The sequence below is a fragment of the Sphingopyxis panaciterrulae genome, assembly GCF_014199295.1.
Classification (GTDB): Bacteria; Pseudomonadota; Alphaproteobacteria; order Sphingomonadales; family Sphingomonadaceae; genus Sphingopyxis; species Sphingopyxis panaciterrulae.
This window is the reverse complement of record NZ_JACIJH010000013.1, coordinates 1-54976: the sequence shown is the minus strand read 5'-3', so window position 1 is coordinate 54976 and position 54976 is coordinate 1. Positions and strand designations below refer to the sequence as shown.

Genomic DNA, 54976 nt, shown 5'->3' with positions numbered 1-54976 from the left:
ATCGACCGTCGGCGGAAAGTCCTTGAGATAGCCGACCGAGCGCGCGACGCCGAGGATGCGGTCGAGCGAGCGCCCGGCGACGCAAAGGCTGCGTCCGGTGGCGCGCGCGACCTCGCCCAATGTGTGGAGCCGCGCCGCGTTCGAGGCGAAGGTGGTGACGACCACCCGCCCCTTGGCCTCGCCGACCGCCGCGACGAGACCGGCGCGCAGGTCGCCCTCGCTCCCCGATGCTTCGGCGTTGAAGACATTGGTCGAATCGCAGACGAGCACATCGACGCCCTCGTCGCCGATCGCGGTCAGCGCCGCCGCGGTCGCCGGCTTGCCGAGGATCGGTTCCTCGTCGAGCTTCCAGTCGCCGGTGTGGAAGATGCGGCCATAGGGGGTGTCGATGACCACGGCGCTCATTTCGAGGATCGAGTGCGCGAGCGGCACCATGCGCAGCCCGAACGGGCCGAGACGGAAGCTGGCGTCGAAATCGACGATATGGACCTCGACCTCCTTCTCCATCCCCTCTTCGGCGAGCTTGTGCGCGATCAGCCCCGCGGTGAAGCGATTGGCATAGAGCGGCACGCCAAGCTCGGCGGCGAGATAGGGGATGGCACCGATATGATCCTCGTGCCCATGGGTCAGCACGATGCCGAGCAGATCCTTGCGCCGATCCTCGATGAACTCGAGGTCGGGCATCACGATGTCGATGCCCGGATAGTCGGGCGTGCCGAAGCTGACGCCCAGGTCGAGCATGATCCACTTGCCGTCGCAGCCATAGAGATTGGCGTTCATGCCGATCTCGCCCGACCCGCCGAGCGCGAGGAAAAGCAGTTCCTTGCCGGGAACGGTCATGATGTCGGGCTCCGCTGGTTATAAAGATGCATCAGCCCGTTCAATGTCAGGTCGGGCTCGACGCGGTCGAACAGGTGGGCCTGTTCCTGAAACAGGATCGCGAGGCCGCCGGTCGCGATGATGGTGAGCGGCTTGTCGATCTCGGCCCGCATCCGCGCGATCAGCCCCTCGATCATCGCGACATAGCCCCAATAGACGCCGATCAGCATCTGGCTTTCGGTCGTGCGCCCGATCACGCTGCTCGACGCGGGCGCCTCGATCGCGATACGCGGCAGCTTCGCGGCGGCGTTGACCAGCGCTTCGAGCGACAAATTGACCCCCGGCGCGATGATCCCGCCCAGATAGGCGCCGTCGGGGCCGATATGGTCGAAAGTCGTCGCGGTGCCGAAGCTGATGACGAGCTTGTCCTTGCCCGGCTCGATCGCTTGCGACGAAATGGCGTTGCACGCGCGGTCGGCGCCGACCGCCTGCGGCTCGTCGACCTTGAGCGCGATGCCCCAACTCGCCGGCTCGCGCCCGGCGACCAGCGCCTCGACGCCGAAATATTTGTCGGCGAGCAATTGCAGATTGTGGAGCGCGCGCGGCACGACGGTCGAGATGATAACCGCGTCGATCTCGCCGCGATCGAGTCCCTCGAGGCGCAGGAGTTGGTCGAGCCAGACCATATATTCGTCGGCCGTGCGCCGGTCGTCGGTCGCGATCCGCCACCGCGCGAGCGGCTCGGCGTCGCAGAAGACGGCGAACTTGGCGTTGGTGTTGCCGACATCGATGGCAAGCAGCACGGGCTAATTCCCTTCCTGGAGCGGGCGGCGCAGTTCGATGTCGCCCGCATGGATCAGCATGACCTCACCGCCCTCGCGGCGCAAGCGGAGCGCGCCGTCGGGCGCGAGACCGTCGAACGTGCCGTCGACCCCCTGCTCCGACACATGCAGCGGCGTACCGACCGGATGGCCGAGCGGCAGCCAGGCGTCGACGATGCGCGTCACGCCCTCCCGCCGCCAGGTGCGGAGCGCCTCGACCAGCGCGACCGCCAGCGCCTTGGCAAAGCGGTCGCGGTCGATCGCCACGCCCCGGCTCGCGAAGGTGAAGGTCGGACGATCGGGCAGATCGGGTGCCGAGACCAGATTGACCCCGATGCCGATCACCACGGCATCGCCGCTGCGTTCGAGCAATATGCCCGAGCATTTCGCCCCGTCGACGAGCAGATCGTTCGGCCATTTGAGCTGCAACGGCACCGACGGGGCAAAGGCCTTCACCACCTTGGCCAGCGCGACTCCGACGACCAGCGCCAGCGTCGCAGGCGACGGATCGCCGGCGGCGAGCTGCACGACGGTCGATCCCATGAAATTGCCCTGCCCGTCGCCCCACGGACGACCGAGCCGCCCGCGCCCCGCGGTCTGGCGGTCGGCGATCAGCCAATGCCCCTCGCCGACATGTTCGCCGCGCGCCAGCCGCGCCAGCAGGTCGGCATTGGTCGAACCGGTCTGCTGGGTCCGCTCGATCGGCGGGATCAGAACAGCACCGAAGCGGCGCTCGCCGCGGCCACCGCCAGCATCGGGATGAACAGATAGCCGATCACCGACAGCCACAGCGCGCTGACGGCGATCACCGCGCCCTCGACCCGCGACCCATCATTGCGGATGGCCGCCTCGGCCTCGTCGTCGAAGTACATCGTCTTGACGATCGCGATATAGTAAAAGGCGCCGATCACCGACACGACGACCCCGGCGAACGCCAGCGGCACGAGCCCCGCGTTCACCGCGGCCTCGAATACCAGATACTTGGGCCAGAAGCCGAACAGCGGCGGAATCGCGGCGAGGCTGAACAGGAACACCGCCATCGCTGCGGCGAGCCCGGGCTGGCGCTTCGACAGGCCGGCATAGGCCGGAATGCTTTCGACCATCCGCCCGTCGGCGTCGCGAAGCTGCATGACGAACAGGAAGGCGCCGATCGTCGTGACGACATAGACGAGCAGATAGGTCAGCACCGCTTCGACCCCCTGCTGCGTTCCGGCGGCGAGACCGATCAGCATGAAGCCGACATTGTTGATCGACGAATAAGCGAGCAGGCGCTTGATGTTCTTCTGCCCGATCGCTCCGACCGCGCCGAGAATGATCGAGGCGAGCGACAGGAAGATGATGATCTGCTGCCACGCCGCGAGCGCCGGACCCTCGGCGCCCATCGCATCGATCAGGACGCGCACGAGCAATGCCATCGCCGCGACCTTCGGTGCGCTGGCGAAGAAGGTCGTCACCGGCGTTGGCGCGCCTTCATAGACGTCCGGGGTCCACATGTGGAATGGCACGGCACTGATCTTGAACGCCAGGCCCGCGATCACGAAGACGATGCCGAACAGCAGGCCGATATCGACCTCGCCCGTCATCGCCGCGGCGACGCCCGCGAAATCGGTGGTGCCCGAGAAACCATAGAGCAGCGAGATGCCGAAGAGCAGGATGCCCGAGGCGAGCGCCCCGAGGACGAAATATTTGAGTCCCGCTTCGCTCGACCGGTCGTCGCCCCGCATGAAGCTGGCGAGGACGTAGGACGCGAGGCTGTTGAGCTCGAGCCCGACATAGAGCGTCATCAGGTCGCGCGACGAGGCCATGATGCCCATGCCGAGCGCCGCGAAAACGATCAGCGCCGAATATTCGGCGCGCATCGTGTCGCCAAAATAGCGCGGCGCAATCGCGATGCAGACGAAGCTCGCGGCATAGATGATCAGCTTCGCGAAGCCGCCGAAGCCATCGACCGCGAGCGTGCCCGAAAAGACCGATGCCTCGGTCCCGAACAGCGCGACGACCGCGACGGCCGCGCCCGCGAGCACCAGCAGGGCGACGGCCTGATAAAGCCCGACCCGGCGGTCGCCCGCGAAGGCGCCGATCATCAGGGTGATCAGCCCGCCGATCGTCAGGATCAGTTCGGGCCAGATGAGCGCGAGATCGGCGGTCATTGCACGCCTCCCGCATGATGCGCGTCGCCGTGGGCAGCGTTCGCGGCCTTGGGCTTGCCGGCGGCAAGCTGCGCGTCGCCCGCAGGCTTGGCGGGCGCGAGCCGCGCGACGACCGTCGTCACGTCGCCGCGCATCGGCGCAAGGAAGCTTTCGGGATAGATGCCCATCCACAGCGCGACCGCGGCGAGCGGCACGAAGATCGCCCATTCGCGGGGCTTGATGTCGGGCATGGCCTTCACATCGTCCTTGGTCAGTTCGCCGAACACGATGCGGCGATAGAGATAGAGCATGTAGGCGGCGCCCAGGATGATACCGGTGGTGCAGGCAAGGGCAGCCCAACTCGACGCTTCATAGATGCCGGCGAGGCTCAGGAACTCGCCGACGAAGCCGCTCGTCCCCGGCAGCCCGATCGACGCCATGGTGAACAGCATGAAGAACAGCGAATAGGCCGGCATGTTGACCGCAAGCCCGCCATAGCGGCTGATCTCGCGCGTGTGCAGCCGGTCGTAGATCACGCCGACGCAGAAGAAGAGCGCGGCCGAGACGACGCCGTGGCTCAGCATGATGATCAGCGCGCCCTCGATTCCCCGCTGGTTGAAGGCATAGAGGCCCGCGGTGACGATCGCCATGTGCGCGACCGACGAATAGGCGATCAGCTTCTTCATGTCGCTCTGCACCAGCGCGACGAGGCTGGTGTAGACGACCGCGATCATCGACAACGCGAAGACGAGCCACATGAACTGCGCCGAGGCGTCGGGGAACATCGGCATCATGAAGCGCAGGAAGCCGTAAGACCCCATCTTCAGCAGCACGCCCGCCAGGATCATCGAGCCCGCGGTGGGCGCCTGAACGTGCGCGTCGGGCAGCCAGGTGTGGACCGGCCACATCGGCATCTTGACCGCCATGCTCGCGAAGAAGGCGAGCCACAGCCAGGTCTGCATCTCGGGCGGGAAATCATAGTTCAACAGGACCGGAATCTCGGTCGTCCCCGCCTCGCGGATCATCGCGATCATCGCGACGAGCATCAGCACCGAGCCGAGCAGCGTGTAGAGGAAGAATTTGAACGCGGCATAGATGCGGTTTTGCCCGCCCCAGATGCCGATGATCAGATACATCGGGATCAGCACGCCTTCGAAGAAGATATAGAACAGCAGCAGATCCTGCGCCGCGAAAACGCCGATCATGATGACTTCCATGATCAGGAACATCGCCATGTAGAGGCCGACGCGCTGCTTGATCGATTCCCAGCTCGCGAGGATGCACAGCGGCATCAGGAAGGTGCTGAGCACGATCAGCATCATCGCGACGCCATCGACGCCGAGCGCCCACTGGAAACGGCCGAACAGGTCGGCGCGCTCGACGAACTGCCATTGCGCGCCGCCGATGTCGAAATTCGCCCACAGCGCGATGCCGAGCGCGAGATCGGCCAGCGTCGCCGCGAGCGCTACCTGCCGCGCGGGCTTCGCCTCGAGCAACAGGCACAGGATGGCGGCGACCGTGGGGATCGCCAGCATCAGCGAAAGGATGGGAAGCTCGCTCACAGGAACCTCACCATCGCCCAGCTTGCAAGGCCGACGAGACCGAGCAGCATCACAAACGCATATCCATAAACATAACCCGATTGCAGCCGGACCGCGAGCCGGGTCCCCCCCTGGACGAGCGCTGCGGCGCCATCGGGGCCGAAGCGGTCGATGGTCCCCTCATCCCCGCGCTTCCAGAAGAAGCGGCCGATCGCGAAGGCGGGCTTCACGAACAGGATGTTAAAGAGCTCGTCGAAATACCATTTATTGAACAGGAATTTATACAGCAGCCCGAACTGCGCGACGAAGCGCGCCGGCAGCGCCGTGTTGCGGATATAGCTGTTCCACGCGATCACAAGCCCGATCGCCATGGCGGTGAAGGGCATCCATTTGATGAGCGTCGGCACCTCGTGCGCGGCGTGCATCAGATGTTCGTTGAAGAAGATGCTGCCCTTCCAGAACGCCGCACCTTCTTCGGGATAGATGAACGGGTGGTTGAAAAGGAAGCCCGCCAATACCGCACCGAGCGACAGCACGCCGAGCGGGATCAGCATCGAGATCGGGCTTTCGTGCGGGTGATAGCCCGCCGTACCTTCATGCGCGTCGGCTGCGTGTGCGTGATGGACATCGTCGCCCGAATGCTCATCGGCCGGATGATCGTGATGATCGCCGTGCACGGCATGCTGGATATGCTCGCTCGCGGCCCAGCGCGGCTTGCCGAAGAAGGTCAGGAAGACGAGACGCCATGAATAGAAGCTCGTCAGCAGCGCCGCGAAGGTGCCGACCCAGAAGGCGATCCGACCGCCGCCGCCCGCGGCATAGGCCGCCTCGAGGATGCCGTCCTTCGAATAGAAGCCGGCGAAGCCGAACACGCCCGCGATGCCGACGCCGGTGATCGCCAGCGTCCCCGCCATCATCGCCCAATAGGTCAGCGGGATATGCTTCCTGAGCGCGCCATAATAGCGCATGTCCTGCTCGTGGTGCATCGCGTGGATGACCGAGCCGGCGCCGAGGAACAGCAGCGCCTTGAAGAAGGCGTGCGTGAACAGGTGGAACATCGCCGCGCCATAGGCGCCGACGCCCGCCGCGAAGAACATGTAGCCGAGCTGCGAACAGGTCGAATAGGCGATGACGCGCTTGATGTCCCACTGCGTCGTGCCGACCGTCGCGGCGAAGAAGCAGGTCGCGGCGCCGACGAAGGTGACGACGCCGAGCGCGATCGGCGCGGCCTCGAACATCGGCGACAGGCGGCAGACCATGAACACGCCCGCGGTCACCATCGTCGCGGCGTGGATCAGCGCGCTGACCGGGGTCGGGCCCTCCATCGCGTCGGGAAGCCATGTGTGCAGCCCGAGCTGCGCCGACTTGCCCATCGCGCCGACGAACAGCAGCAGGCAGAGCACGGTCATCGTGTCGAGCCGCATGCCGAGGAAGCCGATCGTCGAGCCCGCCATGCCCGGCGCGGCGGCCAGGATTTCGGGGATCGAGACGGTATTGAACACCAGGAAGGTGCCGAAGATGCCGAGCATGAAGCCCAGGTCGCCGACGCGGTTGACGACGAACGCCTTGATCGCCGCGGCATTGGCGCTCGGTTTCTTGTACCAGAAACCGATCAGCAGATAGGAGGCGAGACCGACGCCTTCCCAGCCGAAGAACATCTGGACGAGGTTGTTCGCGGTCACCAGCATCAGCATCGCGAAGGTGAAGAGCGACAGATAGGCGAAGAAGCGCGGCTGATCCGGGTCCTCCTCCATATAGCCCCAGCTATAAAGATGGACGAGCGCCGAGACCGTCGTGACCACGACCAGCATCACCGCGGTCAGCGTGTCGACGCGCAATTCCCAGTTGAACTGCATCGCGCCCGAAGAGACCCAGTGCAGCACCGGCGTCACGCTCGGCTCGGCGTGTCCGCCGAGGAAGGACAGGAAGATCGGCCAGCTCAGCGCGCAGCTTGCGAACAGCGCGCCCGTCGTCACGATCTTCGACGCGAAGGTGCCGATGACGCGCTGGCCGAGGCCTGCGACAAGGGCCGCGAGCAGCGGCAGGAAAACGATAGCCTGGATCACCGGCTTACCCCTTCATCCGGTTGGCATCGTCGACGGCGATGGTGCCGCGTCCGCGGAAATAGATGACCAGAATCGCGAGCCCGATCGCCGCCTCGCCGGCGGCGACGGTCAGTACGAACATCGCGAACACCTGCCCGACAAGATCGCCGAGCGCGGCGCTGAACGCGACGAGATTGATGTTCACCGCGAGCAGGATCAGCTCGATCGCCATCAGGATGACGATGATATTCTTGCGGTTGATGAAGATGCCGAGCACGCCGAGCGTGAACAGCACCGCCGAGACGGCGAGATAATGGCCGATCGAAATCACAATTCCATCCCCTGCCCGACGCCCGGATCGACCAGCCGCGTCGCTTCGTGCGGGCGGCGGCGGTTCTGCGCGGCGATATTCTGGCCGCGCGTCCCGCCCCGCTGGCGATGCGTCAGCGCGATCGCCCCGATCATCGCGACGAGCAGGACGATGCCCGCCGCCTCGAACAGGAAGATGTAGCGCGTATAGAGCAGTTCGCCGATCTGCTGGATATTGCTGGCATCCTCGGCCACCGGCGCCACGCGCGCGGCCAGATCGACCCCGCCGGCGTTCCACGCGCCGACCGCGAAGACCAGTTCCGCCGCCAGGATGATCGCGACGAGCGCGCCCAGCGGCAGATAGCGCACGAAACCGGCGCGCAGCTCGGCGAAGTCGATGTCGAGCATCATCACGACGAACAGGAACAGCACCGCGACCGCGCCGACATAGACGATGACGAGCAGCATCGCGATGAACTCCGCCCCTGCGAGCAGCATCAGCCCCGCCGCGTTGAAGAAGGCAAGGATCAGCCACATGACGCTGTGGACCGGATTGCGCGCGAAGATGACCATCGCGGCCGAGGCGATGGTGATGGTCGCGAAGAGATAGAAGGCAATGAGCTGAATCATGTGCGCGCGCCCTTACCGATAGGGCGCGTCGGCGGCAAGGTTGGCCGCGATCGCGCGCTCCCATTTGTCGCCGTTGGCAAGCAGTTTCGCCTTGTCATAGAGCAGTTCCTCGCGCGTTTCGGTCGCGAATTCGAAATTCGGCCCCTCGACGATCGCGTCGACCGGGCACGCTTCCTGACAGAAGCCGCAATAGATGCACTTGGTCATGTCGATGTCGTAGCGCGTCGTGCGACGCGACCCGTCGTCGCGCGGTTCCGCCTCGATCGTGATCGCCTGCGCCGGGCAGACCGCCTCGCACAGCTTGCACGCGATGCAGCGCTCCTCGCCGTTCGGATAGCGGCGCAGCGCATGTTCGCCACGGAAACGCGGCGACAGCGGGTTCTTCTCGAACGGATAGTTGATCGTCGCCTTCGGCTTGAAGAAATATTTCAGCGTCAACCAGTGCGCCTGCACGAACTCCCACAGGGTGAAGGTTCTGACGAGATGGGCGATGTTACTCATGAATACCTCGTCAGCATCAGATAGCCGGACACCAGGAACACCCAGATCAGCGAGATCGGCAGAAAAACCTTCCAGCCCAGCCTCATGAGCTGGTCGTAGCGGTAGCGCGGGACGGTGGCCTTCACCCACGAGAAGGCGAAGAAGAAGAACAGGATCTTCGCGAACAGCCAGATAATGCCGGGGACGGCATAGAGCGGCGCCCAGTCGATCGGCGGCAGCCATCCGCCCCAGAAAAGCACCGCGTTGAGCGTGCACATCAGCAGCACGTTCGCATATTCGCCGAGCCAGAAGAGCGCGAAGCTCATCGACGAATATTCGGTCTGATAGCCCGCGACGAGCTCGCTTTCGGCCTCGGTCAGATCGAACGGGGTACGCGCGGTCTCGGCCAGCGACGATATGAAGAACAGCACCGCGAGCGGAAAGAGCAGCAGGTTGAAGCCGAAGGCATTGACGATGCCGAGCCCGTGGCCCTGCTGCACCCGGACGATCTCGTTCAGGTTGAAGCTGTCGGCGAACAGCACGACGCCGATCAGGATGAAGCCGATCGAGACTTCATAGCTGATCATCTGCGCCGAGGCGCGCATCGCGGAAAAGAAGGGATATTTGGAGTTCGACGACCAGCCCGACAGGATGACGCCGTATACGCCGAGCGAACTGACCGCGAGGATATAGAGCAGCCCGACATTGATGTCGGCGAGTACCGCGCCCGAGTTGAACGGGATCACCGCCCACGCCATCAGCGCGACCGTGAAGGTGATGATCGGCGCGATCAGGAACAGCCCGCGGTTCGCCGAGCTGGGGATGATGGTTTCCTGCAGGAACACCTTCAGGCCGTCGGCGAAGCTCTGCAGCAGCCCGAAGGGGCCGACGACGTTCGGCCCGCGCCGCAGCGCCATCGCCGCCCAGATCTTGCGGTCGGCATAGATGATCATCGCCACCGCGAGCATCAGCGGCAATGCGATCAGCAGGATGCCGCAGACGGTCGCGACGCCCCACGCCCATTCGTAGGACATGCCAAGGTTTTGGAAGAATTCGGTCACAGCGACCACCCCTGTTCCGTTCGGGCTGAGCCTGTCGAAGCCCCGCTCTTTTCTTCGACCGGCAAGGAAGGACAGCCCTTCGACAAGCTCAGGGCAAACGGCTTTTGGATGATGGGCATGCGCATCATTCGGCCTTCCCCGAAGTCGGATATCGCGTGTCGAGCCGCCATAACAGTGCGGCGCCAAAGAACGGCCAGACCGCCGCCGAAAGCGCCGATCCGAACGCCAGCAACAGGTTGAACGCGTTGCTGGCGCTATGATCGCGATAGGGCAGCGTCTCGACCGACGACATCATGTTCCAGTAGCTCGTCGCGACGCTGGCGAGCGTCATCACCGCAATGATAATCGCCATCCAGAACAGGATCAGCGACCCGTTGCGCATACACTTGGCATAGAAGTTCATTCCGCCGCCTCCGCATAATCGGCGCCGTGGAGCAGTTCGTCGGAGCAGCGCTGCATCGTCGGCGAGGCGCGGCAGATGGCGTTGGTCAGGTAGAAATCCTTGATCGGCGACGGGATTGCGCGCGCTTCGGGCTTGGCGGGCAGCTTCGGAACCGACCAGCCATAATCGGCCAGCCCTTCCGCACCCAGCGCCGGCACCGCCGCGACCATCGCGGCGCGGCACTCGGCAAAGCTGTCGAAGCCCACGCTCACGCCCAGCGCATCGGCGAGGGCGCGGAAGATGCTCCAGTCCTCGCGCGCGTCGCCCGGCGCGAACACGGCCTTGTCGCTGCGCTGGACGCGGCCCTCGGTGTTGACCGTGGTGAAATCCTTCTCGGTCCACGCCGCGGCGGGCAGGATGACGTCGGCCGCGTGCGCGCCCTTGTCGCCATGATGGCCGACATAGACCTTGAACGTGTCCGCGAAGGCCGAGAAATCGACCTCGTCGGCGCCGAGGAAGAAGGCGAGCTTCGGCTTCGCCGCCACGATATCCCCGATCCCGCCCGGCTGCGAATAGCCGAGCATCAGCGCGCCCATGCGCGCGGCCGAGAAATGGACGACGTTGAAGCCGTTCCATCCGTCCTTGACCGCATTCACCGATTTGGCGAGCGCCAGCGCCGCGCCGTGGACACCCGGCACCGAGAGCGCGCCGCCGCCGAAGATCAGCATCGGCCGTTCGGCGCCCTTGAGCGCGTCGAGCACCGCCTGCGGCAGCTTCGCGACCAGCGAGGCATCGTCGCCGAGCCATTCGACCTTGTAGGTCAGGTCGATCTCGGGACCGATGCCGAACACCTTGGCGCCCTTCTTCCACACCGCCTTGCGGACGCGCGTGTTGATGAGTGGCGCTTCCCAGCGCAGGTTCGTGCCGACGAGCAGGATCACGTCGGCATTCTCGGCCTCGGCGATGCCCGTGTTGAAATTGACCGCCGACAGGCTGGTGACGTCATAATCGAGCCCGGTCTGGCGTCCCTCGAACAGGGTGCCGCCGAGCGCGGTGACCAGCGCCTTCGCGGCGAACATCGTCTCGCAATCGACCATGTCGCCCGCAATCGCGGCGATCGATGCGCCGGCATTAGCCGCCCTGATCGCCTCGAACGCCTCGGCCCACGTCGCCTCGACGAGATGGCCGTCCTTGCGAACGAAAGGACGGTCGAGGCGGCGGCGGATCAGGCCGTCGACATGGTGGCGCGTCTTGTCGCTCGCCCATTCCTCGTTCACATCGTCATTGACGCGTGGCAGCACGCGCAGCACCTGCCGCCCGCGGCTGTCGATACGGACATTGGTGCCGACCGCATCCGTCATGTCGATGCCCAATGTCTTGGTCAGCTCCCACGGCCGCGCCTCGAACGCATAGGGCTTGCTGGTCAGCGCGCCGACCGGGCAGAGGTCGACGACGTTACCCGACAATTCGCTCGCGACCGCCCGCTCGAGATAGGAGGTGATCTGCATATTTTCGCCGCGATAGATCGCGCCGATATCCTCGACCCCGGCGACTTCCTCGGCGAAACGGACGCAGCGCGTGCACTGGATGCAGCGCGTCATCACCGTTTTGACGATCGGCCCCATATATTTCTCGGTGACGGCGCGCTTGTTTTCCTCATAACGCGTCGCGCCGCGGCCATAGGCGACCGACTGGTCCTGCAGGTCGCACTCGCCGCCCTGGTCGCAGATCGGGCAATCGAGCGGATGATTGATGAGCAGGAACTCCATCACCCCTTCGCGTGCCTTCTTGACCATCGGGCTGTCGGTCTTGATGATCTGCCCTTCGGCCGCGGGCAGCGCGCACGACGCCTGCGGCTTCGGCGGGCCGGGCGACACCTCGACCAGGCACATACGACAATTGCCGGCGATCGACAGCCGCTCATGATAGCAGAAGCGCGGAATTTCCTTCCCCGCCATCTCGCACGCCTGCAGCACGGTCGCGCCCTGCGGGACGTCAAGCTCCAGGCCGTCTACGGTTACTTTCGGCATTATCCTGCTGCCTTGTTGGTCTGGGCGGTCACGGCATAGCGATACGCCGCTTCCGCAAGATATCCGCGGAGTTCGAACTTGCTTATCCGCAACTCGATCTTGGGCGGGAGGCATCCCGCCAACGTCGGCGTCAACGCTGCAAAAGCGGCTTTTTCCGCCTCGCTGCCGCGCTCGGTCTGGAACAGCGCCGCAGTTTCGCCCGGCGTCGCGGTCACGACGCAGGCGCCGACCTCGTTGAAGATCACGGCACTGCGCGTCTCGGGACTCAGCCGATCCAATCCGTCGTTCGACGGTGCGTCATAGATTTTCGCGGGCCGTCCTTTCGGCGCCCATGTCGCAAGGTCGAAATCCCGCTTCAGCAGAAATTCGGCGACCGGCCCGCGCAGATAGCGCACCGAATAGCGCAGCTGGTCCTCCGACTTGACGCAACTGTTCGACAGCATCGCAATCCAGTAGAGATCGGCATCGCTGCGATCCGACGCCGGCATCCGCCGCATCGCGTCGCGGGCGCGCGACTGCTGATCGGCAGCCGCACAATCAGCGAAATCGGCGAGGAAACGCCCGGCCGCCGCATCCTCCGGTGCCACCCCGTCGATGATGTTGCGCATCATCAGCGCATCGGTGTCCTGCGCCGCCACCGGTGATACGGTCAGCATCAAGCAGAGCAGGATGGACGCCCCGCGCTTCATGTTGCCGACTCCACCGTATCGGTGACCGCGATGCGGTAAGCGGCCAGCGCAAGCAGCGCGCGCAGGCCGGTGCGATTGGTACGGAATTCGGCGCCTTGTCTGACGCAACCCGACAGCTTGGGCGCGATATTCGCGAGCACGGCTTTCTCGGCGTCGCTCATCACCTCGGTCCGGAACAGCGCGGCGCTGTCTTGCGGTGCCTGCATCACGATGCACAGGGCGATGCCCTCGGCCACGCTCCGCGCCTCGATCGGCATGGCCGAACGGTCGCGGGCGAGGTCAGCCGCCAGTGCCGTCTCGCTGAATTTGTCGATCAGCAAATGCTCGGCAAGATTACCCGCAAAGACGAGCTGGGACGACCCAAGCTCGCTTCGGGGCGCACAGCGGCCATGGCCTTTCACATAGCGGCGCATGGCTTGGCGGTATTCGTCCGAACGGAAATCCCGCGCGAGCAGCTTTTCGGCACCGAGGCGGCTGAATTCGACGACGCAGCGTGTGAAATTATACATCGCCTGTGCAGCGAGGGGGGTGATCGCAGGCTTGGTGTCGGTCGCCGCGGGCAAAGCGGCTTCGTCCGTCCCGTCTTGCGCCATCGCCGGCGAAACCGCCAGCAATGCAGCGGCTACCGAAAGAATCAAGGCTCTCACTCTGCCGCCTCCAGCGCGCCGCCGTTCTCGCGGATGCGGCGTTCGAGTTCGGGGCGGAAATGGCGGATTAGGCCCTGGATCGGCCACGCGGCGGCGTCGCCGAGCGCGCAGATGGTGTGGCCCTCGACCTGCTTGGTCACGTCGAACAGCGTGTCGATCTCGCCGATGTCGGCGTCGCCGGTGCGCAGCCGCTCCATCACGCGCCACATCCAGCCGGTGCCTTCGCGGCACGGGGTGCACTGGCCGCAGCTTTCATGCTTGTAGAAATAGCTGATGCGGCTGATCGCCTGGACGACGTCGGTCGACTTGTCCATCACGATCGCGGCGGCGGTGCCGAGGCCGGAGCCGAGTTCCTTGAGCCCGTCGAAATCCATCGGCGCGTCCATGATCTGCGCCGCGGGAACCAGCGGCACCGACGATCCGCCGGGGATCACCGCGAGCAGATTGTCCCAGCCGCCGCGGATGCCGCCGCAATGGGTGTCGATCAGCTCGCGGAAGCTGATGCCCATTTCCTCTTCGACGACACAGGGCTTGTTCACATGGCCGCTGATCTGGAACAGCTTGGTGCCCTTGTTGTTCTCGCGCCCGAAGCTCGAGAACCACGCCGCGCCGCGCCGCAGGATCGTCGGGACGACCGCGATGCTCTCGACATTGTTGACCGTCGTCGGGCAGCCATAGAGGCCCGCGCCCGCCGGAAATGGCGGCTTCAGGCGCGGCTGGCCCTTCTTGCCCTCGAGGCTTTCGATCATCGCGGTTTCTTCGCCGCAGATATAGGCGCCGGCGCCGCGGTGGACGAAGACGTCGAAATCATAACCCGACTTCGCGGCGTTCTTGCCGAGCAGGCCCGCGTCATAGGCTTCCTGCACCGCGGCGAACAACGTCTCGGCCTCGCGGATGAATTCGCCGCGGATATAGATATAGGCGGCGCGCGCGCGCATCGCATAGCCCGCGATCAGCGCGCCCTCGATCAGCTTGTGCGGATCGTGGCGGATGATCTCGCGGTCCTTGCACGAACCGGGCTCGGATTCGTCGGCGTTGATGACGAGGAAGCTCGGACGGTCGGCGCGCGGCTCCTTCGGCATGAAGGACCATTTCAGGCCGGTCGGAAAGCCCGCGCCGCCGCGGCCGCGCAGGCCCGATGCCTTGACCTCCTCGATGATCGCGTCCTGGCCGCGGCTCATCAGGTCCTTGGTCTTGTCCCAATCGCCGCGCGCCTGCGCGGCCTTGAGGTTCCACGGCTGGAAGCCGTAGAGATTGGTGAAAATACGGTCCTTGTCGGCGAGCATCAGCGCCCCCCATCCTTCCTGAGCATCGTGTAGGCGATATAGCCGAGCGCGACGATCAGCAGCGGCCCGAGCAGCGCGAAGGTCACGCGCAGCACGAAGCCGAGCACGACCAGCGCGCCGATGATCGCGAGGATCGTGATGACGTCCTTCTGGGTCATCACCAGTCCTTCCGATAGTCGTGGTTGGCGTCGACCATTTCCTTCAGCGTCGTCGGGCCGCCTTCGGGCTCGCTCGTGCGACGCTGCGGATTCTGGGTGCCGGTCTTCGGCTGCTCGCCCGCCGCCAGTGCATCGAGGATGCGCGTCATGCTGTCGTAGTCGAGATCCTCGTAATTATCGTCGTTGATCTGGACCACCGGCGCGTTGGTGCAATTGCCGATGCATTCGACCTCGGTCAGCGTGAACAGTCCGTCGGGGGTGGTCCTGCCCTTGACCATGCCGCGGTTCTTGCACGCGGCCATGACGTCGTCCGATCCGCGCAGCAAGCACGGCGTCGTGCCGCACAACTGCACATGATAGCGGCCGACCGGCGCGAGATTGTACATGGTATAGAAGGTCGCGACCTCATAGGCGCGGATGAACGGCATATCGAGCGCGGCCGCGACATACTCGATCACCGGCACCGGCAGCCAGCCCTGCGTGTTCGTCTCCGCCCCGACCTGCCGCTGCGCGAGGTCGAGCAAGGGCATCACCGCGGACCGCTGCCGCCCGGCGGGATAGCGCGCGATCACCTGCTTCGCCTTTTCGGCATTTTCCGGCGTCCACGCAAAAGCGCCCCAGCGCGCGCGGACTTCGGCCTCGTCGGGGATGTTGGGTGCGTCGGCCATTAGCGGTCACACTCTCCGAAAACGACGTCGATGGCGCCGATGATTGCAGTGGTGTCGGCGAGCATGTGGCCCTTCGCCATCATGTCCATCGCCTGCAGGTGGCTGAACGCGGTCGGGCGGATCTTGCAGCGGTACGGCTTGTTGGTGCCGTCGCTGACCAGATAGACGCCGAATTCGCCCTTCGGGCTTTCGGTCGCCACGTAAACCTCGCCCGCGGGGACGTGGAAGCCCTCGGTATAGAGCTTGAAGTGATGGATCAGCGATTCCATCGACTGCTTCATCTCGCCGCGCTTGGGCGGGACGACCTTGCGGTCGAGGCTGGCGACCGGACCCGAAGGCATGTCGCGTAGGCACTGCTTGATGATGCGCGCCGACTGATAGACTTCCTGCACGCGGACCATGAAGCGGTCGTAGCAGTCGCCGCGCGTGCCGACGGGAATGTCGAATTCCATCGCGGCATAGGCGTCATAGGGCTGCGACTTGCGGATATCCCACGGGATGCCGCTGCCGCGGATCATCGGGCCCGAGAAGCCCCACGCCAGCGCGTCTTCCTTGCTGACCGTCGCGATGTCCACGTTGCGCTGCTTGAAGATGCGGTTGTCGATGACCAGGCTCATCGCGTCGCCGAACAGCTTCGGCAGCCGCGTTTCGCACCATTCGCCGATATCGACGAGCAGTTTTTCGGGCACGTCCTGGTGCACGCCGCCGGGGCGGAACCAGGCATGATGCATCCGCGCGCCCGACATGCGCTCGAAGAAGTTGAGGCAATCCTCGCGCAGCTCGAACACCCACAGGTTCGGGGTCATCGCGCCGACGTCCATGACGTGGCTGCCGATGTTGAGCATATGGTTGCAGATGCGCGTCAGCTCCGCGAACAGGGTGCGCAGATATTGCGCGCGCGCCGGCACCTCGAGGTCGAGCAATTTCTCGATCGCGAGGACATAGCTGTGCTCCATCCCGAGCGGCGAGCAATAGTCGAGCCGGTCGAAATAGGGCAGCGCCTGCAGATAGGTCTTATATTCGATCAGTTTCTCGGTGCCGCGATGGAGCAGCCCGACGTGCGGGTCGACGCGCTCGATGATCTCGCCGTCGAGTTCGAGCACGAGGCGCAGAACGCCGTGCGCCGCGGGGTGCTGCGGGCCGAAGTTGATCGTATAGTTGGTGACCGCCTGGTCACCCGCCGTATCGGCGGTGTCGACCGGATAGCCTTCGAACATGTCGCTGCCGTGGTGCTTGACCTGAGGAGAGTCGGTCATGCGTCGCCTCCTTTAGGCTTGCGCGGTTTCGCAGGCGCCTTTGGCTTGGCGGGCGTCTTTTCGGCCTTGGCGGTCGCGGGCGTCTTCGCCTTCGACGCCGCGGTGGCCTTGGCGCCGTCGGGGCTCGCCTTCGCCGCCTTGGCGTTCGCCTTGGTGCCTGCGCCCGTCTGCGCCGCCTTGTCGGTGGTCTTCGGGGTCGGCGGCGGCGAGGCCTTCGCCTCGTCGGCCTTCTTGACCGCTTCCGCCGTCATCGGGCTCGGCGCGCCCTTGCCGGGCGCCTCGCCGGTCCCGCCGGCCTTTTCGTCGCCGGGAAGGATATAGTCGGCGCCTTCCCACGGCGACATGAAGTCGAAATTGCGGAAATCCTGCGCCAGCCGCACCGGTTCATAGACGACGCGCTTGTCCTCTTCGGAATAGCGCAGTTCGATATAGCCGGTGAGCGGGAAATCCTTGCGCTGCGGATGCCCCTGAAAACCATAGTCGGTCAGGATACGGCGCAGGTCGGGATTGCCGCTGAACAGCACCCCGTACATGTCGAACACCTCGCGCTCGAGCCAGCCGGCGACCGGCCAGACGGGCACGATCGTCGGCACCGGCGTCGCCTCGTCGGTCGAGACGCGGACGCGCAGGCGGTGGTTCTTCGTGACGCTGAGCAGGTGATAGACGACCTCGAAGCGCTCGGGCCGGTCGGGATAGTCGACCCCGGCGATCTCCATGAGCTGCTGATATTCGAGGACGTCGCGAAGCTGCACCATCACGCCCGCGATGGCGTCGCGGCGCACCGTGATGCTGTCCTCGCCGACCGCGAAGACATGCGCGATCATGTCCTGACCGAGCGCCTTTTTCAGCGCCTCGGCCAGGCCTTCGCGCGGGGCGATGAGGGGAGCGGGGCTGGCCATCAGCGTTCGATCGTTCCGACGCGGCGGATCTTCCGCTGCAATTGCATCACGCCATACAGCAGGGCCTCGGCGGTCGGCGGGCAGCCGGGAACATAGATGTCCACCGGCACGATGCGGTCGCAGCCGCGCACCACCGAATAGCTGTAATGATAATAGCCGCCGCCATTGGCGCAGCTTCCCATCGAGATGACATATTTGGGGTTCGACATCTGGTCGTAGACCCGGCGCAGCGCCGGCGCCATCTTGTTGCACAGCGTGCCGGCGACGATCATCACGTCCGACTGACGCGGGGATGCGCGCGGCGCGGCGCCGAACCGCTCCATGTCATAGCGCGGCATGTTGACGTGGATCATCTCGACCGCGCAGCAGGCGAGCCCGAAGGTCATCCACCAGAGCGAACCGGTGCGCGCCCATTGGAACAACTCTTCGGTCGAGGTGACGAGGAAACCCTTGTCGCCGACCTCGGCGTTGAGATCGTCGAAAAAGCCCGCATCGGGGCTTGTCCCCGGGGCCACCGGCATGGCGCCGGGCGTCAGGATGGTCGGCTGGCTCATTCCCAATCCAACGCCCCTTTCTTCCACGCATAGATCAGGCCGATCGCAAGCTCGGCCAGGAAAACCATCATCGTCGCCCAGCCGGCCCAGCCGATCTCCTTCAGGCTGACCGCCCAGGGAAAGAGGAAGGCCGCTTCGAGGTCGAAGATGATGAACAAAATGGCGACCAGGTAGAATCGCACGTCGAACTGGCTGCGCGCATCTTCGAAAGCGGGGAAACCGCATTCATACTCGCTGAGCTTCGCCGGGTCGGGTTTGTGCGCCCCGGTCAGCCGCGCGACGCCCATCGGCAGAAAGACGAAGGCAGCAGACAGGCCGAGTGCGATGACCAGAAAGATCAGGATCGGCAGATATTGCGTCAGGTCGACCATGGAACGTTGCAGTCCTGTTGTTCGCTATGGGCTCTCCGGCCCTTTTCTGCGGGGCGCTTTAGGCCAGCCTGCCGCGCGTCGCAAGCGCTGCGGGCAGGAAATTCGCCCCGTGTCGGCAAAAGCGCTGGGGCGGGTGGCAAAATGGGTCCAGGCCATGCTAGGCCTTTAGAAAAGGACCAGTTTCCGGGCAGCCGGCGCCCGCGATCGAGATGGGGAGAGATATGAGGAACTTCGCATGGCGGGCCACCCTTGCCCTCGCGGGCGCTGCGGCGTTGGCCGCGGCCCCGGCCCGCGCCGAACTGATCAACGCCGCCGACCCGGAAAAGATCCGGACCATAGTCGAGTCGCTGGGGTCCCCCGCCACATTGCGCGCGGAACCGAACGCCGATCCCTATATCGAGAGCAATCTCGACGGCATGCCCTTCCTTGTCATCTTCATGAACTGCACCGGCGGGCACGACTGCCGGACGCTGCAATATTACATGGGTTTCAGCGATGCCAGGCAGGTGCCGCTCGAGCGGTTCAACGAATGGAACCGCGAAAAGCGCTTCGCCCGCGCCTATCGCGACGAATCGGGCGATCCGGTGCTGGAAATGGACGTCGACGTCGATTTCAGCGGCCTGCCGCGCGAGAATATCCGCGAGACGTTGAATACCTGGGCCTCGCTGATGCGCGCCTATCGCGAATTCATCTTCGCCGAAAGGCGATCAGACGCCTCGTAGGGCGCCCGCGACCAGCTTTTGCAGCTTGGAATGGACGGCGGCGCTGCCGGCAACGAACTCGCTGCGCTCGATCGCGCGCTCGCCGCCGCGGAAATCGCTGACGAAACCGCCCGCCTCGCGCACCAGCAGCATACCGGCGGCGACGTCCCAGATATTCAGGTCGGCCTCCCAGAAACCATCGAAGCGGCCCGCCGCAACCCAGGCGAGATCGAGGCTCGCCGCGCCGAAGCGGCGAATGCCGGCGACTTCGGGGCCGACGGCGGCGAAGATGCGGCTCCACTGCGCCATGTCGCCATGGCCCATGAAGGGAATGCCGGTCGCGATCAGGCATTCGTTGAGGCTGCGGCGCGACGCAACGCGCAGGCGGCGGTCGTGCAGCCACGCACCGCGGCCGCGCTCGGCCCAATAGCTTTCGTCGGTAACGGGCTGATAGATCAGCGCCGCGGTGACGTCGCCCCAGCCGCCGCCGAGCTTCGGCTCCTGCACCGCGATCGAGATGGCGAACTGCGGGATGGCATGCAGGAAATTCGAGGTGCCGTCGAGCGGGTCGATGATGAAGCGCGGCTTGCCCTCGTCGCCCTTGATCTCGCCCGCTTCCTCCATCAGGAAACCCCAGCCGGGGCGCGCATGGCCGAGTTCGTCGTACAGGGTGCGCTCGGCGGCCTGATCGGCCTTCGACACGAAATCGGCGGGCCCCTTCTGCGACACCTGCAAATGCTCGATCTCGCCAAAGTCGCGGCGCAGTTTCGTGCCCGCCTTGCGCGCGGCGCGTTCCATGACGGTGATGATGCCGGATAGGGCCATGTTCATTCTCCCCCCTCCCGCTTGCGGGAGGGGCCGGGGGGTGGGCACGAGGAGGAGGCGGACCTGTCGCCCACCCCTAACCCCTCCCGCGAGCGGGAGGGGAAACTAATCAGTCCGCGCGCCGCACATATTCGCGGTCATAGACATTGACCACGATGCGGGTGCCGCTGGTGATGTGCGGCGGCACCATGACGCGCACGCCATTGTCGAGGATCGCGGGCTTGTAGGACGAAGATGCCGTCTGTCCCTTCACCACCGCGTCGGCCTCGACGATCGTCGCTTCGATCTGTTCGGGCAGTTCGACCGAGATCGGGCGCTCTTCCCACAGTTCGAGCACGACTTCCATGCCGTCCTGCAGGAATTCGTGGGCGTCGCCGATGACGTCCTTCGAAATGGTGATCTGCTCGTACGTATCCTTGTCCATGAAGACGAGATCGTCGCCCTCGGCATAAAGATACTGGAAATCCTTGGTGTCGAGGCGGACCTTCTCGACCGTGTCGGCGCTGCGGAAACGGTTGTTCAGCTTGCGCCCGTCGATCAGATTCTTGGCCTCCACCTGCATATAGGCGCCGCCCTTGCCCGGCTGAGTGTGCTGGATCTTGGTAACCTTCCAGATACCGCCTTCATATTCGATAATATTGCCGGGACGGATTTCAACGCCGGTGATTTTCATCGCGCACACTCGCTTCAACAAGGATGGAAAGAGCCGCCGGCCCGCGAGCGCGCACCGGTCACAGGAGCGCGCCCTTAGCGAGGGACGCGCCCGAGAGCAAGCCGCTTAGGGCGCGCTGTCCGCTGCGGCGCGTGTCCGGCGATAGCTATAGGTGATCGTACCGACGAACAGCAGAAGGCCGATCAGGATCGCGGCGGTCGCGAAATTCTCGCCGACCACCGCGAGCGGGGCGTCGCTGCCCGAACCGGCGACGATCCCCGCGAACAGCACCCCGAACAGGCTTTCGCCGACGATGAAGCCGGTGGCCAGCAACACGCCCATGCGGCTGGTGAATTCCGGCTTGGCGCTCCGCGCCGCGTGCTTTTCCCACAGATGGCCGACTAAGGCGCCGATGGGGATCAGGATGGTCAGCGACATCGGCAGATAGATGCCCATGCCGACGCCGAGCGGCGGCAGGCGCATCTTGCCGAGGCGGCCGAGGATTTCGTCGAGCGCGATCACCGCGACGCCGATCAGCGCGCCATAGCCGATCAGATCCCAGCGCAGGTCGCCGCCGAGCACGCCCTTGGCGAGCGCGCTGATCAGCGCCGCCTGCGGCGCCGGCAGGGCGTTCGCCCCGGCTCCCGCGGCGCCCGCGAAGCCGAAGGCCTGGTTCAGCAGGTCGAGCACCGGCGGAATGATCAGCGAACCGAAGGCGACGCCGATGACGAGCGCGAGCTGCTGTTTCCACGGCGTCGCCCCGACGAGTTGGCCGGTCTTCAGGTCCTGAAGATTGTCGTTCGAGATGGTCGCGACCGAAAAGACGATCGCGGTGGTGAACAGCGCATAGGCGACGAGCGCCGCCGTGTCGGCCTCGCTGTGGTTGCGGCCGAAGAAGAGCAGCAGCATCAGCGACGCCGCGATGACCGCGAGGATGCCGACGCCCGACACCGGGCTGTTCGACGCGCCGATCAGCCCGGCCATATAACCCGTGACCGCCGCGATGATCGCGCCAATGAAAAGGACGAACAGCAGGGTGGCGAAAATGACGGCCACCGGATTTTCGCCGATCGGCCCGCCCTGCGCGAAAAACCAGAGCAGTCCCGCGATCGGGATCAGCGAGCCGAGGATCGTGCCGACCACGACATTGAAGGACAGGTCGCGCTCGCCGAGTTCGACGATCTCGCCGTGACCGCGCGCCCGCGACGAGGCGATCGAGCCCTGAATGCCCTTGACGATCGGCCCGATGATCTTGAGCAGCGTCCACAGCGCCGCGACGCCGATGGTGCCGGCGCCGATGAAGCGGACCTGCTGCGAAAAGACCGCGCCGACGACCGCGTCGACCGAACCCACGGCCCCCTGTGCCGCGGTGAGCACGGGCATCAGCCCGCCCCAGGCGATCAGCATGCCGACCAGCATCGCGAGGCCGACCGACAGGCCGACCAGATGGCCGACCCCGATCAGCGCGAGCGACAGGCTGGCGCTGACCCCGCTGGCGCCCGCGCCGAGCTTGAAAGTCTTGCCGACCTCAGTCGCGGTCAGCTTCATCGCATCGAGCAGCGCAAAGCCCGCGCTGACCAGCGAGCCGAGCAGGATGGTGCGCAGCCCGCGCTGATTCTCCTCGGCCCCGTCGCCCGCGCGCGAGCCGACTTTCAACACCTCGGCGGCGGCGACGCCCTCGGGATAGGGCAGGTCCGATCCCGCGACCAGCGCGCGGCGCAGCGGCACCGAGAACATGACCCCGAGCGTGCCGCCGATGAAGCAGACCGCGGCGGTAATCCAATAGGGGAACCCCTGCCACCAGCCGACGATGACGAGACCGGGCAGCACGAAGATGATCGCCGCCAGCGTTCCCGCGGCACTGGCGATGGTCTGGACGATATTATTCTCGAGGATCGTCGCGCCCGACAGCAAGCGCAGCAGCGCCATCGAGATCACCGCGGCGGGGATCGAGGTCGCGAAGGTCAGCCCGACCTTCAGCCCCAGATAGACGTTCGCCGCGGTGAACAGCAGCGTGATCAGGCCGCCGAGAAGGATCCCGCGGAGCGTCAGTTCGCGCAGGCCCGCGGGCTGCTGGTCGGTGCGTGTCATAAAATGTCTCCCCGGCGGCATTCTCTTGCGCGGCGCTGCGGCAACCGCAAGCGAAAAGGCGACGAACCGAAGACGATTTGGCGCGCCCGTCCAATAACCGCCCCCTATCGCCTGTCATATCGGCGCCCATGACGCCCAAGCTCCCTTCCAGGCCAGCCCCCATCGGCCGGGTCCCGGCAGCGCTCCATCGCACGACGCCCTGCGCCGGCCTGTTCGGCTGGCGCGCACCGAAGGATCGCGGCGGGCACGACGCCGGGCCCGCCAAAACCGCCCCGGTCCATCAGCGCGCGCGCTGAGGGCCCAGGGTTTCGGCGAACAGGCGCACCGCCGCGGCGGGCCCGTCGGGATGTTGCCAGACGGCGGCCGACACCGCGAGGAAATCCGCTCCCGCGGCGATCAGCGTGTCCGCGTTCGCCGGCGTGATTCCGCCGATCGCGACGCAGGGCAGTTCGAACAGTCCCTGCCACCAGTTCAGGATTTCGGGGTCGGCGTGATGCTCGACCACCTTGGTCGTGGTCGGAAAGAAGGCGCCGAACGCGACATAATCGGCCCCCGCCTCGCCCGCCTCCATCGCGAGGTGGCGGCTGGCGTGGCAGGTTATGCCGATCTGCGCATCGGGGCCGAGCAGACGCCGCGCCTCCTTCGGATCGCCGTCGCCCTGCCCCAGATGGACGCCGTCGGCGCCGATCCGCTTCGCCAGCGCCATATCGTCGTTGACGATGAAGGCGGTGTCGTGCGCGGCGCAGATCGCCTGCAGCGGCTCGGCGAGCCGCGCCGCCGCGTGCTGATCGACGTCCTTGACGCGAAACTGGAAGGCCGCGACCGGCGCGGCGGATAGCGCCTCCTCGAGCCGGGCGGGAAAATCGCCCCCGACGTCGAGCGGGGAGATCAGATAGAGCTGGCAGGTCCGTGTGGTCATGGCGGGTTCATAGCCACGCCGCCATGCTCGGGCAAATGCAGAAAATGCCGCACTTCGCCGTCCTGTCGCTGATCGTCCCGCTCGCCCTCTCCGCCTGCGCGGCGAGCCGGTCGGCGCCGCCCGAGCCCGCGCCGCTTCCCGACGCCTCCAGCGTCGCGCTCGGCCAGCGCGCCTATGCCGACGGCCCGGTGATCCAGCCGGTGCAGGTCCTCGAAGACAGCCGCTGCCCGGAAAATGTCATGTGCGTGTGGGCCGGGCAGGTGCGGCTCAGGATGCTGTGGATTCGCCCCGGCGGCCGCACCCAGGCGTTCGAGGCGATTCTCGGCAAGCGCATCCCGCTCGCCGACGGCACGATCCTGCTCGAAAGCGTCACGCCCGCCAGGCACGCCGGACGGCCGATCAAGCCCGAGGATTACCGCTTCGCATTCCGCTTCGACGGCGGGCTGTAAGGCATCCTGCATTAGATCAGCATCATCTCTCTTCTGTTCATGTCGAGCGAAGTCGAGGCACCCATCGGCCTTGCGCCATACCGATGGGTGTCTCGACTTCGCTCGACACGAACGGGATGATGGGTCAGATTTAACGCACGCCGCTCTGGAGCCGAACCGCAAAAGACGGGCCGTCTCTCAGCGCACCCGCGCCAGCACGAACCCGTCCCATTTCTTCGCGCCCACGGTCTGCACCGCGGTCGCGTCGAGCCGCGGTTCGGCGCTCAGCATGTCGAACAGCGCGCGCGTGCCGTCGATCCGCGGATCGCCGCTATCCGCGTCGAGCACCCCGCCCTCGCGCACGACATTGTCGACGACGACGACCGTGCCGCTCCGACCGAGCCGGATCGCCTCGGCGACATAATGGGCGTTGTTCTGTTTGTCGGCATCGATGAAGACGAAGTCGAAGGGCGCCGCGTCGGTCATTGCGGCAAGACTGTCCCTCGCCGGGCCGACGCGGATGTCGACCTTGGCCGACACGCCGGCCCGCTCCAGATTCTCGCGCGCGACGCGGGCGTGCTCGCTTTCGATCTCCAGCGTCACCAGCGCCCCGTCCTCGGGCAGCGCCCGGGCCAGCCAGATGGTCGAATAGCCGCCGAGCGTCCCGACTTCCAGAATGCGCCGCGCCCCCGCAACCTGCGCGAGCAGCGACAGCATCTTGCCCTGTGTCGCCGACACGTCGATCGGCGGCAGGCTCTGCACCTTGTTGTTCGCGAGCGCGGCGGCGAGCGCCGCGTCGTCGCCGAGCAGTTTCCCGGCGATATAATCGTCGACGGCTTTCCAGCCCTCGCTCATCCCCAGGCGCCCATCAGGCTACCGAGGCCGCGTGGATTTCGTCGATCGCACCGCCGAGCGAGGCGTCGAACTCCGCGTCGCTCATCGGCGCGCGCAAATCTTCGAGCAGCGCGCGGCTGAAGCTCGCGATGATGCCGGGATTCTTCGCCAGATGGGCGCAGGCTTCGGGGCGCGAAAAGCCACCCGACAGCGCGACGACACGCAGCACCTTCGGATGATCGACCAGCGGCTGGAACAGCCCGGCCTCGGTCGGCAGCGACAGCTTCAGCATGACCGGCGCGCCGTCCCACGCGTCGAGCGCCGCGAGGCATTCCTTCAGCAGCAGGCGGTCGGCCGCGTCGCGCTCGGGGCTCTTGATATTGACCTCGGGCTCGATGATCGGAACCAGGCCGTGCGCCGCGATGCGCTTCGCTTCGGCGAACTGCTGCTGGACGATCGCCTTGATCCCCGCCGGGTTGCCGAGGTTGACGACGCTGCGCATCTTGGTCCCGAACACGCCCTTCGCGACCGCACGATCGCACAGCGCGTCGAGGTCGGGCATCGGCTTCATCAACTGGACGCCGTCGACCTCGACCTCCAGTCCCTTGTCGACCTTCAGGAACGGCACCACGCCGCGCTCCCACAGCAGCGCCGGCACCGGCTTGCCGCCCGCTTCGCCGTCCATCGTGCGCTCGAACAGAATCGCACCGATCACCTTGCTGCCGTCGAAGCAGGGCGCGGTGACGATGCGGCTGCGCATCGCGTGGATCAGGCCGAACATCTCCTCGTCACTCGCATAGGCATCCTCTCCGATGCCGTAACCGCGCAAAGCCTTGGGCGTCGAGCCGCCGCTCTGGTCGAGTGCGGCGATGAACCCCTGCCCCGATTTGATCTTGTCGAGCATGGCGGCGTTGGCGGTCGTCATAGGATCTCCGGTTGTTTGCATACGTATGTGACAGCGCGCATAGCTACCCCGCGCGCAGGATGCAATGGAGGCGAAAATTCTAGGCTTTCAGCGCGTCGACGCCGGGCAACGGCTTGCCTTCCATCCATTCGAGGAAAGCGCCGCCAGCGGTCGAGACGAAAGTGAAATCGTCCGCCACGCCGGCATGGTTGAGCGCCGCGACGGTATCGCCGCCGCCCGCGACCGAGATCAGCGATCCTTCGCGCGTCAGCGCCGCTGCCGTCCTCGCCAGCGCAACGGTTGCCATATCGAACGGCGGCGTCTCGAACGCGCCGAGCGGGCCGTTCCAGACGAGGGTACGACAGGTCTTGAGCACGTCTGCCAGCGCCTCGACCGCCGCCGGGCCGACGTCGAGGATCATCTCGTTGGCAGCGACCTCGTGGACGTTGACGGTGCGCGTCGGAGGGTTGGGCGCGAATTCCTTCGCGATCACCACATCATAGGGCAGATGGATGGTGCACCCGGCCTTGTCGGCGGCGTCGAAGATCATGTTCGCGGTATCGACCAGATCATGCTCGCACAACGACTTGCCGACATCGACCCCGCGCGCGGCGAGGAACGTGTTCGCCATGCCGCCGCCGATAATCAGATGATCGACCTGGCCGACCAGATTTTTCAGCACATCGATCTTGGTCGACACCTTGGCGCCGCCCACGACCGCCGCGACCGGATGCGCCGGATTGCCGAGCGCCGCGTCGAGCGCCTTGAGTTCGGCTTCCATCGCGCGTCCGGCATAGGCGGGCAGCCGGTGCGCGATGCCCTCGGTCGATCCATGCGCGCGATGCGCGGCCGAAAAGGCATCGTCGACGTAAAGGTCACCGACCTCGGCAAGCGCGTCGGCAAAGGCCGGATCGTTCTTTTCCTCGCCCGGGTGAAAGCGGGTATTCTCGAGCACCGCGACGTCGCCGGCGGCGAGCACGGCGACGCCTGCCTTCGCCCCTTCCCCGATACAGTCGGGGATGAACATCACCGAATGACCGAGGACATCGGCGACCCCGTCGATGACGAGGCTCAGGGACTGGGTCGGGTTCTTCGCGCCCTTCGGCCGCCCGAAATGGGCAAGCAGCAGCACGATCGCGCCCTTGTCGGACAGTTCGCGGATCGTCGGCATCGCCGCGCGAATCCGCGTGTCGTCGGCGACCGCGCCGTCGGACATCGGGACGTTGAGGTCGACGCGGACGAGGACGCGCTTGCCGGTGACGTCGCCAATGTCGTCGAGGGTTCGAAAGCCAGTCATGTCCAACTCCGTTCGCCCTGAGCCTGTCGAAGGGCCGTTCTTCTCTTCAAGAAAGACAGGGCTTCCCCCGGACTTGGTCCGGGGTCAGCCCAAACGGGGTTTCAGATTACAGCAGCCCCGCGATCACGCCGGCGGTATCGACCATGCGGTTCGAGAAGCCCCATTCATTGTCGTACCAGCTCACGACGCGAACCAGCTTGCCTTCGAGCACCGCGGTTTCGAGGCTGTCGATGGTCGAGCTGGCCGGGCAGTGGTTGTAATCGATCGAAACCAGCGGCTCGTCCGAATAATCGAGAACCCCTTTCAGCGCGCCTTCCGATGCGTCCTTCAGAATCTTGTTCACCTCCTCGACGCTCGTGTCGCGCTTCGGCGTGAAGGTCAGGTCGATCAGGCTGACGTTCGGGGTCGGAATACGAACCGACGAGCCGTCCAGCTTGCCCTTGAGTTCGGGAAGCACCTCACCGACCGCGCGCGCGGCACCCGTGGTCGTCGGGATGATCGACATCGCGGCGGCGCGGGCGCGACGCTTGTCGGGGTGGATCTGGTCGAGGATTTTCTGGTCGTTGGTATAGGCGTGGATGGTGGTCATCAGCCCGCGCTCGATACCCAGCGTGTCGTTGAGGACCTTGGCGACCGGCGCGAGGCAGTTGGTGGTGCAGCTCGCGTTCGAGACGACGACATGCTCGGCGGTCAGCTTGTCGTGGTTGACGCCGTACACGACGGTCAGGTCGACGCCCTTCGCAGGGGCGGAGATCAGCACGCGCTTGGCGCCGGCGGCCAGATGCTTCGACGCGCTGTCGCGATCGGCGAAGAATCCCGTGCATTCGAGCGCGATGTCGACGCCCAGCTCGGCGTGCGGCAGGTTGGCGGGGTCGCGTTCGGCGGTGACGCGAATGCGCTTGCCATCGACGACCATCGAGTCGCCATCGGCCTTCACTTCACCCGGGAAAGGGCCGTGGACGCTGTCGCGCTTGAACAGCAACGCGTTCGACTTGGCATCGGCGAGGTCGTTGATCGCGACCAGTTCCAGCCCGCAATCGGGGCGTTCCAGGATGGCGCGCGCGACGAGGCGGCCGATGCGTCCGAAACCGTTGATTGCGACTTTCACTGCCATGACGAAACGTCCTTTCTGCGTGGGAGCGGCCGGGTCCTTACTGTCCCAGCCGGGTCAGGATTTGGGGAGCGATAGCATCGGCGGTAAGGCCGAAATGCTGGAATAGGTCTTCGATCGGCGCCGAAGCGCCGAAGCTGTCGATTCCGAAGCGCAAGCCGTCGCGCCCCGTATAGCGTTCCCAGCCAAAGGTGGTGCCCGCCTCGATCGACACGATCAGCGCATCCTCCGGCAGGATATCGACTTGATACGCCGCATCCTGCTCGTCGAAGAGCTCGGTCGACACCATCGAGACGACGTCGGCGCCCTGCCCCGCGGCCTCCAGCCGGTCGGCGACCTCCATCGCGAGCGACACTTCGGAGCCCGTCGCGACGAGCACGACCTTGCGGGGGGCCGCGGCGCCGCGCAGGCGATAACCGCCTTTCGCGCAAAGATTTTCGGTGACGTCATGACGCAGCGGCGGCAGGTTCTGGCGCGTGAGCGCGAGCAGCGTCGGCCGATCCGTCTGCGCGAGCGCGAGCGCCCAGCATTCGGCGGTCTCGACCGCGTCGGCGGGGCGCATGACGAGCAGGTTCGGCATCGCGCGCAGCGACTGGAGATGCTCGATCGGCTGGTGCGTCGGCCCATCCTCGCCCAGGCCGATGCTGTCGTGCGTCATCACATAGACCACGCGCTGACGCTGGAGCGCCGACAGGCGGATCGCACCGCGACAATAGTCGGAGAACACCAAAAAGGTGCCGCCATAGGGAATGACCCCGCCGTGCAGCGCCATGCCGTTCATCGCCGCCGCCATGCCGAACTCGCGGATACCGTAATAAATGTAACGGCCCGAATAATCGTCCCGCGTCAGGGGCTTGGTCGACGCTGTCTTCGTGTTGTTCGAACCGGTCAGATCGGCGCTGCCCCCGACCAGCGCCGCAATGTCGGCGGTCAGCGCGGTCAGCGTGTTTTCCAACGCCTTGCGCGTCGCGACCTTCGGCGGCTCGGCGACGAGTCCCTCGAGATAGGATTGGAACGCGGCGCCGGGAGTCGCCTTGCCGGCAATGCGTGCTTCGAAATCCGTTTTCTTTTCGCTGGTTGCAAGCCGTCCATTCCATTCGGCGTGAAGCGCCTTGCCCGTCTCTCCGAAGGCCGCCCAGGCGGCCGCGATATCGACGGGGATGACGAAGGGTTCGGCGGTCCAGCCGAGCGTTTCGCGCGCCGCCGCCACCTCGTCGACGCCGAGCGCCGCGCCGTGGGTGGCCGACGTGCCCTGCTTGTTCGGCGCGCCGAAGCCGATGATCGTGCGGCACGCGATCAGCGAGGGCCGCTCGTCGGCCAGCGCGGCGTCGATCGCACGGCGGATATCGGCGGGGTCGTGCCCGTCGCAGCTTTCGACGTGCCAGCCGGTCGCGGCATAGCGCGCCCGCACATCCTCGCTCGTCGACAGGTCGGTCGACCCGTCGATGGTGATGCGATTGTCGTCCCACAGCACGATCAGCCGCCCCAGCTTCAAATGTCCAGCCAAACCAATGGCTTCGTGGTTGATGCCCTCCATCAGGCAGCCGTCCCCGGCGATGACATATGTGCGATGATCGACAAGTTCGTCGCCATAGATCGCGTTCAGATGCCGCTCGGCAAGCGCCATGCCCACCGCGGTCGCCAGCCCCTGCCCCAGCGGCCCGGTGGTGGTTTCCACCCCCGCCAGTTCGAAATTCTCCGGATGCCCGGCACACGGACTGCCGAGTTGCCGGAAGCCGCGGATTTCATCGATCGTCGGATGCGCATAGCCCGCGAGATGCAGCGTCGCATAGACGAGCATCGAACCATGCCCCGCCGACAGCACGAATCGGTCGCGGTCGGGCCACGCCGGATCGGCGGGATCGAATTTCAGATAATCCGAATAAAGCACCGTCGCGACGTCGGCCATGCCCATCGGCATCCCCGGATGGCCGCTGTTCGCGGCCTGGACGGCATCCATCGCAAGCGCGCGGATGGCGTTGGCGAGTTGGCGTTCGGGCAGTGTCATTCGTCCCCCGGAAATGGCTGGGCTATCATGCGCGACTGCCCTTTGCGGGGCGGCGGTCCGAAGTCAACCGCTCGCGGCAAGAAATCGCGCAAAAAGCCGGGTTCACCCGTCAGCCCGGTGCTCGGCAATTGCGCCCATCCGGCGCCGCTGCTACGTCTTCGCTCATGGAACTCGACCTCGACGAATCCAGCCTTGCCATCGGTCGCATCGAGCGGGCGCTGAGCCGGATCGAGAAGGCGCTCGCCGATCGCGCGAATCGCCCGGCCCCCGCCACGGCGGCGCCCGCCGCCGACGCGTCCGCCCTCAAGGCCGAGGTCGCGGCGGTGATCGGGGAGCTCGACCGGCTGATCGCGGAGGCGAAAAATGGCTGACGTCCACCTGAATATCGCCGGGCGGCCCTATGACGTCCACTGCGCCGACGGGCAGGAGGAGCAGCTTCGCCAACTCGCGGCGCTTGTCGACGAAAAGGCCCGCGGAATCCAGGGCGGCACCGAGGTGCGCCAGCTTTTGTTCGCGGCGCTGATGCTCGCCGACGAAGCGAGCGAAGCGCGCGGCAAGGTTCAAAAGGCCGAACCCCAGTCCGATTCGCTGCGCGCCGCCGTGGCGCTCGCCGAAAGCCGCGAAGCCGCGGCGCGCGACGAACTGCACGCCGCGCAAGCGCGCGAACAACAGGCGCTCGGCGAAGCGCGCGCGGCCGCCGAACGCGAGGCCGCGGCGCGTGCTGAACTCGAGAAGCTGCGTCAAGGCGCACCCGCCACGTCGGCTTCGCCCGCCGGACGGCACGACCGCGCCCTGATGCAAATCGCCGACCGGATCGAGGCGCTGGCAGTGACTGCCGAGCAAATGGCTTGAGACCGGACGCCCGCGTCCCTAAATAGAAGGCGGCGGGCACTGCCCGGCACGAGCCGCTGCGAATATCCCTGAGGCGATACATCATCCAAGGGAGCTGTCCCTGCCCGGACCCTGGTCCGACGTACATGGCCCCCACCTGACGTTACTGGCGTCAGAGGATCTTCCGGCAAACGACCACGGCGGTCCCGCCAACCCGCCCCGAACGAAGGCCGAAACCGGCGATGAACGATCCGTCCGCCGATCCGGCCCAGCAGAAGCAGCGATTGCGCGAACGGCTGCGGTTCCGCCGCAAGCATTTTGTCGCCAATCTGGACGCCATCGCGCGCCTGGCGGCCTTTCGTGCGCTGCCGCAGCCGCTGGCCGACCTGATCGCGGATCGCGATCCCATCGCCGCTTATATCGCCTGGGGCGACGAACCTGACATCCTGCCGATGCTGGCCGGCCTTCCTCTCGCCCTTCCCCATCACGCCGGACGCGATCCGGCGATGACGTTCCGGCACTGGGCGGCCGACGGCACGCTGGCAAAGGGGCCATGGGGACCGCAGCAACCCGGCGGTGATGCCGAATCGGTCCGCCCGGCGTTGATATTCTGCCCGCTCGTCGGTTTCGATCGTCGCGGCGGACGGCTCGGTCAGGGCGGCGGCCATTACGATCGCTATTTCGCCGCGCAGTCCGACATTCCGCGCATCGGCGTCGGCTGGTCGGTGCAGGAGGTTGACGCCGTGCCCACCGAATCGACCGATGCGCCGCTCGATGCGGTGCTCACCGAACAGGAATTCCTTCTTTGCGGAGACCGATTGTGACCGAAGGCCCGATGCAGCCCGAACCGAGCTGGCGCAAGCCCGCCGGCATCTTCCTGATCCTGTTGCTGATCGCCGTCTGGGCCGCGATCATCGTCAGCCTGTCGCCCTGGGTGGGGCGTTGGCCGATTCTAGTGCAGGCGATCTTCTATCTTGCCGCGGGGATCGTCTGGATCCTGCCGCTGAAGCCGCTGCTGCGCTGGATGGAACTGGGGCGCTGGCGCGGCTGAGGCGCCGCGCCGATCATAAGGATTTCCGATTGTGAAGCGATCCCAAGCCGCGGCCGCCATTCCGTCTGAACCGACAGGGAATGGCGCGAGTGACGGGGCTCGAACCCGCGACCTCCGGCGTGACAGGCCGGCACTCTAACCAACTGAGCTACACCCGCGTGTGCTTGGGAGCCGCGCCAATATGCGTCCCATCCCGGCCTGTCAACCGTCGCTTTCGCCATGGCCGCGATTTAAGCGCGCGCGCATCTCCTCGACCGTGGTCAGCGTGCCGCGCTCGAACAGAAAACCGGCGAGATCGGGGGTTCCGGTCGACTGCAGGATCGTCTGCAGGATCAGCAGCAACGGCACCGCGAGCAGTGCGCCGGGCGTTCCCCACACCCAGCCCCAGAAACTCAGCGACACGAGGATCAGCAGCGGATTGATGGTCAGCCGGCGTCCGAGCACCAGCGGGGTGATTAGATTCGCCTCGACCAGATGGACGCCGATGAAGATCAGCGCCGGCAGCAGCGCGAACCCCACCGCGTCGAAGGTCATCAGCCCGCCGAGCGCGAGCAGGATCGCGGCGACGATCGGCCCCAGATAGGGCACGAAATTGCAGATCGCGACGATGCCGCCCCACATGAAGGGCGACGGCATGCCCAGCGCCCAGAGCAGCAGCGACACGATTAGCCCAAGGATCGCGTTGATCGCGGTGATCGTCGCCAGATAATCGGCGGTCGCATCGACGACATTCTGGATCACCCGCGCGGTCTGCATCGCCCCGTCGAAGCTGCCGCGGCGGCGGATCGTGCCCTTGCGCAGGCGGGTCCAGCCGGCGAGGAAGAAGAAGACGACGAGAACGGCGAAAAAGAGCTGAATCGCCGCCGACGGCGCCGCCGAGATGAAATAGTCGACGACCGAGGTCGGCGCCGTCGCCGACAGTGCCTGCGCCGTCGCCTCACTGCCGCTGGCAACCGAGGCGAGGGTGCGGTCGACGAAGCGTTGCAGCGTCGAATAGAAATCGATGAGCGGCGCCAGATTGCTCTGAATGCGCGGGATCGATTCGGGGAGCCGCGTGAACCATCCGGTCGCCGGCACGACGATGATCGCGAGCGCAGCATTGATCAGCGCCAGAAAGGCCGCGAGCGACAGGAAGGCGGCGAGACCCGACGGCACGCCGCGCCGTTCGAGCCATTCGAGTACCGGCACCAGCGCGATGGCGATGACGATGGCTGCGGTCAGCGGCAGGAAGAATTCGGCCCCCGCCTGAAGGGCAAAAGGCAGGCCCAGACAGAAGGCCGCACCCAGAATCAACGTCAGCGCCGCAAGCAGGCGATCGCGGCGGAAATCGTCGATCTCGATCTGGTGCAGGGGACCGGCGCCCGGCGGGCGCGTGCTCCCCCTTCCCCTGTCCTCGGCCACGTCCACGATCTCCCATCTGGTCGCCGCACCTTAGGCGAGCTTGGGTCCGCACGCCAGTCGGGTCGAAGATGCACTTCCCCGCCCCTCCCCCATGCGACAACGCGCAGAAATCCTGTTGGTAACTGGCGTGTTAACCAGAATTTTCCTTTTGGGTGCCAGATGCTTGCGGCCATATTCAGCCATAGGGATGCTTATGCGAACCGCCTGTCTTCTGCCGCTCGCCCTGCTTGCGCCGGGTCACGCCTTCGCTGCGGATGCGGTCGCGCTCGACAACAGCGTGTTCGTCGAACGGGTGACGACCGATGCCAGCGGCAAGCAGCGCGTGCTGCTAGAAGAACCCAGGGCGGTGACGTCGGGGGATCGACTCGTCTTCGTTCTCGCCTATCGCAACGCCGGGAACCAGCCAGCCGACCGGCTGGTCATCACCAACCCGCTCCCTGCCGCGGTGCGTTTCACCGGTGCGGGCGACCATGCGCCGCTCGTGTCGGTCGATGGCGGCCATGCCTGGGGTCCGCTGGCCGAGCTGACGATCCGCCAGCCGGACGGATCGCGCCGCCCCGCGCAGCCGAGCGACGTCACGCATGTCCGCTGGGCCTTTCAACGGCCCGTTCCCGCCGGGGCGTCCGGCAAGCTGCTGTTCCGGGGTGTCGTCCGATAAGCGACGCTTTGCTCAATCCGCGAACAGCAGGACCGGCGTCTCGAGCAGCTTCTTGAGCGCCTGGACATAGCTCGCGGCGTCCCAGCCGTCGACGACGCGGTGATCGCAACTGATCGACAGGTTCATCAGCTTGGCGCGGCGAATATCGTCGCCCCCCTGAGGATTTTTGGCGAAGACCGGACGCTCGACGATCTTGTTCGGGCCGATGATCGCGACCTCGGGCCGGTTGATGACCGGCGTCGTCGCGATGCCGCCAAGCGGGCCGAGCGAGGTGACCGTCAATGTGCCTCCGCTGAGTTCCTCGACCTTCGCCTTGCCGGTGCGCGCGGCTTCGGCAAGGCGCGTGATCTCGCTCGCAAGCTGCCACACATTCTTGTCCTGCGCGTCGCGGATGACCGGGACCATCAGCCCCGCATCGGTCTGCGTCGCCATGCCGAGGTGCACCGCGCCGTGGCGCGTCACCACGCCGCCTTCGTCGTCGTAGCGCGCGTTGATCATCGGAAACTGCGGGATAGTGCGGCAGATCGCGACGATCAGGAAGGGCAGCATCGTCAGCTTGGGTCGCTGGCCACGGTTGGCGTTGAGGTCGGCGCGCATCGCCTCGAGCGCGGTGACGTCCATTTCCTCTACATAGGTGAAATGCGGGATCGCGCGCTTCGACGCCGCCATATTCTCGGCGATCTTGCGGCGCATCCCGATGACCTTGACCGGCTCGTCGGCGCGCGCGCGCGAGGCGCCGGGCGCATGATAGCCCTGTCCCGCACTGTAACGGAGGAAGGCGTCGAGATCGGAATGGCGAATGCGGTCGCCCTCGGCCTGGACCTGCAACAGATCGACGCCGAGATCGCGCGCACGGGTGCGGACGGCGGGGGATGCGAGAACGGATTTCTTCCCCCTCTCCCCTTCAGGGGAGAGGGTCGGGGAGAGGGGAATAGCAGCAGAAGCGGGAGCGGCTTCGGCCCCCTCTCCCAACCCTCTCCCCTTCAGGGAAGAGGGTTTTTCGGCTTCCTCAGCCACCGAAATCTCTTCCGCCCCGGGCGTTTCCGCGACGACCTCTTCTTCACCTGTTTCCTCGGTCGGTGCTTCCACAACCTCACCATCGGTCTCGATCACTGCCAGCGTCGAGCCGATGGGGATCAGATCGCCGACCTCGCCCGCCAGTTCGACCACCGTTCCCGACACCGGCGATTCCATTTCGACGGTCGCCTTGTCGGTCATCATGTCGGCAAGCTGCGCATCTTCCTCGATGCGGTCGCCGATCTTGATATGCCAGGCGACGATCTCGGCCTCGGCGATGCCTTCGCCGATGTCGGGCAGACGGAATGAGTAGCGGGCCATGGCGGTCAGTCCTTCAGAATTTTATCGAGTGCGGTCGCGATGCGCACCGGGCCAGGGAAATAGGCCCATTCAAGGCTGTGCGGATAGGGCGTGTCGAAGCCGGTGACGCGCTCGACCGGCGCCTCGAGGTGATAGAAGCAGCGCTCCTGCACCAGCGCGGCGAGTTCGGCGCCAAAGCCCGACGTGCGCGTCGCTTCGTGAATGATCAGGCAGCGGCCGGTCTTCCGGACCGACGCCTCGATCGCCTCGATGTCGAGCGGCAGCAAGGTGCGCAGATCGAGGATTTCGGCGTCGATACCGCGTTCCTCGATGATCGTCTTCGCGACATGCACCATCGTGCCATAGGCGAGCACCGTCACCGCCTCGCCCTCGCGCACCGTCGCCGCCTTGCCGAGGTCGATGCGGTAATAGCCTTCGGGCACCGCGCTCGCCACATGCTTCGACCAGGGCTCGACCGGGCGGTCGTAATAGCCGCTGAACGGGCCGTTGTAGATGCGCTTGGGCTCGAGAAAGACGACGGGGTCGTTATCCTCGATCGCCGCGATCAGCAGCCCCTTGGCGTCATAGGGGTTCGACGGGATCACCGTCTTCACGCCGCAGATATGCGTCATGATGCTTTCGGGCGACTGGCTGTGCGTCTGGCCGCCGAAGATGCCGCCGCCGAACGGGGTGCGCACTGTCATCGGGCAGATGAAGTCGTTCGCCGAGCGGTAGCGCAGCCGAGCCGCCTCGCTGACGAGCTGATCGAGGCCAGGATAGATATAGTCGGCGAACTGAATCTCGGGGACCGGGCGCAGGCCGTAAGCGCCCATCCCGACCGCGACGCCGATGATGCCGCATTCGTTGATCGGCGTGTCGAACACGCGGGTCTTGCCGTGCTTCTTCTGTAAACCGGCGGTCGCGCGGAACACACCGCCGAAATAGCCGACGTCCTCGCCCATCACCACGACCGTGTCGTCGCGGCCCAGCATGACGTCCATGGCGCTGTTGATCGCCTCGATCATGTTCATGGTCTTGCTGTCCGCGCTCATCATTCAGGCTTCCAGTCCGCACCGAACTTCGTCTTCTGTTCGGCAAGCATCTGATCGCATTGTTCCTGAAGATGCCAGGGCATGTCCTCGAACACGTCCTGAAACATGGTTTCGAAGGGCTGGTGCATGCCATGTCCCAAAACGCCCAGCTTTTCCGACTGTTTCTGGGTCGTCTTGACCAGCTCTTCCAACTCCGTGCGCTGCGCCTCGTGGCGCTCCGCATCCCATTCGCCAAGCGCTTCGAGATGCTGGCGCAGCCGCGCGACCGGATCGCCGAACGGCCAGGCGCTCGCTTCCTGCGCGGCGCGATAGGCGCTCGGATCGTCCGAGGTACTGTGCCCTTCGGCGCGATAGGTGAAATGCTCGATCAGCGTCGGGCCGTTGTTTGTCCGCGCCCGATCGGCCGCCCACTGGGTCGCGGCATAGACAGCGAGCGCATCATTGCCATCGACGCGCAGCCCCGCGATGCCATAGCCGACCGCGCGCGCCGCGAAAGTCGTCCGCTCGCCGCCGGCAAAGCCCGAGAAGCTGGAGATCGCCCACTGGTTGTTGACGACGTTGAAGATGACCGGCGCATTATAGACGGTCGCGAAGGTCAGCGCCGAGTGGAAATCGCCCTCGGCCGAAGAGCCTTCGCCGCACCAGACGGTCGCGATTCGGCTGTCGCCCTTCGAGGCCGAGGCCATCGCCCAGCCTACCGCCTGCGGATATTGCGTTGCCAGATTGCCCGATACGCTGAAGAATCCATGTTCGGGCGCAGAATACATGATCGGCAACTGTCGCCCGAGCAGATGGTCGCCGCGATTCGAATAGATCTGGTTCATCATCTGGATCAGCGGATAGTCGCGCGCGATCAATATGCCCTGCTGGCGATAGCTGGGGAAACACATGTCCGACCGGTCGATCGCCATCGTCGAAGCGACCGACGTCGCCTCCTCGCCCGTCGACTTCATGTAGAAGCTGGTCTTGCCCTGCCGCTGGGCGCGGAACATGCGGTCGTCGAACGCGCGGAGCAGCATCATATACCGCAGCATCGTCCGCAGCCGGTCGGGGGCGAGATTGGGATTCCACGGTCCCTTCGCCTGCCCGTCGAAATCGAGGACGCGGACGAGACCATAGCAAAGCTCGCGCATCGCGTCGGCTTTGGTCGCCTCGCCGGGGCGCGGCGTTGCATCGACCGCGGGAATTTCGACGTCGCTGAAGTCGGGCGTGTCGCCGGGGCGATAGCGCGGTTCGGGAATGTGGAGCGACAACGGCGGCAGGTTGCTCGCCGGGCGCCCCATTGGCCGTTTGGGGGGCGTTTCGGGCATATCCATCGTCCCTTCGAGGCGCGAATCGCCGCGCCGTTATATTTCAATCAGGCGACATATTATTACTTTCCGCATGGCAATGCAATGGAGGCGCTCAGACCGCGACGGGCGCCGCGATATGAGCCTGCGGCGCATAATTCTCGACTGCGAAATCCTCGAAGCGATAGTCGAAAATGCTGGCTGGGCGGCGGAGGATACGCAGCTTCGGACTCCCTGCTGGCACGCGCGCCAATTGCGCTTCGACGAGTTCCGCATGGTTGAGATAGAGGTGGACATCGCCGCCGGTCCATATCAGTTCATGCGCGTGCAGATCGCACTGCTGCGCGATCATTCGCGTGAGCAGCGCCGCTTCGAACACGTTGAAGGCGAAGCCGAGGCCGAGGTCGCACGAACGCTGAAAGAGCAGGCACGACAGGCCGCCGTCGCTGCGGACATGGAACTGATAGGTCATGTGGCACGGCGGCAGCGCCATCCGGTCGAGGTCGGCCACGTTCCAGCCGGTGAAGATATGACGCCGCGATCCGGGATTATCGCGCAGCGAGTCGATCAGCGCCGCGATCTGGTTGTGCCCCTGCGCGGCGCGGCGGAACAATCCGTCGCCCGCCGGTTCGTAGCGCGGCCAGTTCACCCATTGATGGCCATAGACGGGGCCGAGGTCGCCCCATTGCGCGCCGAAATCGGCGTCGTCCAGGATTCGCGCCTCGAAAGCCTCCGCGCCGATTTCGTCCCCGGTCTCGCGGCGATAACGATCGAGCGGCCAGTCGGTCCAGATACGCACCCCCTGCGCGATCAGCGGACGGATGTTGGTGTCGCCGGTCAGGAACCACAACAGTTCGCGCAGCGCCGTCTTCCAATAAACGCGCTTGGTGGTCAGCAGCGGGATCGCATCGTCCTGCAGCGAGAATCGCATCGTCTCGCCGAACAGCGAGCGGGTGCCGACGCCGGTACGGTCGACCCGTTCGTCGCCTTCGACCCAGATGCGCCGCATCAGATCGAGATATTGCAGTTCATAATGGATGGAATCGGACAAGAGATGCTCCCGCTTTATGCCCTTTGCTAGGCTGCACGGGGCGTCGCGGCAAGCGTCGCCCGCCTCGTCACCCCGGATCAAGCCCGGGGTGACGAAGATGGAAAATTCCGAGCCGCGTCGCCGCGTGACAAGCGCGTGTCGACATCTCTCCGTTCCGGGTCAGTCGCGGCTTGGACGCCGCGACGCGCGGGCGCATCATGGCGGCGATGACAAAATATGCCGCCATCGACACGGTTCCGGAGCCCGACGCCGGCTTCGCACCGGCGAGCGAAGAGGATGAGGTCGCGCGCCGCTTGCTGCGTCCCTGCTTTCCCTCCGATCGCGAATTGCTGCTGCTCGCCGGTTTCGACGCGTTCGAGCGGCTCGTTGCCTTCGAGTCGGTCGACGAGGGCACCGCCGCGCGCTGCACCGTCGCGCCGCGGCGCTGGCGCAGTCTGCTCGGCGGCGGCGTCCGCTTCGTGCTGATGGCGCACAACCATCCGTCCGCCGTAGCGCGGCCGAGCCGCGCCGACATCGCCTGCACCCGCGACGCCGCCGCCTTCCTTGCCGTGCTGGGGGTCGACCTGATCGATCATCTGATTTTCGTCGAGGCGGGGCATTTCAGCTTTCGTCGCGCCGGATTGCTGTAGAATCTGCAATTCTGCCGGTCGTGCGGATTGATGCTTGAAGTTCGCCAATCGCGCGTCTAGAGGACCGCCCTGCCCTCGCGCCGGTCCGCCGGCGCCGGATCGGTCGGGGAGTAGCTCAGCCTGGTAGAGCACTGTCTTCGGGAGGCAGGGGCCGGAGGTTCGAATCCTCTCTCCCCGACCAGTATCTTTTGCAATCATCGGGCCTTGTAACCTGGCGCGACAATGCCTAGATTGTCGGTACGCCACCATGGTTTCCCCCTTACCATCGTGGCGAGTGCCCCCGTCGCATGACGCGGGTGCGTCCTCCCTGGACCCTGGCCACCTCGTACTCCGGTACGAGGTGGTTTTTTATTCGGCTTTATTCGGCGGCGACCGGCAGAGGCTCGGCGCGTGCGACATCCGCCACCAGGCCCGAAAACCAGCGCGAAAGCCGATCGACCTTCACAGCATCCGGCATGCGGTCTGGCGCGAGATAGAGATCACGGTCGATTTCGATCTGTACCGCCTCGACTCCTTGGTCGGGCCGGCCGTGCGTCCGGACGACATGCCCGCCGGCATAGGGCTGATTGCGCGCGACGGCCACGCCAAGCCGGTCGGCCAGGGTCATGACCTGCTCGACGAGTCCTTCGCCCGCGCTGTCGCCGAAGCGATCGCCGACGACGATTCGCGCACCATGCCCCGGCTGACCCTGGGGAATGGCGGGCATGCTGTGCAGGTCGATCAGCACCGCGCGGCCGAACCGCGCCCGCGCCGCGGCCAGTTCGCCGGCAAGCGCGGCGTGATAGGGTCGATGCAGCGATTCGAGGCGCCAGTGGAAATCGGCGCGGTCGAGCGGGCGCTTCCACAAGGGTCCGCAATCCGCGAGCCGCGTCGGCACAACCCCGAGCCCCGCGCGCTCCTTGCGTCCCGGGGCGGAGAATTGCGCGCGTAGCGCCATCGCCACCTCGCCGGGCGCCATCTGCCCTTCGCCGCGGTTGCAATCGGCGACCGCACGCGCCCAGAGCGCCTGCACTACCGTCGCGCCCGCCTCGGTGGCACCCGCGGCGATGAGGTCGCACCAGCTATCCTCCAGCCGCTCGAGTTGGGCACGGGCCACGCGCGCCGCGGCCAGTATCTCCGGAGGATAGAGCCGACCCGCATGGGGAATGGACACGACCACCGGGCCGCTCGTCGCGGGTCGGTTGACAGCGATGGCGGCGGACGGAAGGGTACGGCGCTGCATTGGCCATGGGTGGCAAAAAACCGCGCATGAATCCAGCCGCCGCGTCAATTTGTTAAATCTCTCGCGTTACAAGGCACGTTCAAGACAATCGTGCGCCATCACACCATGGCGGCACCAAAGGGACCAGGGGCTCGACTTTTCCATGATTCGCATTTTGCTGGCCGAAGACGACGATGTGATGCGCGAATATCTGGCGCGTGCGCTGACCAGCGCGGGCTATGATGTGACTGCGGTCGATCGCGGCACGGCGGCCGTTCCCTATATCGATTCGGGGACCTTCGACCTGCTGCTGTCCGACATCGTGATGCCGGAAATGGACGGGATCGAACTGGCCCAGCACACCGCGAAAGCGGCGCCGCAGACGCAGGTGATGTTCATCACCGGCTTCGCCGCGGTGTCGCTGCGCGCCGAGGAGAATGTACCCCAGGCCAAGCTGCTCTCGAAACCCTTCCACCTCAAGGATCTGGTGCGCGAGGTCGACGCTCTGTTCGGGCGCGCCGACCGTTCGAACCAACAATAACGCCCCCGCCGCGCGCGAGGGGCTTGCCAAGCCGCGCCGAGGCGATTAGGGGGCGCGTCACCCCAAGGGATGGGCGTGTAGCTCAGTGGTAGAGCACTGTGTTGACATCGCAGGGGTCGCAAGTTCAATCCTTGCCACGCCCACCATTCAAAACGCCGCCGCCCTCTCGGGTCGGCGGCGTTTTTGCATTCAGGCCATTCCCTTCGCCAGATCGCCGCGCGATGCATCGCCGACCTGGCTGCCGCCGTCGCAGTCGAGGATCGTCCCGGTGATATAGCCCGCCGCCGGGGAGCAGAGGAACACCGCCGATTCGGCGACCTCCTCGACCCTGCCCCAGCGTTTCATCGCGATGCGCGCATAATGCGCCTCGCGCGATGCGGCGTCGGGGGCGAGGCGCTTCATGCCTTCGGTATCGGCGATCGGCCCCGGCGAGATGCCGTTGACGCGCACGTCCGGTCCCCATTCGAGCGCGAGGACGCGGATGAGCTGGTTGATCCCGGCCTTGGCCGCGCAAGCGTGCGCCTGCAGCGCCGAGGCGTTGATGGCCTGCCCCGCCGTGATCGCAATCAGCGACGCGCCCGGTCGGTTCAGCAGGTCGTGACAGCCGCGAAAGACGTTGAAGGTGCCGTTGAGGTCGATATCGACGACAGTGCGAAAGGCATTCGCCGACATGCCCAGGACGGGCGCGAGAAAATTGCCTGCCGCGCCCGAGATCACGATATCCATCGACCCGAGCTTTTCGGCCACCGTCTCCATCACGCCGCGAATCGCCGCATAGTCGCGTACGTCCCCCGACAGGCCGATCGCCCCTGCACCGATCTCCGCCGCGGCGCGCGCCGCCTTGTCGGGATCGCGCCCGGCCACCGCGACCTTTGCGCCCAGTTCGGCGAAGCGTTTCGCGATACCCAGATTGATCCCGCTCGTCCCGCCGGCAACGAAGGCGGTCTTGCCCGCGAGCAGATTGTCCCGGAATGTCGTCATGCGTCGTCTCTCCCATGGCAGCGATCCGGGCTTGACGGATCGGATTCGGTCGCCTTTTGAAACCCAAACAGACACAAGGACGACCAGATGGCAAGCGGCCCGACTTCGAATAGCTTCATTTCTCAGCGACTGAAGCTGCATTATGTCGATTGGGGGAATGAATCGGCGCCGCCGCTGCTGCTGGTCCACGGCGGCCGCGACCATTGTCGGAGTTGGGACTGGGTCGCCGAAAAGCTGGCCGACCGCTATCATATCATCGCGCCCGACCTACGCGGCCACGGCGACAGCGCCTGGTCGCCCGACGGACAGTACGACATGGACAGCTTCGTCTATGATCTTGCGCAGTTGATCCATCAACTCGACCTCGCACCGGTGACGATCGTCGCCCATTCGATGGGCGGCAATGTCGCGCTACGCTATACCGGCCTCTATCCCGACAAGGTCCGCAAGCTCGTCGCGATCGAGGGGCTCGGGCCTTCGCCCACGGTGCTGGCGGAGCGCGCCGCGGTGTCGGTGGGCGATCGCTTCCGCAAATGGATCGAGGACAAGCGCCAGGCGGCGGGGCGCATCCCGAAGCGCTATGCGACGCTCGACGACGCGCTCGCCCGGATGATGGCCGAGAACAGCTATCTGACTCCCGAACAGGCGCGCCACCTGACCGTCCAGGGCATCAATCGCAATGAGGACGGTAGCTGGAGCTGGAAATTCGACAATTATCTGAACGTCTGGCCGGTGTTCGACCTGCCGCAGGCCGACATCGAGGCGCTATGGTCGGCGATCGCCTGCCCCACCCTGTTGCTCTATGGCGCCGATAGCTGGGCTTCGAACCCCGAAAAGGACGGGCGGATCGAACATTTCAACCATGCCAGGGTCATCGAGTTCGAGAATGCCGGCCACTGGCTGCATCATGACCAGTTCGCGCGGTTCATGTCCACGCTAGACGAATTTCTCTAAATTGGGTGCCGGCGGCGCGCGATGGTCGCGCGCCGGGGAAAGATGGCATGGCCTATACGGGGCAGCTTCCGCGGCGGCAGCGGATGATCGCCGGTGGCGGCGCATTGATCGCCGCGCTTCTGGTCGGCATCGGGCTCGCGAGCGGGCTCGACCTCAATGTCGTGCGCACGGCCGCCGAATCGATCAGTGCCTTCGCCATCCCGGCCCCGCCTCCCCCCGAATCGCCGCGGCCGGTCGAACGCACCCCTGACTCCAAAGCCGGCAAGGCCGCGCCTCCGAACGAGCGCACCAAGGCGGTCCCGGCGGTCGCGCCGAAACCGAAACTGCCCGTGCCCGACCCCGCCCTTCCCGCTGCACCGCATCCCGGCACGGGCCGCGAAGCCTCAGCGGGGGCAACCCCGACGCCCGGCCGGGGATCGGGCGCCGGCGGACGCGGCGATGGCACTGGATCGGGCGGCGCGGGCAGCGGCACGGGCGGCGGGACCCGGCCTGTGCTGGTCAGCGGGCGCATCGAGGATCGCGATTATCCGAGGCAGGCGGCGCGCGCGAAGAGCGGCGGCGAAGTCGAGGTGCGCTTCACGATCCAGCCGACCGGGCGCGTCACCGGCTGCCGTGTCACCCGATCGAGCGGCGACGCCGTGCTCGATGCGACGACCTGCCGGCTGATCGAGGATCGCTTCCGGTTCCGCCCCGCGACCAATGCGGCGGACGAAGCCGTCGCCAGCGCCTATGGCTGGCGCCAGAACTGGTGGCTGGAACGGCGGCGCTAGCGATCATACGCGACAAATTCGCGACATTATCGCGAACGATTATCAATATTGATTGACTCTGCGAACGACTCTCAATAGCGGCGTGCCGGTCACGCGTTCCAGTCGAAAAGGGGAAATCATGTCATTCTTGCGTTTGCGCGAAACCATGTCGGCAGCGGCTCCGGCCTATCTGGCGCTCAGTTGCTTCGGTCTCGCCGCATCTCCCGCAGCCGCGCAGGATGGTGGACAGGAGGCGAAGCGGCCGGTGCTCGGCGGCGTCACTGTCACCGACACGGCGATCGAGGACGACGGCTACAAGATCGACAAACCGTCCTCTCCCAAATTCACCCAGCCGCTGCGCGACACGCCGCAAACCATTCAGGTCATCAGCAAGGAATTGTTCAACGAACAGGGCGCGACGACGCTGACCGAGGTGCTGCGCAACAGCCCCGGCGTCGGCACCTTCTATGCGGGTGAGAACGGGAATACGACGAGCGGCGATGCGATCCGTATGCGCGGCTTCGATACGTCGAACAGCATCTTCGTCGACGGCATCCGCGACCTCGGCTCGGTCTCGCGCGATATCTTCAATACCGAAGCGGTCGAGGTCCAGAAGGGGCCTGCGGGCACCGACAACGGCCGCACCGCACCGACCGGTGCGATCAATCTGGTCAGCAAGCGAGCCACCCTCGAAAGCGCGCTGTCGGGTACGCTGTCGGTCGGGGTCGATGGGCAAAGGCGCGTGACGGCCGACGTCAACCAGACGCTCGGTGGCCTCAGCAACAGCGCGCTGCGGCTCAACATGCTGTGGCAGGATAGCGACGTTCCGGGGCGCGATCATGTCGCGAATCAGCGGCTCGGCCTCGCCGCCTCACTCGGCCTCGGGCTCGAAACCGCGACCCGCGCCTACCTCAACCTCCTCTATGTCGATCAGGACAATATTCCCGACGGCTATGTCCCGACGATCGCCCTTCCCGGCTGGGAACCGCAGGCCGGGCAAGAGGCGCTGGTCGGCCATCCGGTCGATTCGGAGAATTTCTACGGCACGCGCAAGGATCATGACGATGTGAAGGCGCAGATGGCGACGCTCATCATCGAACATGATTTTTCGGACAGCGTGCGACTGTCCAACATCGCGCGCGTGGGGGAGACGAAGCAGGATTATCTTCTGACCGCCTTCATGTCGACGGGGTCCAACATCTCGGGCGATCCCGCCAACCCCGACGACCTGTCCGCCTACACGATGACCCGCGGCAACCCCACGATCCGGGAGGCGACGAACCGCATCCTGACGAACCAGCTCAACCTGCGAGCTGATTTCGCGACCGGGGCAATCGAGCATAATCTGAGCATCGGCGCCGAGATCACCGGTGAAAAGCAGATCATCTACGGCCACAGTTCCACGGGCACCCTGCCGGTCGCGAATCTCTACAATCCCGATTGGAACGACACGAGCGACTTCACCTATTCGCGCAACGGCACCGCGGCACGGGGCAAGACGAATACCCTGGCCTTCTATGCCTTCGATACCGCGAAATTCTTCGACGGACTGTTGCTGGTGACCGGCGGCGTACGCGTCGATCATTACAAGACGACCTATTTCAACACGGCCGTTTGCAACAACGGCACCGGTCGCGGCGCCGTGCCTTGCGGCACCGCCCCCGTCGGCTCGATCGTCACCACCGCCGACCTGAAGGCCAAGGACACGTTGTTCAACTGGAAGCTGGGCGCGGTGCTCAAGCCGAGCGAGCCGGTGAGCCTTTATGTGAATTACGCGCTGTCGCAGCAGCCCCCGGGCGGCGAGAACTTCACCCTGGCCGCAGGCAACAGCGCCAACAATCCGGACTTCGCTCCGCAAAAGGCCAAGACGATCGAGGCCGGCGTGAAGTGGGATGCGCTCGACGGCGCGCTCGCCTTCAATGCGGCGGTATTCCAGACCAAGGTGCTGAACGAAGTCAACGCCGCCGATCCCTCCGACATTCAGAGCGGCTCGAAGCGCGTGCGCGGTTTCGAACTGTCGGTCGTCGGCAACATCACCGACGCCTGGTCGATCTCCGCCGGATACGGGCATCAGAAGACCAAGGTTACCAACGGCAACGCCGTCGCCGTCGATGGCAGCAGCGGGCTGACCTACGCCCCGGACGACAGCTTCTCGTCCTGGACCAGCTATCGCACACCCTTCGGTCTCGAGGTCGCGGGCGGCGTCCGCTACACCAGCGGAATGCGGCGCGGGACCGATGGCGCCGCGGGCACGCCCCCGCGCACCGAGGGCTATACGGTCGTCGACGCGCTGCTCGGCTATGCCGTGAACGACAATTTCAAGCTGCGCGCGAACGCCTACAATCTGTTCGACAAAGATTATGTCGCGGCGATCAACAAGAGCGGATACCGCTATGTTCCGGGCCAGCCGCAAACCTTCCTGTTCAGCGCCGACTTCCGTTTCTAGGCAGGAACAAGGCAAAGGCCTGGGCGGGGGGCGTGCCCCCGCCTTCGCCGTTTGAAAAGGATTTGAACCGGCATGTTGCTGCATATTCCGAACGTCCTGATGCCGGAGGAGGCGGTCGAGTTTCGCCGCCGCCTCGATGCGGCCGACTGGACCGATGGACGCGAGACGGTCGGCGCGCAGGGCGCCAGGGTCAAGCGCAACGAGCAATTGCCGGACGGCTCGACGCTGAAGGCCGAACTCGGCGCCGCGGTGCTCGCGGCGCTGAAGCGCAGCCCGCTGTTCTTCGCCGCCGCTCTGCCGCGAAGGATCTTGCCGCCGCGTTTCAATCGCTATGCGGGCGGCGGCGAATATGGCTTTCACGTCGATGGCGCGGTGATGCAACTGGCGGAAGGAGAGCAGTTGCGCTCCGACCTGTCCTGCACTCTCTTCCTCAACGATCCCGGGGATTATGAGGGAGGGCGGTTGATCGTCAGCGACACCTTTGGCGAGCACGACATCGCGCTGCCTGCGGGCGATGCCATCCTCTATCCCTCGAGCAGCCTTCACCGCGTCGAGCCGGTGACCCGCGGCGCCCGGCTCGCCTCCTTCTTCTGGATCCAGAGCCTGGTGCGCGACAACGGCCAGCGCCAGATGCTGTTCGAAATGGACACCGCCATCCAGAAACTCACGCTCGACGGAGCCGACGACAATGCTGTCCTCCAACTCACTTGCGTCTATCACAACCTCCTCCGGCGCTGGTCCGAAACCTGACAAGAGCGATGACAGGACGCGCGCCGTGGCCGTGCCGATCCGGCGCGTGCCGACCGACGTGGGCGCAACACCGAGCCGTTACGGCGAGAAGCGCAAGTTCAACCTGCCGGCAGCGGCGCTGACGTTGCTCCTCTCGGCGGCGCTGCTAGCCGCACTGGTCCACAGAGGATATCAGGGCGTCGAGATCGAGGCAGCGAAACTGGCGGTGGTCAACCTGTCGATCGCCCCCCCTCCGACCCCGCCTGCGCCGCCGAAGGAAGTGCCGCCGCAGCAGGAGGCGCCTGTCGTAGCGCCCCGCCCGCTGGTGGTCGTGCCAAACGACCGGCCTGCGATGCTGGTCTCCCCCGACCCGACCCCCGCGCCGCCAATGCCGATCGCGGTCCCACCTGCTCCGCCAGCGCCACCCGCCCCGCCGGCGACGGTTCGGGCCGACGATCTGGGCACGCGAATGCTGTCGGGCGCGCCGCCGCGCTATCCGCGCGAGAGCCGGCGCCATCGCGAAGAGGGCACGGTAGTGCTTGCGCTGACGCTCGACGTCGACGGCTCGGTCGCCTCCATTTCCGTCGCGCAGAGCAGCGGCTTCCAGCGCCTCGACGAAGCGGCGCTGCGCGCGGTGCGGAAATGGCGCTGGGCACCCACGATGCGCAGCGGACAGGCGGTGAAGGTCAAGGGGCTGGTAGAAATCCCGTTCGTCCTGCGCGGCAAGAGCGCGGATTAGCCCAGCATCGCGCGCCAGCCGCGCGAGATATGTTCGCGATCGGCGACGATCACGCACGCCGCTAGCTCGTGCGCATCGGCGAGGGCAATCCCCCGTTCCGGCCCCAGAACGGTCAGCGCCGTCGCCCAGCCGTCGGCCATCATGCAGGACCGATGAAGCACGGTCGTGGAGGACACGCCGTTGATGATCGGACGTCCGCTGCGCGGGTCGAAGCTGTGCGAATAATGCCGTCCATCCGCCGTAAACCCGCGCCGATAGTTGCCCGACGTCGCCACAGACAGATCGTGGAGCGCGATGCGCCAGGCGGGCGCGGCACAGGAAGGCGGCATCTCGACATCGACCCACCAGGGCTGACCGTCGGGTTGCACTCCTTCGCCGCGCAGTTCGCCGCCAACCTCGATCAGGAAATGGCGCACGCCCCGCGCCAGCAGCCATTCGGCGGCGAGGTCGACCCCGAAGCCCTTGGCTATCCCCGACAGGTCGAGCGCCGCGTCGGCGCCGCACCGAACGCGTGCGGCTGACGGGTCAAAGGCGATAGATCGGTCGGACGACGACCTGTCGTCCGGTACGCCGGCAACCGGGCCGGCGCTGCCGAAGCCCCAGCCTTCGGTCAGCAACCCCAGACCCGGATCGAAGGCCCCGCCGCTCGCTTCGGCAATTTCCATCGCTGCGGTGAGGACGCGCGCGCATTCGGGCGACACTGCGCGCCATTCGCCCGCCGGCGCGCGATTGATGCGCGACAGATCGGACTCGGGTTCCCACTGGCTCATCTGGGCAATCACCCGGCCGAACGCTGCTTCCACGCCGCACGCGACGTCCGTGGGCGGCGCCACGGCCTGCAGCGACCAGTTCGTTCCCATCGTCTCGCCCCCGAAGCGCTCGACGGCGCCGCCCACGACGCGCGCCGCAAAGGCGGCGGGCGTCAGCGCGCGGGGGATCAGGATGCGGTCGCTCAGGGCGCCAGCACCTCGAGCGTCGTCACATAGCTCGCGCGGCGTTGCGGCGCGGCAGCGCCTTCCTCGCGAGGTGCGCGCGGGGTCGTGACGTTCAGCCAGTACATGCCCGGTTCGGGCCAGGTGATCTCCACCTTGCCGTCGGCGCCCGTCGTCAGGTCGATCTGGCCCAACTGGTCGCGATAGCGAATGCCGCCGGGGATGACCGTGACCGGCAGGCCCGCCGCCGGCTTGCCGTCGAGCAGGAACTGGAAGGTCGCCGCCTCACCCGCGAACAGGTCGTTGGGGTGCGTCACGGGCACGAGTTCGATGCCCTTGCCGGTCGGCTTGAACAGCGTCGTCGTCGGCTCGCCGACGGTGACGAAGATTTCGTTGCGATTGTTCGATTCGGCGGTCCGGACGTTGCTCGCCCCCGCGGGCAGACGCTCGGCCAGATTGGCCGTGGTGGTGCCGCGCGGCAGCCGCTCTGTCTTGCCGTTCAGGTCATAACTGCCCATCAGCCCGTCGGACAGCGACGCGATGCGCCAGGTGCCCTTCTGCGTCAGATGCACGTCGAAGGTGCTGCGATAGCGGCCGGTCGCCTGATTCTCGATCGGCGCCTCGCTGCCGTCGGGCGCCCATGCCTTCACCGAATCGAGCCGCATCGGATGATGCTCGAAATAGAAGAGGTCGTTCGAGATCGCGGCGTCGACGGTCACCCACACATCGTCGCCCGACAGCACGGTCGCCGAAGGCAGCATCCATTGCCGGTGTGCGCTCGCCGGAACCGCGGCCAGCGTCGCGGCGGCGATCGTGGCGGTCAAACCCAGGATAATCTTCTTCATGGCCCTGTCCTTTCGAAAAATCAGCGGAAGGCGACCGAAACGGCGCCGAGTTCGGTCTTGCCGGCGGCGCGTCCGCCGGCGCCGGCCTTGGCCGGCCAGGTGAAGGGAATGCGGAGCAGTTCGCGGCCACCCACCTCGCGCGCCGCCTCGATCACCAGCACATAGGCGCCGGGCGCCGTCGCGCCGAGCTGCACGCGACTGAACGAAATCTTGTGCGTGCCGGGCGCGCGCGTCGCACCGGTCACTCCGTTTGCCGGGAAGCTCATCGACCGGCCCGAGGCACGCCACCATTGCCGCACGTCGCGCAGCCATTTGGTGCCCTCGTTGTTCTTCATGTCGTGGTCGTACCAGACCGCGACCGTCTTCGCGGGCGCACCCGCCTTTTCGACCCAGATCGCGACATAGGGGCGATGATATTCGGCGACCTTCAGGCGCGGAATGGTGACGGTGACGTCCATCGTTGCCGGCGCGGCGGCGAGCACGGGCACGACGAGCGCCGCGCTCAGCGAGCCGCCGATCAACAGGGTGTGCGGGCGAAGCTGCATGAAAGTCCCTCCTAGTGGATGAAGATGATCGCGATGGCCGCGGGCAGGATCAGCCCGGCGCCGACGAGCGGCCAGGTGCTCCTGCGCTTCGCCGCATGAAGCTGGAGCAGCACGAGACCGGTCAGCGCGAAGACGAGGCAGGCGAAGGCGAAGATGTCGATGAACCAGCTCCACGCGGTGCCCGAGTTGCGGCCCTTGTGAAGGTCGTTGAGATAGGAGATCCAGCCGCGGTCGGTGACCTCGCTCGTCACCGCGCCGGTCGCACGGTCGATCGCCACCCAGGCATCGCCGCCGGGGCGCGGAGCGGGCAGATAAATCTCGTCCGCCGACCATTCGGCCTCGCCCGACGCCTTGATCGGGAAATGATCCTCGACCCATGCGGCGACCGGCCGCGGCAGCGCACCCTTGCCGCTCGCCGGGTCGGAACCGAGCCTGGCGAGCAGCGCCGGCGGCATATGGGCCACCGTTTCGGCGACGACCGGCGATGCCTCGATGTCGGCGGCGTGATTGAGCGTGAAGCCGGTGATCGCGAACAGCAGCAGCCCGATCAGGCTGATCGCCGAGCTCATCCAGTGCCACATATGGAGCTGTTTCAGCCAGAAGGCTCTGCGGCTCTTTTTTGTAGCCGGTCCGGGAGAGGTCGGTGCGTGCATCGGGACAGTCTGAAAGAGAAGTCCGTCGCCATTATCGAGAACGATTCGCAATTACAATAATGAATCGGGCCCGCAGCCCCTTTTTCCGGGATCCGCGTCAGGCAGCCGCGGCGTCGCGATCGGCGAACAGCGCCTTCATATCCTTCTTCAATATCTTGCCATTGGCGTTGCGCGGCAGCGTATCGGCGACGAAGCGGATAGCGACCGGCACCTTGAAGGCGGCGAGCCGCTCGCGCACCCAGGCCTGCAGTTCGGCCTCGGTCGCCGACTGCCCCGGTGCGAGATGGACGACCGCTGCCGGTTCCTCGCCCAGCGTGCGGTGCGGGATACCGATGACCGCGCAGTCGGTGATCGCAGGATGCTCGTAGAGGACATTCTCGACCTCCGACGAATAGATATTCTCGCCGCCGCGCAACACCATGTCCTTCGCGCGGTCAACGATGAAGAGGAAACCCTCCGTGTCGATCCGCGCGAGGTCGCCGGTGCGGACCCAGCCGTCGACGAAGGTCTCCGCCGTCGCCTCGGGCTTGTTCCAATAGCCCTTCACGATCATCGGCCCGCGCGCCCACAGCTCGCCGACCGCGCCAATGGGCAGCACGGTGACGCCGTCGTCGGCGCGAATCTCCAGATCGGCGACCGCCACCGGCGGCCCGGCGCTGGTCGGACGGTTCAGATAATCCTCCGCGCCGTGCGAGGTGACCGTCGCCATCGTCTCGGTCATCCCCCAGCCGTTGCCGGGCAGCGCTCCGAACTCCTCATAGATGCGCTTGACCAGCTCGGGCGCCGACGGCGCGCCGCCATAGGCGATGGCCTCCAGCGTGGAGAGGTCGTATTTCGCGCGATCGGGATGCTCTATAAGCTGCCAGGCGATGGTCGGCACGCCGCCCGTCATCGCGACCTTCTCGCGCTCGATGATCTCCATCGCCTGCACCGGGTCCCATCTGCGCATGAAGATCGTCGTGCTGCCGCCCGCCATCGTCCCCATCAGCCCGGCCGAGCAGGCGGTAACATGGAACATGGGAATGACGGTCAGGCTGGTGCGCGGCTGCGGCTCGGGTACCGGCTCGCCGCGGCGCAGGAAGCTGCGCGCCGCCGAAAAGCCGCCCGACAATATGTTGGTGACGAGGTTGCGGTGCGTCCCGAGCGCCCCCTTCGGGCTGCCCGTCGTTCCGCTGGTGTAGAAGATCGTCGCCTCGTCGTCGCTGTCGAGGTCGATGCGCGGCCGGTCGCCCGCAGGCAGGCCCGCCCAGCTTTTGGGGTCCCCGACGATATCCTCGAGCGCGGTCGTCCCGTCGATCGCCGTTCCCGCCCGCGCGACGATCCACTGCTCGACACCGGGCATCGCGTCGCGATGTTCGCGCAGCCGATCGTGGCGTTCGGAATCGACGATCAGAAGCTTCGCTCCCGAATCGCGAATGCCATAGGCCAGTTCGGCGCCGGTCCACCAGGCGTTGAGCGGCACCGCGATCGCCCCGATCGTCGTGATCGCGAAAAAGATCATCGGCCATTCGGGCAGATTGCGCATTGCGAAGGCGACACGGTCGCCCTTCCCGACGCCCATGCCCCGAAGCGCCCGCGCGAAAGCGACGGTAGCGCGATAATTGGCTTCGTAGGTTATCCGCTCGTCATCGAGGATCGTGAACAGCCGCTCGCCATGCGTCCGTGACAAATCGAGCAGCGCGCCGAGGTCGTGCGGCGCATTTTTCCAGACGCGGGTCGCTATGCCGCCGACCAGCACCGTCTCCATCTCGAACCGGGCTCCGGGCGCGGTCAGCGCGGTGTTCGCCTCGGCAATCGACATCTTCGGCCAGGCGGGATCGAGGGACACCACGGATTCGCTGCTGGACTCATTCGTCACGGACCATATTCTCCCAATGCTGCAGTTATCGACCGCAACGTTAGGATCGAGGTCCGGCTTCGACAAGCGACAAGTAGCGGTTTGAAACCTTTACCCCGCTGCGGCATAGGCAGCGAAACGAAAAGAGCCCCGGCAACGCCGGGGCTCTTGAAATCATTGACCGGTTGCGCCCCTTTTTAGGGGCTCACCGGTTCGTCATCGTCGGAATCGATGATGATGATCGCAGCAACGCCGGCGAGCAGACCTGCCAGCCCGATGAGCCAGCTCGAATTGCCCTCAAGCCCATTGGCGCCTCTGGAGGCAGAGGTCGCCCGCGCCCCACTCAGGGACTGCGCCGCGGAGGCTGCAATCGGGGTCATCACGATCGTCGCTGCCGTCAGGGCAAAGGCGGTCTTCTTGAACAGGCCCATTTAAGTCTCCATCGGTTGAACAAACGCTTGCAAGGGCAGCAACGGATATCGGAGCCACTTGTTCCGGCGTGCCGGCATCTTTTCGCCGCTGGATCCGCACGGCTCGGAAGGAAAGGTCCGTCGACCCTGGACTCTCAGGCGAAATGGAGCTTGCGATACTTGCCGCGGAAGTAAAGCAAGGGGTCGCGGCGCGGTTCGAAGATCGCCTTCAGGACGCGCCCGACGAGGATGAAATGATCCCCGCCCGGATGCACCGCCTCGCGCGCGCACTCAAAGCTGCTCAGCGAGCCGTGCAGGACCGGCGTGCCGAATTCCCCGATCTCCCAGGGGGTCGTGGCAAAACGGTCCTCTCCCCTTCCGGCAAAGCGGTTCGATGCCGGCTGCTGGCCGATCTGGAGGACATTGACGGCAAATCGCTCCGCTTCGCACAGGACGGCCCCGGTGCCAGCGCTATTCGCGACGCAGACGAGCAACAGCGGCGGGTCGAGCGAGACTGAAGTGAAGCTGTTCGCGGTGAGGCCCACTGGTGTTCCGTCAGGGCACACCGCCGTCACGACCGTCACACCTGTCGCGAAGCAGCCGAGCGCGTCGCGAAAGGTCCGCGCGTCGGAACCGGCGCGATACTCGGGCATGCCGCGTGGCGCGCGGCGCTCGAGGAAATCAATCAGATGGGCGCCGAGCGCATCGTTGCAGTCGTCGGTCACGACGAGCGCCAGATCCTCCACTTCGACAAGTTCGCCGTCGGGCAGGCTGCCGACGAATGCCGCCGCGTCATCCGGCGACACGAGTTCGCTCATCGCCCCGCGGACATAGAGCGTCGGCAGCATGATGTTCGCGGCGACATCCGCGAAGCGTGCCGCCATTTCGCCCGGATCGAACGCGTCGCGCAATCGTGCATCCCATTGCGCCTGCCCCGGTGCCAGCAGCCCCGCCTCATGCAGCCGTTCGTCGACATGCGCCGCCGCGGCGGCATCGACACGCAGGGGCAGGTCAATCAGCACGAGACCCGACGCGAGCAGCGCGGCATCGCGTGCGAGCGCCGCACCCGCGATCCAGCCGCCGAGTGTCGCCGCCACTACCATGGGCCGGCTGCCGAGCTGCGCGAGCACCGCGCGCAAATCCTCCACCAGCGCTTCGACGTCATAGCGCCCGTCCGCGGGCCATTCACTCCCGCCATGCCCGCGCATGTCGAGGCTGATGACGCGCCGCCCGGCCTGCACCAGCGCATCGGCCACGCCGGCCCACACAGCGCGCGTCTGTCCGGCTCCGTGGATCAAAAGCACCGCGGGGTCGTCGTCGGTGCCGCCCACCTCCGCCTCCAGGCGTACGCCGGCAAAGCCGCGATATTGGACGATGCTCATGCGCGCTCCCTAAAGCGCGCGACATCGTTCGTCGAGGCACTGGCGCGAATAAGGCCTCTCCTCCATGGAAGAGAGGCCTTCAAGAAATCTCAGCGTTGGAAGCCTGCGAGTCTTTGATTGATGATGGTTTGAGCGTCGTGGATGATGCGCTCGATGAGTTGCTGGCATGTTGGGATATCGTGGATGAGTCCCTGGACCATACCGGCCC

General features: G+C 65.8%; 58 protein-coding genes, 3 tRNA genes and 1 pseudogene (1 of these 62 cut by a window edge). 16 read left to right on the top strand and 46 right to left on the bottom strand.

Features of this window, described 5'->3' with window-relative positions:
- The 21 genes from FHR21_RS16470 to FHR21_RS16370 form a co-directional block, all read right to left on the bottom strand.
- Window positions 1-840, bottom strand: the 5' portion of a protein-coding gene (locus FHR21_RS16470; protein WP_184100295.1) for a ribonuclease J. The gene continues 795 nt to the left of window position 1, outside the view; only the first 840 of its 1635 coding nucleotides appear in the window; its start codon is at window positions 838-840; its stop codon lies beyond the left edge, outside the window.
- Window positions 837-1622 carry a type III pantothenate kinase gene (locus FHR21_RS16465; protein ID WP_184100293.1) on the bottom strand — a complete coding sequence of 262 codons (786 nt, stop codon included), beginning with the start codon at window positions 1620-1622 and terminating at the stop codon, window positions 837-839. The genes FHR21_RS16470 and FHR21_RS16465 overlap by 4 nt, the downstream gene beginning before the upstream one ends.
- Window positions 1623-1625: 3 nt before the next feature.
- Window positions 1626-2429: a biotin--[acetyl-CoA-carboxylase] ligase gene (locus FHR21_RS16460; protein WP_184100291.1), complete on the bottom strand. Its 804-nt coding sequence runs from the start codon at window positions 2427-2429 to the stop codon at window positions 1626-1628.
- Entirely contained in the window at window positions 2351-3790 is a 1440-nt protein-coding gene (nuoN, locus tag FHR21_RS16455; RefSeq protein WP_184100289.1) for an NADH-quinone oxidoreductase subunit NuoN, read from the bottom strand. The genes FHR21_RS16460 and nuoN overlap by 79 nt, the downstream gene beginning before the upstream one ends.
- Window positions 3787-5331 (bottom strand): NADH-quinone oxidoreductase subunit M, encoded by a 1545-nt coding sequence (locus FHR21_RS16450; protein WP_184100287.1) that lies wholly within the window; start codon window positions 5329-5331, stop codon window positions 3787-3789. The genes nuoN and FHR21_RS16450 overlap by 4 nt, the downstream gene beginning before the upstream one ends.
- Window positions 5328-7376, bottom strand: a complete 2049-nt coding sequence (gene nuoL, locus FHR21_RS16445) for an NADH-quinone oxidoreductase subunit L (RefSeq protein ID WP_184100285.1) — start codon at window positions 7374-7376, stop codon at window positions 5328-5330. Before nuoL ends, FHR21_RS16450 begins: the two co-directional genes overlap by 4 nt.
- A 4-nt stretch (window positions 7377-7380) precedes the next feature.
- Complete coding sequence (gene nuoK / locus FHR21_RS16440) at window positions 7381-7686, bottom strand: NADH-quinone oxidoreductase subunit NuoK (protein ID WP_338113190.1); 306 nt, start codon at window positions 7684-7686, stop codon at window positions 7381-7383.
- Window positions 7683-8294 carry an NADH-quinone oxidoreductase subunit J gene (locus FHR21_RS16435; RefSeq protein WP_184100283.1) on the bottom strand — a complete coding sequence of 204 codons (612 nt, stop codon included), beginning with the start codon at window positions 8292-8294 and terminating at the stop codon, window positions 7683-7685. Before FHR21_RS16435 ends, nuoK begins: the two co-directional genes overlap by 4 nt.
- Before the next feature lie 12 nt (window positions 8295-8306).
- Window positions 8307-8795, bottom strand: coding sequence for an NADH-quinone oxidoreductase subunit NuoI (nuoI, locus tag FHR21_RS16430; RefSeq protein WP_067183557.1), 489 nt, complete (start codon window positions 8793-8795; stop codon window positions 8307-8309).
- Window positions 8792-9835 (bottom strand): NADH-quinone oxidoreductase subunit NuoH, encoded by a 1044-nt coding sequence (gene nuoH, locus FHR21_RS16425; protein WP_184100281.1) that lies wholly within the window; start codon window positions 9833-9835, stop codon window positions 8792-8794. Before nuoH ends, nuoI begins: the two co-directional genes overlap by 4 nt.
- Before the next feature lie 124 nt (window positions 9836-9959).
- Window positions 9960-10238, bottom strand: a complete 279-nt coding sequence (locus tag FHR21_RS16420) for a hypothetical protein (protein WP_184100279.1) — start codon at window positions 10236-10238, stop codon at window positions 9960-9962.
- Complete coding sequence (nuoG, locus tag FHR21_RS16415; protein WP_184100277.1) at window positions 10235-12247, bottom strand: NADH-quinone oxidoreductase subunit NuoG; 2013 nt, start codon at window positions 12245-12247, stop codon at window positions 10235-10237. The genes FHR21_RS16420 and nuoG overlap by 4 nt, the downstream gene beginning before the upstream one ends.
- The gene (locus FHR21_RS16410; RefSeq protein ID WP_184100275.1) at window positions 12247-12936 is read right to left on the bottom strand and encodes a hypothetical protein; all 690 of its coding nucleotides are present in this window, start codon (window positions 12934-12936) and stop codon (window positions 12247-12249) included. Before FHR21_RS16410 ends, nuoG begins: the two co-directional genes overlap by 1 nt.
- A complete protein-coding gene (locus FHR21_RS16405) occupies window positions 12933-13529 on the bottom strand; it encodes a hypothetical protein (protein WP_184100273.1) in 597 nt (198 codons plus the stop codon). Before FHR21_RS16405 ends, FHR21_RS16410 begins: the two co-directional genes overlap by 4 nt.
- A 50-nt stretch (window positions 13530-13579) precedes the next feature.
- Window positions 13580-14869, bottom strand: coding sequence for an NADH-quinone oxidoreductase subunit NuoF (nuoF, locus tag FHR21_RS16400; RefSeq protein WP_184100271.1), 1290 nt, complete (start codon window positions 14867-14869; stop codon window positions 13580-13582).
- A complete protein-coding gene (locus FHR21_RS16395; protein WP_184100269.1) occupies window positions 14869-15027 on the bottom strand; it encodes a hypothetical protein in 159 nt (52 codons plus the stop codon). Before FHR21_RS16395 ends, nuoF begins: the two co-directional genes overlap by 1 nt.
- Window positions 15027-15695, bottom strand: coding sequence for a complex I 24 kDa subunit family protein (locus FHR21_RS16390; RefSeq protein ID WP_184100267.1), 669 nt, complete (start codon window positions 15693-15695; stop codon window positions 15027-15029). Before FHR21_RS16390 ends, FHR21_RS16395 begins: the two co-directional genes overlap by 1 nt.
- The gene (locus tag FHR21_RS16385) at window positions 15695-16912 is read right to left on the bottom strand and encodes an NADH-quinone oxidoreductase subunit D (RefSeq protein WP_184100404.1); all 1218 of its coding nucleotides are present in this window, start codon (window positions 16910-16912) and stop codon (window positions 15695-15697) included. The genes FHR21_RS16390 and FHR21_RS16385 overlap by 1 nt, the downstream gene beginning before the upstream one ends.
- 35 nt (window positions 16913-16947) lie before the next feature.
- A complete protein-coding gene (locus tag FHR21_RS16380) occupies window positions 16948-17850 on the bottom strand; it encodes an NADH-quinone oxidoreductase subunit C (RefSeq protein ID WP_184100265.1) in 903 nt (300 codons plus the stop codon).
- A complete protein-coding gene (locus FHR21_RS16375; RefSeq protein WP_276569289.1) occupies window positions 17850-18404 on the bottom strand; it encodes a NuoB/complex I 20 kDa subunit family protein in 555 nt (184 codons plus the stop codon). The genes FHR21_RS16380 and FHR21_RS16375 overlap by 1 nt, the downstream gene beginning before the upstream one ends.
- Complete coding sequence (locus tag FHR21_RS16370) at window positions 18401-18775, bottom strand: NADH-quinone oxidoreductase subunit A (protein WP_184100263.1); 375 nt, start codon at window positions 18773-18775, stop codon at window positions 18401-18403. The genes FHR21_RS16375 and FHR21_RS16370 overlap by 4 nt, the downstream gene beginning before the upstream one ends.
- A 221-nt stretch (window positions 18776-18996) precedes the next feature.
- Between FHR21_RS16370 and FHR21_RS16365 the strand changes: the two genes are divergently transcribed.
- Window positions 18997-19497: a YbjN domain-containing protein gene (locus FHR21_RS16365; protein ID WP_184100261.1), complete on the top strand. Its 501-nt coding sequence runs from the start codon at window positions 18997-18999 to the stop codon at window positions 19495-19497.
- Here the strand turns inward: FHR21_RS16365 and FHR21_RS16360 are convergent.
- The 4 genes from FHR21_RS16360 to thiE all read right to left on the bottom strand — a co-directional run bounded on the left by FHR21_RS16360 (window position 19483) and on the right by thiE (window position 23963).
- A complete protein-coding gene (locus tag FHR21_RS16360; protein ID WP_184100259.1) occupies window positions 19483-20301 on the bottom strand; it encodes an inositol monophosphatase family protein in 819 nt (272 codons plus the stop codon). The two genes, FHR21_RS16365 and FHR21_RS16360, sit on opposite strands and share 15 nt — an antisense overlap.
- Before the next feature lie 109 nt (window positions 20302-20410).
- The gene (efp, locus tag FHR21_RS16355) at window positions 20411-20974 is read right to left on the bottom strand and encodes an elongation factor P (protein ID WP_184100258.1); all 564 of its coding nucleotides are present in this window, start codon (window positions 20972-20974) and stop codon (window positions 20411-20413) included.
- Window positions 20975-21079: 105 nt separating this feature from the next.
- Window positions 21080-23044 (bottom strand): OPT family oligopeptide transporter, encoded by a 1965-nt coding sequence (locus FHR21_RS16350; RefSeq protein WP_184100256.1) that lies wholly within the window; start codon window positions 23042-23044, stop codon window positions 21080-21082.
- Between the two features lie 280 nt (window positions 23045-23324).
- Complete coding sequence (gene thiE / locus FHR21_RS16345) at window positions 23325-23963, bottom strand: thiamine phosphate synthase (protein ID WP_184100254.1); 639 nt, start codon at window positions 23961-23963, stop codon at window positions 23325-23327.
- Between the two features lie 44 nt (window positions 23964-24007).
- Between thiE and FHR21_RS16340 the strand changes: the two genes are divergently transcribed.
- On the top strand, window positions 24008-24412 hold the full coding sequence (locus FHR21_RS16340; RefSeq protein ID WP_246427280.1) for a hypothetical protein: 405 nt from the start codon (window positions 24008-24010) through the stop codon (window positions 24410-24412).
- Window positions 24413-24589: 177 nt separating this feature from the next.
- Here FHR21_RS16340 and FHR21_RS16335 read toward each other — a convergent pair whose 3' ends face one another.
- The 5 genes from FHR21_RS16335 to tkt all read right to left on the bottom strand — a co-directional run bounded on the left by FHR21_RS16335 (window position 24590) and on the right by tkt (window position 30545).
- Window positions 24590-25246 (bottom strand): O-methyltransferase, encoded by a 657-nt coding sequence (locus tag FHR21_RS16335; RefSeq protein ID WP_184100250.1) that lies wholly within the window; start codon window positions 25244-25246, stop codon window positions 24590-24592.
- A gap of 13 nt (window positions 25247-25259) precedes the next feature.
- Window positions 25260-26150, bottom strand: coding sequence for a fructose bisphosphate aldolase (locus FHR21_RS16330; RefSeq protein ID WP_184100248.1), 891 nt, complete (start codon window positions 26148-26150; stop codon window positions 25260-25262).
- Window positions 26151-26229: 79 nt separating this feature from the next.
- Window positions 26230-27426: a phosphoglycerate kinase gene (locus FHR21_RS16325; protein ID WP_184100246.1), complete on the bottom strand. Its 1197-nt coding sequence runs from the start codon at window positions 27424-27426 to the stop codon at window positions 26230-26232.
- 106 nt (window positions 27427-27532) lie between these two features.
- Window positions 27533-28540 (bottom strand): type I glyceraldehyde-3-phosphate dehydrogenase, encoded by a 1008-nt coding sequence (gene gap, locus FHR21_RS16320; RefSeq protein WP_184100245.1) that lies wholly within the window; start codon window positions 28538-28540, stop codon window positions 27533-27535.
- Window positions 28541-28577: 37 nt separating this feature from the next.
- The gene (tkt, locus tag FHR21_RS16315; protein ID WP_184100244.1) at window positions 28578-30545 is read right to left on the bottom strand and encodes a transketolase; all 1968 of its coding nucleotides are present in this window, start codon (window positions 30543-30545) and stop codon (window positions 28578-28580) included.
- Between the two features lie 164 nt (window positions 30546-30709).
- Here tkt and FHR21_RS16310 point away from each other — a divergent pair, with 164 nt between their 5' ends.
- The 4 genes from FHR21_RS16310 to FHR21_RS16295 all read left to right on the top strand — a co-directional run bounded on the left by FHR21_RS16310 (window position 30710) and on the right by FHR21_RS16295 (window position 32427).
- Complete coding sequence (locus FHR21_RS16310; protein WP_184100243.1) at window positions 30710-30916, top strand: hypothetical protein; 207 nt, start codon at window positions 30710-30712, stop codon at window positions 30914-30916.
- Window positions 30909-31397, top strand: coding sequence for a cell division protein ZapA (locus tag FHR21_RS16305; protein WP_184100242.1), 489 nt, complete (start codon window positions 30909-30911; stop codon window positions 31395-31397). Before FHR21_RS16310 ends, FHR21_RS16305 begins: the two co-directional genes overlap by 8 nt.
- 221 nt (window positions 31398-31618) lie before the next feature.
- Window positions 31619-32200: a 5-formyltetrahydrofolate cyclo-ligase gene (locus FHR21_RS16300; RefSeq protein ID WP_184100241.1), complete on the top strand. Its 582-nt coding sequence runs from the start codon at window positions 31619-31621 to the stop codon at window positions 32198-32200.
- An 11-nt stretch (window positions 32201-32211) separates the two neighbouring features.
- Window positions 32212-32427, top strand: coding sequence for a DUF2842 domain-containing protein (locus tag FHR21_RS16295; RefSeq protein WP_184100402.1), 216 nt, complete (start codon window positions 32212-32214; stop codon window positions 32425-32427).
- 81 nt (window positions 32428-32508) lie between these two features.
- On the opposite strand, the gene FHR21_RS16290 is transcribed toward FHR21_RS16295, so the two are convergent.
- Window positions 32509-32585: transfer RNA gene (locus FHR21_RS16290), tRNA-Asp, on the bottom strand.
- Window positions 32586-32628: 43 nt separating this feature from the next.
- Complete coding sequence (locus tag FHR21_RS16285) at window positions 32629-33777, bottom strand: AI-2E family transporter (protein ID WP_184100401.1); 1149 nt, start codon at window positions 33775-33777, stop codon at window positions 32629-32631.
- A gap of 244 nt (window positions 33778-34021) precedes the next feature.
- Here FHR21_RS16285 and FHR21_RS16280 point away from each other — a divergent pair, with 244 nt between their 5' ends.
- Window positions 34022-34486, top strand: coding sequence for a DUF11 domain-containing protein (locus FHR21_RS16280; RefSeq protein WP_184100240.1), 465 nt, complete (start codon window positions 34022-34024; stop codon window positions 34484-34486).
- A 12-nt stretch (window positions 34487-34498) separates the two neighbouring features.
- Here the strand turns inward: FHR21_RS16280 and FHR21_RS16275 are convergent, their stop codons facing one another.
- The 4 genes from FHR21_RS16275 to thyA form a co-directional block, all read right to left on the bottom strand.
- The gene (locus FHR21_RS16275) at window positions 34499-35824 is read right to left on the bottom strand and encodes a dihydrolipoamide acetyltransferase family protein (protein ID WP_184100239.1); all 1326 of its coding nucleotides are present in this window, start codon (window positions 35822-35824) and stop codon (window positions 34499-34501) included.
- A gap of 5 nt (window positions 35825-35829) precedes the next feature.
- Window positions 35830-36834, bottom strand: coding sequence for an alpha-ketoacid dehydrogenase subunit beta (locus FHR21_RS16270; RefSeq protein WP_184100400.1), 1005 nt, complete (start codon window positions 36832-36834; stop codon window positions 35830-35832).
- 20 nt (window positions 36835-36854) lie between these two features.
- The gene (locus FHR21_RS16265; protein ID WP_184100237.1) at window positions 36855-38165 is read right to left on the bottom strand and encodes a 3-methyl-2-oxobutanoate dehydrogenase (2-methylpropanoyl-transferring) subunit alpha; all 1311 of its coding nucleotides are present in this window, start codon (window positions 38163-38165) and stop codon (window positions 36855-36857) included.
- A gap of 94 nt (window positions 38166-38259) precedes the next feature.
- The gene (thyA, locus tag FHR21_RS16260; protein ID WP_276569288.1) at window positions 38260-39195 is read right to left on the bottom strand and encodes a thymidylate synthase; all 936 of its coding nucleotides are present in this window, start codon (window positions 39193-39195) and stop codon (window positions 38260-38262) included.
- A gap of 206 nt (window positions 39196-39401) precedes the next feature.
- Here thyA and FHR21_RS16255 point away from each other — a divergent pair, with 206 nt between their 5' ends.
- The gene (locus tag FHR21_RS16255; protein ID WP_184100235.1) at window positions 39402-39824 is read left to right on the top strand and encodes a JAB domain-containing protein; all 423 of its coding nucleotides are present in this window, start codon (window positions 39402-39404) and stop codon (window positions 39822-39824) included.
- 104 nt (window positions 39825-39928) lie between these two features.
- Window positions 39929-40005: transfer RNA gene (locus FHR21_RS16250), tRNA-Pro, on the top strand.
- Window positions 40006-40182: 177 nt separating this feature from the next.
- Here FHR21_RS16250 and FHR21_RS16245 read toward each other — a convergent pair.
- On the bottom strand, window positions 40183-41046 hold the full coding sequence (locus FHR21_RS16245) for an N-formylglutamate amidohydrolase (RefSeq protein ID WP_221235219.1): 864 nt from the start codon (window positions 41044-41046) through the stop codon (window positions 40183-40185).
- A gap of 142 nt (window positions 41047-41188) precedes the next feature.
- On the opposite strand from FHR21_RS16245, the gene cpdR reads away from it, so the two are divergent.
- Window positions 41189-41566, top strand: coding sequence for a cell cycle two-component system response regulator CpdR (cpdR, locus tag FHR21_RS16240; RefSeq protein WP_184100233.1), 378 nt, complete (start codon window positions 41189-41191; stop codon window positions 41564-41566).
- Between the two features lie 71 nt (window positions 41567-41637).
- A tRNA-Val gene (locus FHR21_RS16235) sits at window positions 41638-41712 on the top strand.
- Window positions 41713-41755: 43 nt separating this feature from the next.
- On the opposite strand, the gene FHR21_RS16230 is transcribed toward FHR21_RS16235, so the two are convergent.
- A complete protein-coding gene (locus tag FHR21_RS16230; protein WP_184100231.1) occupies window positions 41756-42547 on the bottom strand; it encodes an SDR family oxidoreductase in 792 nt (263 codons plus the stop codon).
- 87 nt (window positions 42548-42634) lie between these two features.
- On the opposite strand from FHR21_RS16230, the gene FHR21_RS16225 reads away from it, so the two are divergent.
- The 5 genes from FHR21_RS16225 (at window position 42635) to FHR21_RS21205 (ending at window position 48164) form a co-directional block, all read left to right on the top strand.
- Window positions 42635-43501 (top strand): alpha/beta fold hydrolase, encoded by an 867-nt coding sequence (locus tag FHR21_RS16225; RefSeq protein ID WP_184100229.1) that lies wholly within the window; start codon window positions 42635-42637, stop codon window positions 43499-43501.
- Window positions 43502-43548: 47 nt separating this feature from the next.
- Window positions 43549-44271 carry an energy transducer TonB gene (locus tag FHR21_RS16220; RefSeq protein WP_184100227.1) on the top strand — a complete coding sequence of 241 codons (723 nt, stop codon included), beginning with the start codon at window positions 43549-43551 and terminating at the stop codon, window positions 44269-44271.
- Between the two features lie 118 nt (window positions 44272-44389).
- The gene (locus tag FHR21_RS16215; protein WP_184100225.1) at window positions 44390-46696 is read left to right on the top strand and encodes a catecholate siderophore receptor Fiu; all 2307 of its coding nucleotides are present in this window, start codon (window positions 44390-44392) and stop codon (window positions 46694-46696) included.
- Between the two features lie 72 nt (window positions 46697-46768).
- Complete coding sequence (locus FHR21_RS16210) at window positions 46769-47446, top strand: Fe2+-dependent dioxygenase (protein WP_184100223.1); 678 nt, start codon at window positions 46769-46771, stop codon at window positions 47444-47446.
- Window positions 47447-47471: 25 nt separating this feature from the next.
- Window positions 47472-48164, top strand: a complete 693-nt coding sequence (locus FHR21_RS21205; RefSeq protein ID WP_184100221.1) for a TonB family protein — start codon at window positions 47472-47474, stop codon at window positions 48162-48164.
- Here the strand turns inward: FHR21_RS21205 and FHR21_RS16200 are convergent.
- From FHR21_RS16200 to FHR21_RS20940, 8 genes and pseudogenes are all read right to left on the bottom strand, one after another.
- The gene (locus FHR21_RS16200) at window positions 48161-49060 is read right to left on the bottom strand and encodes an FAD:protein FMN transferase (RefSeq protein ID WP_338113188.1); all 900 of its coding nucleotides are present in this window, start codon (window positions 49058-49060) and stop codon (window positions 48161-48163) included. The two genes, FHR21_RS21205 and FHR21_RS16200, sit on opposite strands and share 4 nt — an antisense overlap.
- Window positions 49061-49116: 56 nt before the next feature.
- The gene (locus FHR21_RS16195) at window positions 49117-49941 is read right to left on the bottom strand and encodes a DUF4198 domain-containing protein (RefSeq protein WP_184100219.1); all 825 of its coding nucleotides are present in this window, start codon (window positions 49939-49941) and stop codon (window positions 49117-49119) included.
- A gap of 20 nt (window positions 49942-49961) precedes the next feature.
- Window positions 49962-50486, bottom strand: coding sequence for a DUF2271 domain-containing protein (locus tag FHR21_RS16190; protein ID WP_184100217.1), 525 nt, complete (start codon window positions 50484-50486; stop codon window positions 49962-49964).
- A gap of 11 nt (window positions 50487-50497) precedes the next feature.
- Window positions 50498-51139 (bottom strand): PepSY-associated TM helix domain-containing protein, encoded by a 642-nt coding sequence (locus FHR21_RS16185; RefSeq protein WP_184100215.1) that lies wholly within the window; start codon window positions 51137-51139, stop codon window positions 50498-50500.
- Window positions 51140-51236: 97 nt separating this feature from the next.
- Window positions 51237-52940 carry a class I adenylate-forming enzyme family protein gene (locus FHR21_RS16180; RefSeq protein ID WP_184100396.1) on the bottom strand — a complete coding sequence of 568 codons (1704 nt, stop codon included), beginning with the start codon at window positions 52938-52940 and terminating at the stop codon, window positions 51237-51239.
- Between the two features lie 233 nt (window positions 52941-53173).
- Window positions 53174-53407 (bottom strand): hypothetical protein, encoded by a 234-nt coding sequence (locus tag FHR21_RS16175; RefSeq protein WP_184100213.1) that lies wholly within the window; start codon window positions 53405-53407, stop codon window positions 53174-53176.
- 134 nt (window positions 53408-53541) lie between these two features.
- The gene (locus tag FHR21_RS16170; RefSeq protein ID WP_184100211.1) at window positions 53542-54768 is read right to left on the bottom strand and encodes an alpha/beta fold hydrolase; all 1227 of its coding nucleotides are present in this window, start codon (window positions 54766-54768) and stop codon (window positions 53542-53544) included.
- Window positions 54769-54857: 89 nt separating this feature from the next.
- A pseudogene (locus FHR21_RS20940) lies at window positions 54858-54976 on the bottom strand (nitronate monooxygenase); the annotation flags it as partial.

What these genes read in the sequence shown, in the direction of transcription:
- nuoN (WP_184100289.1), bottom strand. Translation starts at nt 3,790, where the DNA reads ATGACCGCCGATCTCGCGCTCATCTGGCCCGAACTGATCCTGACGATC.
- FHR21_RS16435 (WP_184100283.1), bottom strand. Translation starts at nt 8,294, where the DNA reads ATGATTCAGCTCATTGCCTTCTATCTCTTCGCGACCATCACCATCGCC.
- nuoI (WP_067183557.1), bottom strand. Translation starts at nt 8,795, where the DNA reads ATGAGTAACATCGCCCATCTCGTCAGAACCTTCACCCTGTGGGAGTTC.
- FHR21_RS16420 (WP_184100279.1), bottom strand. Translation starts at nt 10,238, where the DNA reads ATGAACTTCTATGCCAAGTGTATGCGCAACGGGTCGCTGATCCTGTTC.
- nuoG (WP_184100277.1), bottom strand. Translation starts at nt 12,247, where the DNA reads ATGCCGAAAGTAACCGTAGACGGCCTGGAGCTTGACGTCCCGCAGGGC.
- FHR21_RS16410 (WP_184100275.1), bottom strand. Translation starts at nt 12,936, where the DNA reads ATGAAGCGCGGGGCGTCCATCCTGCTCTGCTTGATGCTGACCGTATCA.
- FHR21_RS16405 (WP_184100273.1), bottom strand. Translation starts at nt 13,529, where the DNA reads ATGGCGCAAGACGGGACGGACGAAGCCGCTTTGCCCGCGGCGACCGAC.
- nuoF (WP_184100271.1), bottom strand. Translation starts at nt 14,869, where the DNA reads ATGCTCGCCGACAAGGACCGTATTTTCACCAATCTCTACGGCTTCCAG.
- FHR21_RS16395 (WP_184100269.1), bottom strand. Translation starts at nt 15,027, where the DNA reads ATGACCCAGAAGGACGTCATCACGATCCTCGCGATCATCGGCGCGCTG.
- FHR21_RS16390 (WP_184100267.1), bottom strand. Translation starts at nt 15,695, where the DNA reads ATGGCCGACGCACCCAACATCCCCGACGAGGCCGAAGTCCGCGCGCGC.
- FHR21_RS16385 (WP_184100404.1), bottom strand. Translation starts at nt 16,912, where the DNA reads ATGTTCGAAGGCTATCCGGTCGACACCGCCGATACGGCGGGTGACCAG.
- FHR21_RS16380 (WP_184100265.1), bottom strand. Translation starts at nt 17,850, where the DNA reads ATGGCCAGCCCCGCTCCCCTCATCGCCCCGCGCGAAGGCCTGGCCGAG.
- FHR21_RS16375 (WP_276569289.1), bottom strand. Translation starts at nt 18,404, where the DNA reads ATGAGCCAGCCGACCATCCTGACGCCCGGCGCCATGCCGGTGGCCCCG.
- FHR21_RS16370 (WP_184100263.1), bottom strand. Translation starts at nt 18,775, where the DNA reads ATGGTCGACCTGACGCAATATCTGCCGATCCTGATCTTTCTGGTCATC.
- FHR21_RS16365 (WP_184100261.1), top strand. Translation starts at nt 18,997, where the DNA reads ATGAGGAACTTCGCATGGCGGGCCACCCTTGCCCTCGCGGGCGCTGCG.
- FHR21_RS16360 (WP_184100259.1), bottom strand. Translation starts at nt 20,301, where the DNA reads ATGGCCCTATCCGGCATCATCACCGTCATGGAACGCGCCGCGCGCAAG.
- efp (WP_184100258.1), bottom strand. Translation starts at nt 20,974, where the DNA reads ATGAAAATCACCGGCGTTGAAATCCGTCCCGGCAATATTATCGAATAT.
- FHR21_RS16350 (WP_184100256.1), bottom strand. Translation starts at nt 23,044, where the DNA reads ATGACACGCACCGACCAGCAGCCCGCGGGCCTGCGCGAACTGACGCTC.
- thiE (WP_184100254.1), bottom strand. Translation starts at nt 23,963, where the DNA reads ATGACCACACGGACCTGCCAGCTCTATCTGATCTCCCCGCTCGACGTC.
- FHR21_RS16340 (WP_246427280.1), top strand. Translation starts at nt 24,008, where the DNA reads ATGCCGCACTTCGCCGTCCTGTCGCTGATCGTCCCGCTCGCCCTCTCC.
- FHR21_RS16335 (WP_184100250.1), bottom strand. Translation starts at nt 25,246, where the DNA reads ATGAGCGAGGGCTGGAAAGCCGTCGACGATTATATCGCCGGGAAACTG.
- FHR21_RS16330 (WP_184100248.1), bottom strand. Translation starts at nt 26,150, where the DNA reads ATGACGACCGCCAACGCCGCCATGCTCGACAAGATCAAATCGGGGCAG.
- FHR21_RS16325 (WP_184100246.1), bottom strand. Translation starts at nt 27,426, where the DNA reads ATGACTGGCTTTCGAACCCTCGACGACATTGGCGACGTCACCGGCAAG.
- gap (WP_184100245.1), bottom strand. Translation starts at nt 28,540, where the DNA reads ATGGCAGTGAAAGTCGCAATCAACGGTTTCGGACGCATCGGCCGCCTC.
- tkt (WP_184100244.1), bottom strand. Translation starts at nt 30,545, where the DNA reads ATGACACTGCCCGAACGCCAACTCGCCAACGCCATCCGCGCGCTTGCG.
- FHR21_RS16310 (WP_184100243.1), top strand. Translation starts at nt 30,710, where the DNA reads ATGGAACTCGACCTCGACGAATCCAGCCTTGCCATCGGTCGCATCGAG.
- FHR21_RS16305 (WP_184100242.1), top strand. Translation starts at nt 30,909, where the DNA reads ATGGCTGACGTCCACCTGAATATCGCCGGGCGGCCCTATGACGTCCAC.
- FHR21_RS16300 (WP_184100241.1), top strand. Translation starts at nt 31,619, where the DNA reads ATGAACGATCCGTCCGCCGATCCGGCCCAGCAGAAGCAGCGATTGCGC.
- FHR21_RS16295 (WP_184100402.1), top strand. Translation starts at nt 32,212, where the DNA reads ATGCAGCCCGAACCGAGCTGGCGCAAGCCCGCCGGCATCTTCCTGATC.
- FHR21_RS16280 (WP_184100240.1), top strand. Translation starts at nt 34,022, where the DNA reads ATGCGAACCGCCTGTCTTCTGCCGCTCGCCCTGCTTGCGCCGGGTCAC.
- FHR21_RS16275 (WP_184100239.1), bottom strand. Translation starts at nt 35,824, where the DNA reads ATGGCCCGCTACTCATTCCGTCTGCCCGACATCGGCGAAGGCATCGCC.
- FHR21_RS16270 (WP_184100400.1), bottom strand. Translation starts at nt 36,834, where the DNA reads ATGAACATGATCGAGGCGATCAACAGCGCCATGGACGTCATGCTGGGC.
- FHR21_RS16265 (WP_184100237.1), bottom strand. Translation starts at nt 38,165, where the DNA reads ATGCCCGAAACGCCCCCCAAACGGCCAATGGGGCGCCCGGCGAGCAAC.
- FHR21_RS16255 (WP_184100235.1), top strand. Translation starts at nt 39,402, where the DNA reads ATGACAAAATATGCCGCCATCGACACGGTTCCGGAGCCCGACGCCGGC.
- FHR21_RS16245 (WP_221235219.1), bottom strand. Translation starts at nt 41,046, where the DNA reads ATGCAGCGCCGTACCCTTCCGTCCGCCGCCATCGCTGTCAACCGACCC.
- cpdR (WP_184100233.1), top strand. Translation starts at nt 41,189, where the DNA reads ATGATTCGCATTTTGCTGGCCGAAGACGACGATGTGATGCGCGAATAT.
- FHR21_RS16230 (WP_184100231.1), bottom strand. Translation starts at nt 42,547, where the DNA reads ATGACGACATTCCGGGACAATCTGCTCGCGGGCAAGACCGCCTTCGTT.
- FHR21_RS16225 (WP_184100229.1), top strand. Translation starts at nt 42,635, where the DNA reads ATGGCAAGCGGCCCGACTTCGAATAGCTTCATTTCTCAGCGACTGAAG.
- FHR21_RS16220 (WP_184100227.1), top strand. Translation starts at nt 43,549, where the DNA reads ATGGCCTATACGGGGCAGCTTCCGCGGCGGCAGCGGATGATCGCCGGT.
- FHR21_RS16215 (WP_184100225.1), top strand. Translation starts at nt 44,390, where the DNA reads ATGTCATTCTTGCGTTTGCGCGAAACCATGTCGGCAGCGGCTCCGGCC.
- FHR21_RS16210 (WP_184100223.1), top strand. Translation starts at nt 46,769, where the DNA reads ATGTTGCTGCATATTCCGAACGTCCTGATGCCGGAGGAGGCGGTCGAG.
- FHR21_RS16195 (WP_184100219.1), bottom strand. Translation starts at nt 49,941, where the DNA reads ATGAAGAAGATTATCCTGGGTTTGACCGCCACGATCGCCGCCGCGACG.
- FHR21_RS16190 (WP_184100217.1), bottom strand. Translation starts at nt 50,486, where the DNA reads ATGCAGCTTCGCCCGCACACCCTGTTGATCGGCGGCTCGCTGAGCGCG.
- FHR21_RS16185 (WP_184100215.1), bottom strand. Translation starts at nt 51,139, where the DNA reads ATGCACGCACCGACCTCTCCCGGACCGGCTACAAAAAAGAGCCGCAGA.
- FHR21_RS16180 (WP_184100396.1), bottom strand. Translation starts at nt 52,940, where the DNA reads ATGTCGATTGCCGAGGCGAACACCGCGCTGACCGCGCCCGGAGCCCGG.
- FHR21_RS16175 (WP_184100213.1), bottom strand. Translation starts at nt 53,407, where the DNA reads ATGGGCCTGTTCAAGAAGACCGCCTTTGCCCTGACGGCAGCGACGATC.
- FHR21_RS16170 (WP_184100211.1), bottom strand. Translation starts at nt 54,768, where the DNA reads ATGAGCATCGTCCAATATCGCGGCTTTGCCGGCGTACGCCTGGAGGCG.